This is a genomic window from Acinetobacter minutum (genome assembly GCF_035916735.1).
Lineage (GTDB): Bacteria > Pseudomonadota > Gammaproteobacteria > Pseudomonadales > Moraxellaceae > Acinetobacter.
Genome location: NZ_JAQIHG010000008.1, coordinates 45,975 through 94,815 on the forward strand (window position 1 = coordinate 45,975; position 48,841 = coordinate 94,815).

The window sequence follows — 48,841 nt, forward strand, 5'->3', positions numbered from 1 at the left end:
TTGATGCGGGATGGAGCAGTCTGGTAGCTCGTCGGGCTCATAACCCGAAGGTCGTTGGTTCAAATCCAGCTCCCGCTACCAAGTTTCTAAAGAGGCTCACAAATAGGTGGGCCTTTTTGCACAGTGGACTTTGGTTTTCTGTGTAAAATATAGGGGCGATTAACGCCCTTTTTTATTGGCTATCGTGTAGTGTCGACATCAATTGGTCAAATAGTCATGCTTCACTATAGTAGTCTGTGTCGGTCAAAAGACCGATTGAATCGCACAAGATGACGAGAGTAAATGAAGCTATCAAACAAAACTCAAGCACTCCAAGATTTAATTGCACCTGCGGTACAAGCCTGTAATGTCGAGCTGTGGGGCATCGAATTTATCCCACAAGGAAAACGCTCTTTGTTGCGTATTTATATTGATAAAGACGTTGACGAAAATGCCGAGCCGGTCATCAATGAAGATGGTGAACTTGAACAAGGCCGTGGTATCGGAGTACAGGATTGTGTGCGTGTGACCCAGCAAGTGGGTGCGATCCTCGATGTTCATGATCCGATCTCCGGTGAGTATGCATTAGAAGTGTCTTCTCCTGGATGGGATCGTCCATTTTTTCAACTTGCACAATTACCAGCTTATATCGGACAAACTGTTGCGTTGCGTCTGATCAGTGCTGTAGATAACCGTCGTAAGTTCCAGGCCAAGTTGCTTGCGGTAGATCTTGAACATGAAACCATTCAGGTTGAAGTGGATGGTCAGCATGTGCTTGAAATCGACAGTCATAATATCGATAAAGCAAACTTGATCTATCAGGACTAAATTAATTCAATTTATAAGAATCTATAGGTGACTTATGGGCCGTGAAATTCTTACCGTTGTAGAAACGGTTAGTAATGAAAAAGGTGTTAGTCGTGAAGCGATTTTCGAGGCACTTGAGCAGGCACTCGTAGCTGCGACCAAGAAGAAATTCTATGAAGGCACGCACTCTGAAGAAGCACGTTTACGTGTAGAAATTGATCGTAAAACCGGTGATTACCGTACTTTCCGTCAATGGGAAGTGGTGGCAGATGAAGATCATGAAATGCCAGCCTGCCAGGATGCGATTTCTGACGTCGATCCGTCAAAATGGTCGATTGGTGATATCCGTGAACTCGAAGTGGAATCTATCGAGTTCGGCCGTATTGCCGCGCAAATTGCCAAGCAAGTCATTGTACAGAAAATCCGTGAAGCAGAGCGTGCACTGATTGCAGATGCCTATGAATCAAAAGTCGGCGAGCTGATCTACGGTGAAGTGAAGAAACAGACCAAAGATGGTTTCATTATTGATCTTGGCGACAATGCGGAAGCGTATTTGGCGCGTGAAGAAATGATTCCAAAAGAAATTCTGCGTCCAAAACAGCGCGTTAATGCCATTTTGTATAGCGTGAACCGTGAAGGACGTGGTGCGCAATTATTGTTGTCGCGTGCTAAGCCGGAAATGTTAATTGCCTTGATGAAAAAAGAAATTCCTGAAATTTCTGAAGAAATTATTGAGATCAAGGCCGCTGCACGTCAGCCAGGTGTCCGTGCTAAAATTGCGGTGAAAACCAATGATCACCGTATTGATCCAGTCGGTGCATGTATTGGTATGCGTGGTACGCGTATTCAGGCAGTACAGCAAGAGCTCAATGGTGAGCGTATTGATGTGGTGGTGTGGTCAGATGACCCAGCACAATACATCGCAAGTGCACTTGAGCCAGCAGATGTATCCGGTATCGTCATTGATGAAGATGCGAAAACGGCGGACATCATCTTTGCTGCGAGTGACCAGTTGGCTCGTGCCATCGGTTCTCAGGGTCAAAACGTGCGTTTGGCTTCAGAATTGACCGGTTACAAGCTCGACATGATGCTTGAAGATGAATACCGTGCACGTCAGCAAAATGAAGCACAGCAATATCTCGACATGTTTGTTTCACGTCTAGATATTGATGAAGATCTAGCGATGGCGTTGGTTGAAATGGGCTTTACGTCACTTGAAGAAGTGGCTTATGTTCCTGTCGAAACATTCGACGAAATCGAATTAGATGCAGAAACAGTTGAGTTGTTGCAAAGCCGTGCCAAAGAAGTTGCGTTGGCTGATGCATTACAGCAACAAGAAAACATTCAGGACCCAAGTGCTGAATTGTTAAATATGGAAGGCATGACCAAAGAGATTGCCTATGCACTCGCTGCTCGTGGTGTGGTCACCCTGGATGATCTTGCGGATCAGGCAACTGATGATATTTCAGATATCGAAGGGCTTGATGCAGAAAAAGCAGGTCAACTGATCATGAAAGCACGCGAATCATGGTTTAACTAACTAGGAGGTAATAAATGACGGACAAGTCGATTAAAGAGTTGGCTCTCAGTGTGGGACGTCCTGTTGAAAAGCTCCTGGAACAGGTTCGCGATGCAGGATTGCCACAACGTACAGCTGATGACATTATTTCCACCGAACAACAAGATACCCTTGTCGGCTATTTGAAGAAAGTTCATGGCCAAGACAATGGTAACGCAGGAAAAATCACGTTGAAACGTAAAACCACCAGTACGGCGAAAGTTGCCAGTACTTCAGGTAAGGCTAAAACAATTAATGTAGAAGTTCGTAAGAAGCATACATTTACCAAGCCAAACCCAGAACAGATTGCTGCTGAAGCGCGCGCTAAAGCACAGGCAGCAGAACAAGCACGTGCTGATATGATTGCTCGCCATAACCCTGAGCAAAAAGCGCGTGAAGAAGCACAGGCACAAAGCCAGCAAGGTGAAAACAAAGCCAAAGCAACTTTAGATGCAATGCGTGCAGCTGCAAAACAAGAAAGTGCAGCAAAAACCACTGCAAAAGCAGAAGTGGTTGTGAAGCGCAAAACGCCGGCGAAGCCAGTGGTTAAGCCAAGCGAAACCCCAGAACAGCGTAAAGCGCGTGAAGAACAAGCGGCTCAGCTTAAAGCAGCTGAAGAAGCAGCACGTCGTAAGGCTGCTGAAGAAGCACAACAGCGGACGCTTGAACAAATGCGTCAGATGGCGTCCAAATATTCTGCTGATGATGCGACGACCACGATCCGCGTGATTGATGATTCGCCTTTGGCAGCGGGTCTTGTTGGCCAGGCGTATGAAGATTCTTTCAAACAAGAAGACCGTGAGATCAAACGTGGTGGCGGTTCTGCCAACCCGCGTGCTGCGAAAAAAGGCGGCCGTCGTGGTCAGGAAGAGCAAAACTTCAGTTCAAACCATAACAAACGTGGTTTGAAATCGAGTCAAGCCAATAAGCATGCTTTCGAAAAACCGGTTAAAAAACAAATTTATGATGTTGAAATCGGTTCAACGATTGTCGTTGGCGATCTTGCACAGAAAATGGCTGTGAAAGTGCGTGAAGTGATCAAGACCCTCATGAAAATGGGTGAGCTTGTTACTCAAAACCAGGCGATTGACCAAGATACTGCTGCACTTGTAGTTGAAGAAATGGGCCATAATCCGGTTCTTGTGTCTGATACAGCTGCAGAAGACAACTTGCTTGAGCAGGCAGAGCAGGAACGTGGTGAATTGACCAATCGTGCACCAGTGGTAACGATCATGGGTCACGTTGACCATGGTAAGACTTCATTGCTGGATCGTATCCGTCGTACCAAAGTAGCAGCGGGTGAAGCGGGTGGTATTACCCAGCATATCGGTGCTTACCATGTGGAAACCGAGAAAGGCATGATTACTTTCTTGGACACTCCTGGACACGCAGCGTTTACAGCAATGCGTTCACGTGGTGCCAAAGCGACAGATATCGTGGTTCTCGTGGTTGCGGCAGATGATGGTGTAATGCCTCAAACGGCTGAAGCGATTGATCACGCTCGTGCTGCAGGTACACCAATTATTGTTGCGATCAACAAAATGGATAAGGAATCTGCTGATCCAGATCGCGTATTGAATGAATTGACTACGAAAGAAATTGTACCTGAACAATGGGGCGGTGACGTTCCAGTGGCAATGGTTTCTGCACACTCAGGTCAAGGGATTGATGAATTACTGGACTTGATCCTGATCCAAGCTGAATTGATGGAGCTACAGGCTTCTGCTGAAGGTGCTGCACAAGGTGTGGTTATTGAAGCGCGTGTGGATAAAGAACGTGGTGCGGTGACTTCAATCTTGGTACAAAACGGTACCTTGAACGTGGGTGATCTTGTACTTGCTGGTTCATCTTATGGTCGTGTGCGTGCGATGGTGGATGAATACGGTAAACGTATTCAATCAGCCGGTCCTTCAATTCCAGTGGAAATTCTGGGTCTTCCTGAAGCGCCAATGGCAGGTGACGAAGTTCTGGTTGTGAACGACGAGAAAAAAGCGCGTGAAGTGGCAGATGCTCGTATGGCGCGTGAACGTGAAAAACGTCTTGAGCGTCAAAGTGCGATGCGTCTTGAAAACATCATGTCATCTATGGGCAAAAAAGATGTGCCTGTGGTGAATGTGGTGCTGAAAACCGATGTACGCGGTACATTGGAAGCCTTGCATGTTGCGCTTGCTGACCTTGCAACCGATGAAGTAAAAGTACGTGTGATTGGTTCAGGCGTCGGTGCGATCACCGAGTCTGATGTAACCCTTGCAGAATCTTCAGAAGCCGTACTTCTTGGCTTTAACGTGCGTGCCGATACAACTGCACGTCAAAAAGCGGATGCTGATGGTATCGATATCCGTTACTACAGCATCATCTATGAATTGATCGATGACGTGAAAGCGGCTATGAGCGGTAAGCTTGCCCCTGAGCATCGCGAAACGATTCTGGGTATTGCCGAAGTGCGTGAAGTGTTCCACTCAAGCAAGTTCGGTGCGGCTGCGGGCTGTATGGTACTTGAAGGGATGTTGCACCGTAACAAACCGATTCGTGTATTACGTGATGACGTGGTGGTATTCCAGGGTGAACTTGAATCTCTACGTCGTTATAAAGACGTGGTGGAAGAAGTTCGCGCCGGTATGGAATGTGGTCTTGCCGTGAAAGGTTATAAAGACATCAAAGTACACGACAAGATCGAAGTATATGATGTCCAATTGATTAAACGGAGTCTTTAATGGCGGGTAGCCAACGCTTAAAGCGCATGGCGGATAGCGTACAACGCGAGTTGTCCGAGCTGATCCGTCAGGAGCTGAAAGATCCACGCTTAGGTGGTCTTGTGACCATCTCAGCGGTGAAGGTGAGTCCAGACTTGGGTTATGCCGATGTGTATGTAACCGTAATGGGACGCGAACTGAGCGATGACCAGAACGAAGCTGCACACAAAGAAACCTTGGATGTCCTGAATAAGGCCTCCGGTTTCTTGCGTCAGGAATTGAGCCGTCGAATTAAAACACGCGTGACCCCACGTTTACGTTTCCATTACGACAAAACCAATGCCTACGGTAACTACATGTTTGGTCTGATTGCTGAAGCAGTGAAGGATTTACCTGCAGCTGATGACAGCAAAAAAGATGATGAATAAAAGCTCCAATAAAAAAGCCACCCTCGCGGTGGCTTTTTTGTATCTCTGAATTGGTCTGTCTATTGGAAAATTATTTTTTGCTTTTACGGATGTTGCTGCGACGATCACGCTGCCAAGGCAAACGTTGATTCAGACTTTCAGGTACTTCACCACTGAGTGCACGTAGGCGTAAATGCAGGGCGGCCTGTGCCATGAGATTGGCTGAAACCGGTGCGGTGATAAAGGCCAGTAAAGTCAGCAGGATTTCAGCAAAACCAAAGCGTCCCTGAAATCCCCAATAAACCATGCTAGCGATTAGAAAGCTGCCGAGCCCCAACGTACTGGATTTGGTCGGCGCATGCAGGCGCATAAACAGATCGGGGAGACGGACCATACCGATACCACCGACCAACATAAAAAAGGCACCAATGATCAGAAAGATCGAAACCAGAATTTCCATGAATAGCTGCATTGCATCTTCCTCTAATCAATCACATGACCTGTGGTGAAATAACGGGCCAACGCTGCAGTAGAAACAAAACCGAGCATTGCGACCAGTAATGCACCTTCAAACATTGCGGTGGTGGTCCAGTACAAGCCCAGAACCACCACGAGACAAGTGGCATTCAGAAACAGCGTATCCAGTGCCAGTAGACGGTCGACGACAGAGGGTCCCATGATCAGTCGGATCAGGCATAAAAACATGGAAATGGTGATCGCAATCAGGCAAATCCCTAAGGTGTACGGCAAGATGGTCATGATTGATCTCCAGATTTTGGATTCACCCCAAAAATATGCATCAAGGGCGTTTCATAACGGCGCTTGATCTCCTGAATTTCCAGATCTGTATCCTGGGTGCTCAGCGCGTGTACCAAAATATCCCCACGTTCCTGATCAATTCCTGCTGAAACTGTGCCGGGTGTGGTGGTAATGATCATCGCCAATAAACTGTTGACCTGATCGTGTTCTGAAGCCAGAGGAACCCGAAACCATTTCGGATGAAGCTGATCACTCGGGCCCAGTACCAGTTTGGCCACACGTAGGTTAGCAATCACAATATCCCATAACACGATCCCGGTGAGTCTGATTGCCCGCCCATAATGGATATGCGGTGTGCGGGCAATAAACGGTTTAACCAGATAAGGTAAAAGCAGTGCCAGAATCAGTGCGATTAGCAAATTGCCAAAATCCAGACTATGCGCCAGCATCAGCCAGCTGGCACCCACCATTACGGAAACGAAGGGGTGGGGCAGGCAGCGTTCCCAGAAGGAGATTTTTTGCATGATCAAGGCTCCATCGGTTTTAGCTGTGCTTCGTCCTGCACACCGATCTGTTGATCCTGATGCTGGATTTGGCGCTGCTTATAGTCAGAAATATGTTCCCCTTGCAGGGTGTTAGGATGAATCACATGCGGAATCAGGTGTGCATTGGCATCCTCAACTTCACCCCCATATTTGGTTTCCGGAATATATTCGGGATCAAAGGGTTGTGTACTGATGACTTGCCGATGGGCATCCAAACGCAAAATCGCCTGTTGATATAACATCTTATTTTGTATTTGTTGTGCGGTATGTAAGGTGAAGTTCTGGATCGGTGCAGCAAAGATCACATACAGGATTAAACCGGTGAGTAACAGGTAAATCGTCTTGTCATTGCCTGGAGGTGCCTGTTCGGGCAAGGCCTGATAGGCTTGACAAGCTGCTTTGCTCTCGCAGTCTTCCGGCATAGTCGCGCGCCAGAAAAGGATAAATCCAACACGTGTCAATGCGATCATGCTGAGTAGGCTAACCAGTAAAATGCTGCCAATAATCCAGCCCTGATTAGGGTGTTGCGCAGAGGCCTGCAAGATAAATACCTTACCTAAAAAGCCGCTAAATGGCGGTAAACCGGCCATCATCAGGGCAATTAGCAAATAGCAGATCCCCATGACTTTATGCTGTTTCATTTTCGGTGCGACATTCAGATGGTCTTTATATTTACCGCGTTGTGATGTGACCCAGCCACAGAAAATATAAAAAACAGTGGCAATCAGGGTGCTGTGGACCAGATAATACAGCGCAGCAGCCCAAGCAGCGGTATTGAACAGCGAGATTGCGATGAGCAATGTACCAATTGATGAAAGCACCATAAAACCCACAAAACGGCGTAAGCGTTCTGCCCCCATGGCAGCAATCACTCCATAAATTGAGGTGATCAGGCCAATCGGGAGCAGCCAGCGTAGCAGGGCAGCCTGTGAAAACAGGTCGTCAAATACGGTAGCATTGACCCGCAAGATCGCATAAATCCCCACTTTGGTCATGATGGTAAACAGCGCAGCGACCGGTGTGGTGGCAACTGCATAAGTTTTGGGTAACCAAAAACCCACAGGCAGCATCGCCGCCTTGATGCCAAAAACCACAAACAGCAATAAACCGCCTGCCACGGCCAATTTGTGCTCATCTTCAGCCAGCGTCGGTAACAGCCTTGAAACATCGGCCATATTCAGGCTGCCGACACTGGCATAAATCAGTCCCAGGCCGATCAGGAACAGTGCAGAGGCCAGCAGGTTAATGGTGACATAATGTACGCCGAGCTGGAATCGTGCCTTGCCTTGGCCATGTAGTAGCAGCACATAGGAGGCCATCAGTAGAATTTCAAAAAACACAAATAGGTTAAACAGGTCCCCCGTCAGGAAGGCACCACATAGTCCCATCAATAAAAAGTGAAACATGGCGTGGAAATAGCGTCCACGTAAATCCCACTGCTGGCAGGCATACCAGAGTACCGGCAAAGCCAGTGCATAAGTCAAGACCAGCATGAAAGCGGACAATCGATCCAATACCAAGACAATGCCAAATGGGGCAGACCATTCACTGAGCTGATAAACCGTGATTGCGCCAGCACTGGCATAGATCAAATAGCTGATCGCGGTGGCCAGTCCTGCGAAGGCTGAAAAGAAGCTGATACCCCGACGCCAGGGTTGACGCCAGTCCTGTGCCAGTGATCCAGAACCCGGATTGCCCAGCAACAACAGGAAAAAACCGGTGAACGCCGGAATCAGGATGCTGAGCAGCGGCGTGTGCAGCTGCCAAAAATCGAGTAACGCAGACATCAAGGCTCATCCTCACGCGGATCGTACATCGGGAATTCCTCTTTGGCATCGACATGATCGGTACCAGATTCATAGCGGCTACGCAGGGCAAGCTGCACAATAAATGCCGTGGTGGCAAAGCCGATGACGATGGCAGTTAGTACCAGTGCCTGCGGCAGTGGATCGGTAACCCGGCTGGTTTCGGTGAGAATTGCCGGTGCATTCAGGTGGACTCGTCCCATCGCAAACAGGAATAAATTGACCGCATAGCCGATCATCGCGAGACCGAGCACTACGGCAAAGGTTCTGGCACGTAACAGCAGATACACACCGGTCGCTGTCAGTAAACCAATGCCAGAGGCGAGTAGTAATTCCAAACTGATCATCTGTTTACTCCTTGGCAATCGGGCCCGACATGGTCGAGTGTCGAGAGTCGCCCAGTACTGAAATCATCAACATGGTGGCACCGACCACCGTGACATAAACGCCAACATCGAACAGCGCGGCCGAGGCCAGATGCATCTCGCCGACCAGTGGTGGAGAGACATAAATATGTGCACTGGTCAGGAACGGCCGTGACCAGTACCAGGCGGCGATCCCGGTGGCACCGGCAATCGTGAGACCCGATCCAATCCAGATTTCATACAGGCGGCCGGACTTGGCTTTTAATAACTGCTCGGCATGATCCTGACCTAGCGCAATGTATTGAATAATTAAGGCCATCGCAGTAACCAGGCCGGCAATAAAGCCCCCGCCAGGATAATTATGTCCGCGCAGGAAAATGTACAAACTGACGACCAAAGCGACCGGTAACACCCAGGAAGCTGTGATACGCAGCATGAGTGGAGAAGGGTTAAAACGGTAGGTCAAGCCTTGGGTGATGACTGTGCCATGACCACGCATGCCATCCATTAAACATAAGGTGCCAATCGCTGCGATGCCTAAAACCGTAATTTCACCGAAGGTATCAAAGCCGCGGAAATCCACCAGAATCACGTTAACTACATTGGAACCCCCACCCAAAGGCAGAGATTGCTGGATAAAGAACCAGGAAATGGAACTGTGGTCACGGGTCAAGATCAGCCAGGTAATCCAGGTGATACCTACGCCCGACAGGATAGCAATCAGGGCATCGCGCCAACGTCTGGAGCTGCTGGATTCATAGGGAGTAAGCTGTGGCAGCAAAGATAAACTCATCAGCAGTAAAACCGTGGTGACCACATCCACCGTAATCTGAGTCAATGCCAGATCCGGCGCTGAGAGGGTGATAAATACCATGCTGACCACTAGGCCAACTGCACCACTGATCAGTACCGCTTTGATCCGTTCATGGTGGAACCACAACATCATCCAACAGGCGGTCGCCAAAATCAGCCATAACACCACCGCAGCCCAAGGAGCATGGCTCAACTCGCGGCTACCGGTCATCAGGTTCTGGCCGATCAGCGGGGTTGCCACCACCGCGATACTAAACATGATGATCCAGAGCAGATAATTTTGCAGAGAGCCGGTTTCGGTCTTGCGTTTTAAGCGGATGGCATTGATCAGCAGTTTTCGTAAAAAGGCATCAAACAACCAGCGGCCCTGTAAACGGCCCAATGCCGGATCGAGATCAATTTTACGAATTCGGCCATCTTTAGCCAGACTGAAATAAAACAGAATGCCACCGATCAGTGCCAATCCACTCATCAGCAAAGGCAGGTTAAACCCATGCCAAAGGGCTAGATGGGTGCCGGCAAACTCGGTTGCCAGGCTGGCGCGTGTCACGCTGTTGATGATCGGTTCAACCAGCAGTGCAGGGGAAATCCCGATCAGGATACATAAGCTGGCGAGGAAAATGACCGGTGCACGCATGCCCAGTGGCGGTTCATGTGCTGTTTTATTCGGAACCTCATGACCGACTGGGCCATCAAAAAATACGCCATGTACCAGGCGGATTGAATAGGCGACTGCAAACATGCCAGCCAGTGTAGCCACAATGCCACACACGATGAGGGCATAACCGGACAGGCTTGTGAGCAGTTCAGTAAAGAACATTTCCTTGGATAGAAAACCATTGGTCAATGGCACCCCGGCCATGGCTGCCGCCGTGATCATGGTCAATGTGGCGGTAAAGGGTAACAGCTGTCCGATACCACTGAGCTTGCGCAAATCTCGAGTTTCGGTTTCATGATCGACAATGCCGGCAATCATAAACAGCGCAGCCTTGAAAGTGGCATGGTTAATGATGTGAAAAATTGCCGCAGCGACCGCGAGGGGCGAGCCGATGCCTAAAAGACACACGATCAGTCCCAAATGGCTGATGGTCGAGTACGCCAGCAAACCTTTCAGATCTTCTTTAAAAATGGCAAAGAATGCGGCGATACACAGGGTAAATAGCCCGATGAAAGTCACGAGATTATGGTAAAGCGCAGCACCGGCAAAGATTGGCAGCAAGCGTGCCAGGAGAAAAATACCCGCCTTGACCATGGTGGCAGAATGTAAATAAGCCGAGACGGGGGTCGGCGCCGCCATGGCATTGGGTAGCCAGAAATGGAATGGGAACTGGGCACTTTTGGTAAAGGCACCGAGTAAAATCAACAACAGTGCCGGGACAAACAGAGTGTGTTGCTGGATACTGTCGCGCATACCCAGAATCTGGTCAATCTGATAGGTTCCGGTGATTTGCTGAAGCAGAATAAAACCCCCGAGTAATGCCAATCCTCCCATCCCGGTAATGGTGAGAGCCATACGTGAACCACGTTGTGCGGCTTCGTAATTGCTCCAATATCCCACCAGTAAAAAAGACGAAATACTGGTGAGCTCCCAGAATACCAGCAAGATGATTAAATTATTGGAGAGCGAAATGCCCAGCATGGCAGCCATGAACAACATCAAGAGTTGGTATAGCTTGCTTAATGAATTTTTTGCACTGAGATAAAAATACGCATAAATCAGGATGAGCGTACCAATTCCCGTGATCAATAGGGAAAACAACAGTCCCAAGGCATCCAGACGCAGGCTGAGATCAATTCCTAATTGCGGCAGCCAGGGCCAATGTTCATAAATGGCTTGGCCGGAAAAAATGGTCTTGGCCTGGCTGACGAGCAGGGCAAAACTGCTCAGGCTGATGCCGATGGCTCCTACAGCCGTGGCCCCGCGCGACAATCGTTTTAGCCACGAGACAAGAGTAGTGCCAAGAATGAGGGGTAAAAGAATAATCGTCAGTAGCACACGCGTATCCATGTCTTGAATTAGGCCGGCTGACCTAAAGATGAATTTTATTTTTTAGGATTTCAAGGTCTGCAAAGAGCAGTCCAAAGTTCAAATCCAGAAAAACCCACATCAGTTCAAAAGTAAAACGTCAAGTTGTATTGCGCAACTTGTAAAATCGGATTCGGAAAGTGAGTAGTGTACCCTATTTTTTTTAATAATACCCTATATTTATTACATGAAAATAACAAAATCAATAGCTTATGATTGTTTTGATTGCCGGTAAAATAGTCGAATATTCAGTGAGATGATGCTATTTAAAGTATTATTGTTTATCAATTGGTAAATTTTATACCGTTTTATTGATTGGTCTTGGAAAATTATAAAGAGGTTTCGGGGTTGCTTGGATCGCTATCAACTTGCAGCTGTTGCAATAATGCAGATTGCTGTTCAACTGTCAATTGTTGGAATAGTTCACGTACCTGTTCCGGATCAACGGGAGGCGCAGGCGGTTTCAGGCTTTCTAGCGGTTCAGGTTGGTCGGTACTGATCCCCAAACCGGCATACAGATGATCGAATGCTGCCCAGGTTTCTGGGGAATGCACAGGGTGTAAGGTTTGATGCTCCAGTCGCAGACATTGGTAGCGGGCTGCATCTTCTAAAAGTTCACTCCGATTCCCCGTCACAATCAATTGTAACTGGGGAAAGGCCTGATGCAGACGTTGCAGAATTACTTGGCTCAGATTTTGGTCCAGATGGGCATCAATATGATCAATCAACACAATGCCATCCCCTTCCTGACAAGGATAGAGGCTTAACGGATTAAGCAGACAGAGACGGCGTACCAAATCACCAATCAGGGCAATCCAGTTTTTAACGGTGTTGGGCAATTGCTGGTACAGCATGGTTTTACCTTCATACTGCACCATTAACTGCAATTTTGGATGATATTGCAGATAAAAGTCGCTAATCTCGGGAAAAACCGTGTGTAAGGTGGTTTTTAGGGCGGTGAGTGCTGGACTGTGGATCTGGGCATGCGCCTGTACCAGATCAAAAGAGCTGTTTTTGTCCTGTGCATGGGTCAGAAACTGCTGCAACAATTGGGCAGTCTGGGCATTTTCGACATCACTGACTTCACGCAGCCATTCAAAAAAACGGGCAAAGGTCGTGAAAGAGATGGCATTCTGTTCATACGCGGAACTGGCATGAAACACCATCGGATTATTTTTGCTGAGTAGGTTGACTTCATTGACGAAACGTTCAGCGGGATAATAGGCAATGACGGGCAAGCCTTGCAGGGGATCCTGTTTGATAGCCTGCTGATAGAGTTCGATCAGTTGTTCCAGTTCAGCAGTTTCCGCCTTGCTGAGGCCGGACGAGTTCGCATTCAGGGTTTTATACAGTTGCCATCTGCATAATGACGAATCTTGCACGGTGACGTCTGCAGATTCGGGCAATTGACCCAATTCAGACGGAATGCGCACCTGAATGTCAATCTTGGATTGGATTCGGGTCTGCATGATGTCTTGATCCAGCATGATTACCCCTGCACCACGAGCATCTTTCAATCGGGCGGAGAACCAGCTTAGTGCCTGATAGCAGTGTTTGAGCAATGTGGTCTTGCCGACACCTTGATCACCGAGAATCAGGGTGATCGGCTGGTCATGATAATGGAAGTTCGCCTGTAAATCGGCAAAATGGTTGGCATGCTTTAAGCGGATCGAATGAAGCTTCATGGACCACCTGCAAAAGTTTAGCCTACCGATTTGCGCAGGCTGGGGGAGGCTTTTACTCTGAGCTGTTGAATCAAGTCATAAATATGATGGATATTTAAGCTTACTTTAGCACGTGTGCACGCCACGTAAAGTAAGCGCAGTTCTTCATCGCTAATTTTATGGTCGAGGCCATTGAGCTTGAACTGATAATCATCTTCCAGATGAACCCGGTTCCATTCTAATCCTTTGGCCTTGTGTGCCGTAGAAATGACGTAATCCGCCTGTTCAATTGGCGTGATTTTGGCCAGGGCTTTTTTCAGCGGTGCAGTGCCGTGATCATCGACCAATTTGACTAAGGGCTTGATGTCACTGCCTTCATTGGTTTCACAGTATTCATGCACGTCATGCCAGGAATTAAACCAGGCCAGTTCCGGGACATCGGTGACACGTTTGCCCTGTTTCAGCAGGCTGGCCGCATCGACAAAACGGTCCAGTTTGACATGATCGGCCTGCAGGCTGACTTTATCGCCGTTGACCAGTCCGGAAAGCAGCAGTTCCATCGCGCGTGCATTGGTGCGGCACAGGATAGCATCACGCATTTTGGTATGTGGCTTATTGACCACGCTGGACTTGAGCTGCGGATTGCCCAATAAGGGCACGGTTTCATTCAGACCGCCGAGCAGGGCATTCGCCACCTCCGCAATCGCATCGCCAAAACGGAAGGACGTGGTGAGGCGGGATTCTGGCAAAGGCAGTTGCTGCATGGCGTTAATTGCCCCGCGCCAGGCATAAATCTGCTGATGCGCATCACCGACATAGATGACCTGAGTCTGTTTTTGCCGTAACAAAATGCCTAGCATGAGCGGATCGGCATCTTGCGCTTCATCAAACAGCACATAATCAGCCGGGATATTCGGCTCTGAAAGCGCCCAGAGTTTCAGATAAATATCATGGCCAATGCCGGCCTGATGGTTCGGGTCAATCGACTCCAGCCAGCGTCGTTCTACGGCCGGATAGAGGTGTTGCTGCAAGAGGGTTAAATCATCTGGATGTAACCAGCTGGGAGCTTGAATATGACGGGGTGCCGGATATTGCGAGCTGGTCGAACAGAAAAAGCTCACCGCATTGGCAACTAGACTGGCCAGACGGCTGGGCATCAATACATATTTTTCGTAACGCCCACCCATGAGGCGCCGTAAAGTGATCGGTTCCAAGCGATATTCTTTGGCAAGGAAACTGGGGCTTAAACGTGGCAGGCGTAATTTATCGGTCACGCCACGTGGCACGCTGCGAAAAGCCAGCGAGTGGAAGGTGCGGCAATCTACATTACGGTGAAACTTTTGCTGGGCTTCATTGGCAATCGCCTTGTTAAAAGCCAGGTACATGCCACGCCGTTCAGGCATGGCATCGCTGATCATTTGCAGGGTGGTAGTTTTACCCGTGCCGGCATAGGCAATGACTTTAAAGGATTGGCCCAGACGTGCGTTATCGATGGCAATCGCTTGCTCATAGGTGGCTTTGGGTTTTTCCTGATTCGGCACTGAGGTCATTAATGGCTACGGTTGGCTTTTTCCACCAGACCGGATAAACCTTGGCGGCGTGCCAGTTCATTCAGCACCAGTTGTGGATCGAGATCAAAATGTCCCAACATCACAATGGTATGGAACCATAAATCGGCGGTTTCATAGATCAGGTCATTTTTGTTGTCTTGATTGGCTTCGACAGCGAAATCTTTGGCAGCAATAATCGCTTCGATGCTTTCTTCGCCGACTTTTTCCAGGATCTTGTTCAGACCTTTATGATACAGCTTTGCCACATAGGAGCTATCTGGATCAGCGACTTTACGCTGCTGCATCATTTCACCCAGGTAGGACAACACTTCAACCTGTTCTGATTGTGCATTTGATGCGGACATGGCCTGTGTATGTGGGTTGTTAGATTTCGCAGTTTCACCATAAATCTGATTAGGATCTTTGATCTGCGCATCGACAATTTCCCAGCCATTTTCGGTGAGTTTACGATAGAAGCAGGACTCACGACCGGTATGACAAGCAATACCGCCATGTTGTTCCACTTGCAGGGTAATTACATCGGCATCGCAATCCAGACGGATTTCATGCACGGTCTGAAAGTGGCCAGATTCTTCACCTTTATGCCAAAGTTTCTGACGTGAGCGGGAGAAATACACTGCCTGTTTCTTCTCGGCAGTAAGTGCCAGAGACTCACGGTTCATCCACGCCACCATCAGAATACGACCAGTTTGATGATGCTGAGCAATGGCAGGGATCAGACCTTGTTCGTTAAATTTCACTTCATCGAGCCATTGCAAATTGTTCATGTGGGGTTCACCAAAAGAAAAAGTACACTATAAAAACAGCTTTATAGTGTACGGCAAAGTGAGCGGAAAAGGAGGTGAAATTTTAAAAACTATGCAATTTTAGCCCGATGGAGGCATAGCCATAATGATCATCTAAGCGTGATAGGGTAATACCATTATAAAGAAAGGGAATCGTGCCAATAAAATTATGCTCGACATATTGTGCTTGAATAAATCCGGATAAACGGGGCAGGAAATCATAAGAAAGTTTTAGACCAATCCGATGATTGTCTTTAATGGTCGACGTACCGAAATTTTCAATTCGATCATCAATGTCCTGACGCCATAAATATTGATATTGATAGGCCAGTTGGCTTTCAAATTTATGATAACGCCAGTTCCAGGAGCCACCTGCACTTGCATAAGTGGCTTTATAGTTAAGATCCTGATTGAGATCTAGCCCAAACGCAGATGCATCTCCACTGATGGCAAAACTACGGCAGAGTGGTGAAAGAGAACCGGTAAATTGATTATTGGATTGAATTGAAACGCTGGCTAAACATCCGTTGTAATTGAGCTGAGTATCTAGACTATCTACTTCAACTTTACTATAGCCAACACTAGCGAAAGCATTCAGTTGATTGGTTGAGTTTATTCTGTGGGAAAAAATACCGTCCAGCTGCAATTGTAAGTCCTTAGCATTATTGACTTGAATTTGCTCAAAACGACGATCATTGATGATTGTTGGCGTGTCTTTCTTTAATTCATCCGCAATGTTTCCCCATACTGAGGCACGTAGGCTGAACGTGTCGGAATCGTTGGAAAAAACCTCAGGTATATAGCGAATACCTACGAGCCAACTGTCCATTTTATTGGTGTCATTGGCATAATCAATCTCACGATGCCAGTATTTTCCTTCAATTGAGAACTGTGAATTTAAATTATAATGAGCTTCAAAAGTCCCTCCTAAATAATCTCCAGTCCCATTCGGATTTTTATCCTCATCACGTAGATTAAAAATATCAATGGTGTCATTTAAACCATCAGCACTCGCTTGAATGGACCATGTGTCTCGCTGAGAATTTAGATTCTGTGCTTGTAAGAAGAGATCATCTGGTGCGGCCAGAGCTGAATTTCCGTATAAGAGAGCTGGAAAGATTAAAGAATATTTCAAAAACAAAAAAGGTAATTGGCTATCATTTGAATTGATAGGGAAGGATAATGAGAACCTCTTTTTTATCGACGATAACTTGCTATTTATTTTCATTTTATTCTTCCTTGTAATAATTATTAGGAATACAAAATTCTTATATTTTTCTTAATAGGATTATTTTTTATTCTTTTCTTTTTCTAACAGAGGTTTGGTTAAAAAGCAAACAATTAAATATTTGTAAATATGTATTAAATATCCGTTGTTTGCTTTTTTGGTATTGATGAAACTTATTTCATCATTCGCCACAAAGACAATAGACTCGCCAAGACAATTAGTACGGCAGACACATACCAGGGCGCAATGATTGCAATGGTTAACAGGATCATCAGCAAACTGCCAAAAATCCAGTTGCGACGTTGCTGATGCTGCATTTGCAAACGCAGACTTTGCAATTCACGGAGTTGTTTGTCGTGCCAGGCGGATTGATTTTTCAGGCCATTCAGGCTGTCGATCAGTAATGTTGGCAAGTCATGTGCACCGAGCAACAGATCCGGAATCTGCTGACCAATTTCCTTCACGTTTTTGACTGGGTTCATATTGGCTTTGATCCAGTCCGTCAGGATCGGCTTGGCCAGTTTCCAGATATCCAGTTGCGGATAAAGATCTGTCCCCAAACCCTCGACATGCACCAAGGTTTTGAGCAGCAACATCAGTTGGGGTGGAATTTCCAGATGGAAACGGCGTGCAATATCCATCACCTGTAACAAGATGCCGGCAAAATCCAGCTGATCCATCGGTTTGGACACCATTGGGCCAACGGTACGACGCATTTCACGCGCTAAAGCATCTTGGTCGGTTCCGGGTGGAATCCAGCCCGCCTGATGTACAATCTGGATCAGCTGCATGAAATTACTGTTCATGACGGCTAGCAGCATTCGCGCTACAGTCATCTGGTCCTGCTTGGACAGCTCCCCCATAATTGCGCAGTCCAGCGCAATAAAACGTGGATTCTGCGGATTGATGGTTTCCACAAACACGTTGCCCGGATGCATGTCGGCATGGAAAAAGTTATCGCGGAAGACTTGAGTAAAGAAAATAGTCAGGCCTTTTTCAGCCAGTTGGGCACGATCCATGCCCAAACGGTCAAAAGTAGCTGTATCGGAAATTGGCACACCACTGATCCGTTCTGCCACCATGACATCCGGACTGTCCATATAGACTTCAGGTACATACATCATGCTGGAGCCGGTAAAATAATGGCGCATGCGGCGGGTATTGTCCGCTTCAAGGGTCAGGTCTAGTTCATTCAGAATAATCTGACGATAGTCCTGAATAATTTCGGAGAGATGCAGGGCACGGGCGGCTTCAATGCGGTTTTCCAGCCAGTCACCCAGCCAGGCCAGGATTTCAAAATCCTGCAGAATCTGCTGACGGATCTGTGGACGCGTGACTTTCACCACCACTTCACGGCCATCATGTAATGCAGCGGTATGTACCTGTGCAATCGAGGCAGCAGCCAGAGGTTGCTCATCAAAGCGGGCAAACAGGGTGTTAATATCGGCTTTCAGCGATTGCTGAATTCGGGTTTTAGCCAGCTCTGCGGAAAACGGTTTGACCCGGTCTTGCAGCAGGGTTAGCTGTTGCAGAATCTCAGGTGGGATCAGGTCACGCCGGGTCGAGAGTAATTGTCCGAGTTTGATCGCGAGAGGTCCCATGTCCTCCAAGGCTTGTTTCAGCTTGAGGGGATTTTTACGTTCGCGGCTGTGCCAGGCTGCGGGATGTAAACGGATCAGACTGAGCGCTGGACGAGCTTTGACCGGGACTTCTTCCGCAGGAACCAACGTGTCGAGTCTGTAATGCGCTGCGATACGCCAAAGTTCGAGTAAACGTGAAACATGCGGAATCATAGAAAAAATCACCTGGTTTAGGGAGTAGAAGAAAGCTGGTTAAAGAGTTGCTGGAGTTTGGCTTCCAGACGGTCAAGATTCTGGTTGAACTGCCGGGTCTGTTGCTGCAGGTCATCCATTTGCCAGCGTGCAGCAAACAGACCACTGTCTTCTTTTAAGGCATCTTCAGCAAAGAACAGCTGGCTTTGCAGACTGCGTTTGAGCTGTTGGGAAGCCAGCTGGATTTTACCCAGCTCATGCGCCAGGCTTGGGCCGATCCATGGCGTCAGATGCGCAGCCAGATCCGGTTCGGCTTGGTGCAGAATACGCTGGATATCCTGCAGCAGATGATAATCTCCCTGCAGGGGAATATTGCCGATCTGGTCACTGTCAGACAGCAGTAACTTCAGCAGTTCAACTACATTGGCCACCTGCAGTGTTGCCGTGGCTTCGCTGATACTGGATCGCGCATCAAACGGACGCTGCTCAAAAATAGAAGAAGTCTCAGCCTGTCCGGTCACCGTAGGTTCCAGACGGACCTGATTTTCATCAAAAAACACGTCCACCGAGAGCTGTGGCGACCCGATCACGACTCGCAACATCTTACCTTGCAGCTGATTGAGCTGGATCCGGGTTACCGCATCGAGATCAATCACATGGTGCAGCAGGCGTTCTGCTGCGCCGAGTGCCAGAATCGACCACATCAGCATTGACCTCTTTAGAGTTTAAAGCCACGGTGTACAGCAACAATACCGGCTGTGAGGTTATGATAATCACAGTTTTGGAAGCCGGCATTTTCCATCATGCCTTTCAGCGTTCGCTGATCTGGGTGCATACGAATGGATTCAGCCAGGTATTTATAACTCTCGGAATCGCCGGCAACCAGTTTACCCATCAATGGCAGTGCCGTGAATGAATACAGGTCATACAGTTTAGAGAATGGCTCAAATACCGGTTTTGAGAATTCAAGAATTAACAGGCGGCCACCTGGTTTCAACACACGGTACATGGCTTGTAATGCGGCATCCTTATCGGTGACATTGCGCAGACCAAAACTGATGGTTACCAAGTCGAAACTGTTGTCAGCAAAAGGTTCCAGTGTTTCGGCATTGGCCAAGACAAAATCCACATTCGTACAACCGGCATCTAGCAAACGGTCGCGGCCCACATTCAGCATGGATTCGTTGATGTCTGACAGAACCACATGACCGTTTGGACCGACTTCACGGCTAAATACTTTGGCAAGGTCACCTGTACCGCCAGCGATATCCAGAACGTGCTGGCCACGACGCACGCCTGACATATTAATGGCAAAACGTTTCCACAGACGGTGAATACCAAAGGACATCAGATCGTTCATGATGTCGTATTTGCTGGCGACGGAGTGGAATACTTCCGCCACTTTCTGGGCTTTGTCTTCAGCGCGCACGGTTTGATAGCCAAAGTGGGTGACTTCGCCGACATTGCCGGTATTGGCGCCGCGTGGCAAATTGTATCTGGCGACTTTATTGCTGCTGTCGGCCTGTTGTTGTAGAGATTGTTGCTGGCCCTGTGGGGTGCCTTCAGGTAAAGGTGTGCTTAAGAAAGGACTCACTTTGTCTGAACTGGTGGTCTGTTCAGTTGCAGAGGTAGCTTTTTGATTTTCGTTCGACATAGAGTCGCTCCTGAACACAAAAATAAGAAAAATCTGGCAATGTTTGCATGATGCCAGATTGTAAAATGTTTTACAGCGTCCGGCATGGAATTGTGATCAATAATATACAGAAAAATTCCTGTTTAAATTCTGGCACTTTTACACGAAAGAACGTCAAGGTCGAAAGGGCTCTGGGTCGCCGGCATGGACTTTGGTAATCACCTGGTGCTCAATCGCCGTAAAGGCTTTCACGAACTGTTCGGCCGACTTTAAAGGTTTCATGGCCAAAAAGCCTTCTTGCATAAAATCATATAGCGTATCGAAACGGTGTTTATAAGCACTGCCTTTACACATTTTAAACGCCGTGTAGACCACAAATGAACGCATATATTTATCTAGGCTGCTGCCGAGCTGATCCAGCAATTGTAGTTGCTTTAAACGTTGACTTTGCTGATCCAGCTTCAGGTAGGCTTGACGCATGATTTCATCGGTTAAAGGTAAGTCAGCTGCATGATCCTTTAACAGTTGGATGGCGACCTGCTCATCGAGTTGCACTGCCAAAACAGCTAGATACACTGCAGAAGTTCCAGTCTGAATGGCACTGGCTGGTAGCATTTTTTCGACCTTGTGGGCATATTGCAACAGGCGTTCAATCTGCTGCGCCAGCACATCAAAATCGGGGCCACCATACAGACGATTCATGAAGTAATCAGCCATCAACTGGTTGTTTTTCTGTTGGAACTGCGCCACATGCATGGCTTGAATCCGTTTTTTTTGCCAAGATTGAACATCGCGCAGACGTTGTAACAGTTGCGGATTCTGATGGTAATGCAGTTGATGATACAGGGTTAACAACTCATCTAAGGCAGAAAGTTTGGACATGGATGGATCCGATTTTTTTTAATTGCGCAAATCATAGTGGCTGTCACGCGATAGGGCTATGACTGTGTGATTAAAATATGACAAAAAAGCAGGATTTAACGGCTAGAGCGGGGCAAAAATAATATACAGAATTGCGCTTTGGTGGGATGTGACGAATGTGACAGCTTGGTTATACTGGAAAATGACAATAAAACATTAGAGTCGATCAGATGACCGAAACACCTCCGAACTATGAAATTTTAGATGAAGATATTTTGTCGTGCCGTTTGATTGAGGCTCAGTACGGGTTACGTGAAAGTCGTGGCAAGCGTAATGCCAAAAGTCTGGTGATTCTGGTGAGCGGCATTGAGTTGGCCGGTAAGGGCGAGGCGGTCAAAGAGCTCCGAGGCTGGGTGGATCCACGCTTTTTAAAAGTCAAAGCGGATCCGCCTTACTTATTTAATGCCAAAAAACCGTTCTGGCTACCTTACGCTCGCTTTATTCCGGCTGAAGGGCAAATTCTGGTGATGTTTGGCAACTGGTATAGCGATTTGCTGGCAACCGCTATGCATGTGTCAAAACCTCTGGATGAAACCCTGTTCGATGCTTATATCGAAAATATGCGTGCTTTTGAGCAGGATCTAAAAAATAACCATGTCGATGTTATTAAAGTCTGGTTCGATTTGTCCTGGAAATCCTTGCAGAAACGTCTTGATAACATGGATGCCTCCGAGCAGCATTTCCACCGTCTGCATGGTCTGGACTGGCGCAATAAAAAACAATATGACAATTTGCAAAAGTTGCGTCAGCGTTTTACCCAGGACTGGTTTGTGATTGATGGCGAAGAAGAACAGCTGCGTAACCAGCAGTTTGCCCAGTATATTCTGCAAGCGCTCCAACATATGCCGAATCACGTGCTGAATACCCGCACGCCTTGGCCGTCTGCCGCCATTCCTGAAGCCTTGTTGCAACCGGCTCAAAACAAACTGGATCTGATTAACTATAAGGCTGAATTGAAAAGTCTGAGCCGCAAGGTGGCGGATGCCTTGCGCCTGGATGCCCGTAATGTCGTGATTGTGCTGGAAGGCATGGATGCCTCGGGTAAAGGGGGAGCCATCAAGCGTATTGTGAAAAAGCTTGATCCACGTGAATACGACATTCATACCATTAGCGCACCGGAACGTTATGAACGTCGCCATCCGTATTTATGGCGCTTTTGGACCAAACTGGAAGCCGAGCGCAATATCACCATTTTTGACCGTTCCTGGTATGGTCGGGTACTGGTCGAGCGGATCGAAGGGTTTGCCAAGGCCGTGGAATGGCAGCGCTCTTATGCCGAGATCAACCGATTTGAAAAAGATCTGGTCAATAGCCAGACCGTAGTGATCAAACTCTGGCTGTCGATCAGCAAAGAGGAACAGGAACGGCGCTTTAAGGCACGACAGGAAACCCCACACAAGCATTTTAAGATCACGGAAGAAGACTGGCGTAATCGTGAAAAATGGGATGACTATCTGCAGGCTGCTGCGGATATGTTTGAGCACACCAGTACGGCTTATGCACCGTGGTATATCATTGCCAGTGATGATAAGTACACGGCGCGGATTGAGATTTTAAAGGCTATTCTGAAACAGTTGAAAGCGGTTTAGGCCGCTTTGCCTTAAGCCGTTTTATTTTTCGCTATTATCGATATTGGTCGCGGGATACTGTTGCTGGATGCGTTTGGCCAGATGATAACAATCTTGGACATGTGCTTCGGCCACTTTTTTCATGACCATATAGCCCAAACTAGCTGCGACGGCCTGTCCTCCTAACGGAATGAATTTGGTGACCTGTTTGGTCAGGACTTTTGTGACCAGACCCTGCAAAGACACTTTTGCCGCACTACGTGCCATGACCAGTCCGGAAAATTCAATGCCCCGTTTACGCAGTTCTTTCCACTGAATCTGGCGGGTCTTGCTGTCATACACACTCATCTGATCTGTGGCCAGACCAAAGCGGGCATTAATTTCCGGCAACAGTTGCGACAAAATACCAATATCAATCACCACATCAAAAAATGGAATGGGAACCACTGCGGCACCTGCCGACATATAGGCACGTTTTTGTACCAGGTCGAGGCAGTCTTGACGAATCTGTTCAAGATTCATTGAGGGGTCAATCGTATGGTGGATATGCGAACTTTTCATAAATAGAGAACCTTCATTCGGTATGTTGTTTTTCTGTTTACATCTGCATTGATTTAGCGCTGGCCTGAGCAACATGACCACCCGCCGATAGCGTGAAAATGGCATACGGTGCCGTGACAGTATAGTCAATAAAGTTTATGCTTTTGTGCACTGATTACACTTCGAAAAGATTAGGGTAACGTCCATGGGGATTCATGTTATTCAAAGCCAGCGCATCGAGGTTTTGGTACAAGCTTTGTTAACAGCCGTGAATCAAGCCTCAGCAAATCCTTTTCAGGTGCTTCAACCACAGCATTTTATTGTTCCTTCCAAAGCAGTTGAGGTCTGGCTCACCCAGCAACTAGCCGAACAAAAAGGCATCAGTGCCAATACCCAGTTTCATCATCGTATCCGCGGCTTCCAGTGGTCAGCCTATCAATGGGTGTTGCATGAACAGAAAGAACAGGTTCGCAAAGCCAATATTCCACGCATCATTATTAAATGGCGGGTTTTCCAAGCCTTAAAAGTCTATATCGATAGCGAGCAGATCACCCTGACCGCTGATCATGCCCTGTATCCGATTATCCAGCGTATTTATGAAAGTGCGGATCGTCTACAAGGGCTCGAGAAACAGCTAAAAAAACAGAGCATGCTGTACTGGGTGGCGGAACAGGTTTCACGTCTGTTTAGCAACTATATGGTCTACCGTGGCCATTGCCAGCGCGGTTGCCAGCAGACCTGTCACTGTGCCACCAACTGGTTAGAGGCGTGGGGCAAAAATCAGCCCTTACAGGTAGAGGAGCTGTTCTTCCATACAGGCAGCGAAATTTCGGCATTTAGTCTGAATCAGGCACGAGAACTGGAAGCCTGGCAACGCTGGTTATGGCAGGCGGTGTTTCATCAGGATTTTGAGGAAATGCAGAACATTGACCAACAGTTCTGGCAAATGTTGGAGCATCCAGAAACCCGGCAGCAGGCATTGAGCCGTTTACCTCAGCAACTAACCGTTTTTACCTTGCTGGATTTGCCTCCAAGTCAGTTAGCGTTTTTACGCCGTTTGGGGCAATACCTGGAAATCTATATTCTGCATTACAACCCGTCACAGGAATATTGGGCAGATAGTGTCGATCCGCATTGGAAAGCCCGTTACGATGTGCGGGTTCAGGAACGTTTTATTGAAAAACATCCGAATGCAACCGATCTTGAAATTCAGCAGTTTTTCCAGGAATTCACCCTGAATTTTAATGCACAGAACCGGGAATCCCGCCATCCTTTACTGACCCGTTTAGGTAAGCAGGCACGTGATCATTTCTCTTTATTGTCTAGCCTGTCTTCTGGAGAAGACGGCGTTTGGGCCGATGTCTTTGTGGATGATTATCCGCAGACGTTGTTGGGGAAAATCCAGTCAGATGTGCTGTATCTGGTTGAACCACAGCAGCATCAATATGTTCTGGCCGAGCAGGATGACTCCATCCAGATTCATGTCTGTCATTCCAGTTTGCGTCAACTGGAAGTATTGAAAGAACAGTTAATCCATTGGCTGGCTCAAGGCAGTAAAGAACAGCCGCGCCGTCCGAGTGATATTCTGGTACTCAGCCCGAATCTGAAAGAGCTGGAGCCACTGATTCGCAGTGTCTTCGCACCGCCACCGAGCGAGCGTGAGCATCAGCATGCTTCACGTTTGTCGCAGCACAGCGTCTATCTGCCAATAAAAATTGCCGGTGTCACCCGGCTGGATGCCAATCTGGCATGGCGTGCTGTACTGGGTCGTATGCAGCTGTTACAAGGACGTTTTACCCTGGAAGATCTGGCGGATTGGCTGGGGCTGGCTGCCACGCAGCAGTACTACAGCCTAGAGAATCACAGTGTTGAACGCATGGTGCAGTTGTTGACGGCAGCGGGTTTTAAGCGTGGCTTCGATGCACAGCATTTGCAGCAGAGTCTGGCACAGGACGATGAAGACTACCGTTTTAGTTTTAAGTTTGCGCTTGACCGTTTGGCGTTAGGGATTGCGATTCCAGAGCATCGCGTGTTTCAGGGCACTTTGAGTTTTGCTGAAGTTTTACCAAGTGACTTTGAGCTGATCGCTCAACTGATTCAGATTTATCAGGATTTTGATGCCCGTCGTCATTGGTTGAACGCACATGAACAGGGCCAAACGATTCGGGTTGAGGGATGGCTACAACGTTTAAAACAAGAGGTGGATGCCTTTTTGCAGGCTGGGGTGGAATCACTCGGCATCGTGGCTGACCTGATAAAAAAACAAGAACGTATCCTTACGCTGGCTGAATATCATGACCCGAATGCGGCACTGGCCTTGCAGCGTTTGAGCTTGCCTTTACCGTACCTGATTGAAGAATTGAACCAATTGTTGGATGCACAACTGGAACAGGCCGAGCCGACCGGACAGATTACCTTTAGCCAGCTGGGGCAGATTCGTCCTTTGCCTTATAAACTGATGGTAATTCTGAATCTGGACAGTGGAAAGTTTCCAAGTCGCCAGCAGCATGTGCCGTTTGATTTAATGGACTTGCTGAAACCCCAACTCGGCGATCGTTCGCGTCTGGAAGATGACCAGGGCGCCTTTCTGGATGCGCTATTACTGGCACAGCAGAATCTCTGGCTGTTCTACAATGGCTTTGATGTCAATGATGGTGAAGTGCGTGATCCGTCTACTGTACTGCAAGAGCTGGTTCAGCACATGGCCTTCATTGTCAAACCGGCAGCAACTGAATCGGATCTGCCGAAATTGTTATCTCTGAATGGGATTGAAGTGCCTGAACAGTTGCAGTCCCTATACCATCTGCATCCCTTACAACCGTTTGATCCGGCAGGTTTTGCTTGTGCAGAACAGATCCGCTATCAGGATCAGTGGTTTGAGGTGGCAAGACAGATCCGTCAGGCCAGTGGTCAGCGGGAAGGCTGGACCAATGTTGACTATACTCCGATGGAACACGAGGTTCAGGTGCTCGATAGCCAGCAATGGATACAGGATGTGCTGTTTCCAGCCCGTTTGTATTTAAAAACCCTGGGCATTAAAAACCTCAGTCCACAGGATCTACCCGAACAGCAGGAACCGTTATTGCTGAATCGGCTGCAGCAATATCATGTGCGCAATAGCCTGTTGCAACAGCAACGTGAGGTTGATCCGGCACAGTTTCTGGATGTGTTGCCAGTCGGGAAAACCCAACAGGCCAGTTGGCAGCTAAGCTTGCTTGAACAGAGCCACTTGCGTGACCGCATGCATAAGTATGCACCTCACCCGACAAGCACGACTCAGCAGCTTTGGAAAGTCCATGCCCAGCTGCATTTGAGTATTCATGTGCCACAGCATGAAACCCTTTGGCTGAGTGTGCAGGCTTCAAAAGCCAAAGCCAAATCGCGTGCGAAAACCTGGCTGGAATATTTAATGTGGCTGGCTTATCTCGATTTGGGCACATCCGGTCGTGACTTGCAACGCATTGTGGTGTGTCCGGAAAAAACCATGATTTGCCAAGGGATCAGTTCAGCGCAGGCACAACAGTATTTGCAGGAATGGTTTGCTGCCTGGCAGTATGCGCAGCGTAAGCCACTGGTCTTGCCCGCTGCCTTGTTACTGGACGACAAATTTAAACTGGCCTGGACCGATCAAGCCCCTTATACACCACTGGATTCCGATAAAATCCTGCAGAAATGGAATGAATCCGATAGCTTTGCAGCCTATCCGTATGACGGTGAGGAATGGAATATTAAGCATCGTGACTGGCAGTTTATTTTGCAGCATCAGGATGCCAATCAGCTACTCCAGCAGGCCTTGCAAGAATTTTCTTATGTCCTGTATCAGCCGATTCTGTCTCATCTGACGGTGGAGGAGGCATAAGCCATGCAGATATTTCAACAACCCGTTCATCCATCCGACAATCCGATTCGGGACATGCAGTTCAAAGGACTGCACTGGATCGAAGCCTCTGCCGGAACAGGCAAAACCTATACCTTGTCCAGTCTGATGGTTCGGGTGTTTTTGCAGGATTATTTGCCGAATCAGGTGATTGCGACCACTTTTACCCGTGCAGCTGCGGCTGAACTGAAAAGCCGGATTCGTGCCCGGCTACAGGAAACCCAGCGTTACCTGGCCAGCTGCCAGTCGCTCAATGCTCTGGACCTTCAGGAGAAAATCCGCAATGAACAGGATCCTTTGTTTCACAAAGTTCTGACCGATTATGCGCTGCGACCGGATTATGCCTTGAACCGATTAAAATTGGTGATCGATCACTTGGATGAGCTGTTTGTCGGTACGCTCGACAGCTTCAGCCAGAAGCTGCTACGAGAATTTGCTTTTGAAAGTGGCAAGATCGAGCGTGCTGAAATCACGGATGATGCCAAAAGTTATACCCGGCAGTTGATTCATGATGTGTTGCGTGAATGGATTCAAAACCAGCCACAGCCACTGATCGATTATTTATGTCTGACCCAAAAACTCAAGTCCGTTGAGGCCTATGTCGCAGTGGTGGAAGATACGTTGAATTTTGCTTCGGCACAGTTTCAGCAGATGGCACGCCCAGCCTGTGATCTACAGGCTTTTGAAGCGCAACTGGACGCGTTGCTCCAGCTTGATCTTGAGCGGGTTGGAGAACTCGCTGATTTTTACCATGAAGCGGGTCAATACCATGCTGTTGTAGCTAAAAAATGGCGTGATCAGCAGTTGTTGCAACGAACCCTGTGTGATGATTTACCCGCATTCTTACAGGCATTACAGCAACAGCGGGGTTATGCCGTGTTTGCAGCGCATTTGGCTCCAACCCTCAAAAATCTCACCAATCTATGTTGTGGCAAAGTTCTCAATAAGTGTGCAGCAGAAGTCTTGCAGCAGTTTGAACAGCACATCATCGTGCAACAGTTGCGCAGCTTTTGCCTGCAAGTACAGCAGTTGCAAAATGACTTGGGACTACTCGACAGTTACCTGAAATTTTATATCAGCCACGAAGTCAAAAAACGTCTGCCTCAGGTTTTACAGCAAAAGGGTGAAACCACCTTTGCCCAGCAAATCCGTACTTTGGCAGGTGCTTTGCAGGGGGAACAGGGCCAGCGTTTTGCCCAATATGTTCAGGCGCGTTATCCGCTGATTCTGGTGGATGAATTTCAGGATACCAACCAGGATCAGGATCAAATGTTGGCGCAGATCTGGCGCGATGCACGTCGTTTTGCTCACGGCTGCATGATCATGGTGGGTGATCCCAAACAGGCGATTTACGGCTTTCGTGGCGGCGATATGCTGACCTATAACAAGGCCCGCAAAGATGTCCTGGACAAACAAGGTCACCTGTATACCTTGAAATATAACCACCGTTCAGTGGCTGCACTGGTGGAAGTGGTGGATGCCTTATTCCAGCGTCAGATGCAGTTTGGTGAAGATGTACCTTATACGCCAGTTCAGGCCGCGACACGTCCACATCCTGCGTTGATCGATCAGCAGGGTGAAAACCATGCTCCACTACGCTGGATGAGTTTATCTGAGAGTAAAGACGAGTTAATTCAGGTGGCCTGGAAAATTCGTGACCTGCTCAATCAGGGGATTCAGCAGCAATGCTATTTTGCTGAAAAGGAGCAGCCACGTTATCTGCAGGAAGATGATATTGCGATTTTATCCAGAAGCCACGATGGACTGGACAAAGCCCAGTATGAACTGGAACGGTTAGGCATACGGGTTAACCGTAGCTCCAAACGCAGCGTATTTGACAGTGCGGTTGCACAGGATGTGGGGGCGCTGCTGACCGCCATTTTGCATCCTTATGATGAAGGTAAAATCAAGCGTGCTTTGCTGAGTCGTTTACTGGGCTTTCGTCTGAATGATTTGTTGGCGCTAGAAAATCAGCCGGATGGGTTGAGCCAGTTCTTCTATGATTTTGATGCCATTCGTGAAATGTGGCTAGAAAAAGGCTTTTTAACCGCCTGGCAATATTGCTTGAATCTGTTCAAGGTCTGGCAAACACTGGTGGCCAAACAAAGTCGTGATAATGAACGGGTGGTGGTGAATTTACGTCACTTGACCGAATTGCTGTGTCAGCATAGTGAGCATTATCAGGGAGCACAGATGTTGTATCACTGGTACTTGAAGCAACTGCAGTCACCAAGTGAACGGGAATGGGAACTTGAACGCAAACTGTCAAATGCATCCGGTGTGCAGCTGATGACCATTCATCAGTCCAAAGGTCTGGAGTTTAAAATTGTATTCTTGCTCGGTGCTGACAAAAAACCGGGTAATCAGTCGAAAGCACTCAACTTTTCGACGGTTGAGCAGGTCAATCCCATAACAGGGCAGGCAGAACTGCAACGTGTGATTGCCGTTAATGATAAAGAGTGCCTGACACCGGAGGAGATTGCTCAGAATGAAGCACGACAGGAAGCCGAACAACGCCGCCTGTGGTATGTCGCCCTGACTCGTGCCAGTCATCGGGTGTATGCCATGCTACATGATGCAAAAGGGGAGTCCCGTAATGGCCTCGGGTTCTGGCGAGGTCCAGCAGAGCAATTATTTAGCCATCCCTATTCGATGCTAGAACCTTTGTTACAGGAACGTCCACCTCTGTTGCAGGCATCTCAAACCCAGACCGACAGTAGTCGTCTGAATGCTTTAGCCTTACCACAACAGCGTTTCTATCCACGCTCTAAAACCAGCTTCAGTGCTTTGGCCCAGCATCTCAGTCGCGCTGCCATCTTGGACAGTCTGGCGGTGGATACAACGCTACAGGAAAGTGCAGCAGATGAAATTCATCTGCCGCTGCTCGATGAGCCTGAAATGATGCAGCAACCGATCGCCTGGATTAAGCGTCATTTTCCTATGGGAACCAATGCCGGCAGTTTCCTGCATAAACTGTTTGAAAATATCCGCTTTGATGATGATCACTCCCGTATTGCTGAAGAGCTTAAGCGGCGTTTTAAAAATGACAATCAGTATAATTCTCAGGGCTTATTAGCAGAATTGTTGGCAAAACTTGATTCACTGTCCGCCAGCGCTGAACAGCATGAACAGATGATTTATCATCAGATGGCCGACTGGTTGCATGAAGTTCTAGCAACGCCATTGCATGCGGATTTCAGCTTAAACCAGTTGGTGAATGGACAATATCTGGCTGAATTTCCGTTTTATCTGTCTTTGGCAGATCGTGTGCTGACCATTAAACGTATTCATGAACTGTACGCCGAATATGGCCTTGATATGGCCGAGTTTCACCAGGCCAACTCGGCACGCTATCTGACTGGTTCTGTCGATCTAGTGTATTTTGATGGTCAGCGCTATCACATTGCGGATTATAAGAGTAATTTTCTCGGTGCGGATCAGCAGGATTACCATCCACAGATGATCGCACAGAACATGTCACATTCCAGTTACTGGTTGCAGGCAGGGTTGTATCTGGTGGCGTTGCACCGCTACTTGCGTTTGCAATTGCTGGATTATCAGATCGAACGTGATTTGGGTGGGGCGAGTTATTTGTATTTACGCGGAATGTCCGGACAAGCAGAGACAGGTGTTTATCATTGGCAACCTGAGAGCGAATTCATTTTGCGCCTAGATGCCATTTTGGGTTACGGCACGGATGTCTCTGTCCACAAACGGGTCTCACCAGCCGAAATGTTGGTCGAATAATCAACCACTTGAGTTGTGGATAACTTTGAGGATAACTGTGTGGAAAACCAGCCGAAACAGCGTGACAGTCAACATGAACAGTGGATCAGTATTTGGAGCCAGTTCATCTGCCAGCCGCCGTTTGCTCAGGTTTCTGATCCATCTCTGGCCACTGAGCTGATCCAGCGCTTAATGCAGGCGGTGCTGCAAGGTGATAGTTGTTTGTTGGTTCCGAACACACAGGCTGAATGTTTACAATCGCTGATGCAATCTGAATCCGCACAGTTGGGTGCAGTTGCTCCGTTTGTCTATGATGGGCAGCGTTTATATCTGTACCGTTATTGGGCTCTCGAACAAGCCTTGGCCGAACAGGTGGCCCGTTTGCAACAGCAAAAAATTGCGGCTGTCGATCTGTCTTCTCATACAGACTTGCTTGAGGATGAATATCAGAAACAGGCATTGGCGATGGTGGCCAAGCAGAGCCTGAATATCATTACAGGGGGACCTGGTACAGGGAAAACTTATACCTTGGCTCGTATTATTGCGGTGTTAAATCAGGCTATACCGAATATCCGGATTGCCATGGCTGCACCGACCGGTAAAGCAGCCCAGCGCATGAAAGAAGCGCTGCAAAACTCTTTACATGATGAAAAATTACAGCCTCTGGTAACCGAAGATTTAAAACGTCTCACGCCGGTCACGCTGCATCGTCTGTTGGGGCTGGGCAACTCGCAGCAACCCCGTTTCCATCGCCAACAGCCTTTACCTTATGATGTGATTGTCGTGGATGAAGCCTCCATGCTCGATCTGAACCTGGCACAAATGCTGTTTGCTGCAGTTCCAGATCAGGCTCGTCTGATCTTATTGGGTGATGCCAACCAGCTAGCTTCTGTGGATGTGGGGGCTGTGCTGGCGGATTTGCAACAAGTTGAAGCACTCAGGGAGCATCGGGTGAATCTGCTAAACAGTCGCCGTTTTAAAAGTGGTGCATTGATTGGAGAAATGGCTCGTTTTATTCAAGCTCAATCCCAGCAGCAGAATAGTAGCTGGTTATTACAAACATTTAGTGAGCAAATCGTAGCAGCCAGTGAAATTCATGCCGTAGCTCTAACCGCAGAAATGTCGGAGCAGATTCAGCTGGAATATTTACCTGCGCCTTCTCCTAAAGTTGCAGCCTGTACGGAGTACTATGACAAATTAATGCTCGGTTATCAGGGGTATCTGCAAGCCCTTAAAGACTATGTACAGGCCGATGAGCCAGAATTGATGGTTAATACTCTGGTGCAGCGTTTTGATGATTACCGCATCCTGACCGCAGTCCGACATGGCACATTTGGCTTAGTACAGTTAAACCTACAGATGGAACAACGTTTGTTGGATATGCTTGCTTTATATATTGCTCGCTATGGTGACTGGTATGTTGGGCGTCCGGTGATGATGACTTACAACGATTACCAGCTTGGGCTGTCGAATGGTGATATCGGACTATGCTTGAAACACCGTAGTCAGCCGGGACAGTTTGAAGTGTATTTCCCGAGTCTGAACAAATGGATCCCTGCTGCACGCTTGCCGAAGAGCATGGAGACCGCATTTGCTTTAACCATTCATAAGTCGCAAGGTTCTGAATTTACCCATACCGCGGTTGTGCTGGATCAGACGGCACAGAATCTGTTGAGCCAAGAGTTGATCTATACGGCCATTACCCGTGCCAAGAAAGTTGTGAGCCTGTTGGTGGATATGGAAGCTTTTGCTCAATCCTTACGCTGCCGCACGGTGAGGCAGAGTGGTTTAGTGAATAAAGTTAAAAAAACTCTTTGTTTATAAGAGAATTTTTAAAAAATATGCAGCTTTGTAAGCAAAAGCTTACACAGATTAAGGAAATTTGCGCATAGTCGGCGGTTCCTGTTTTTGCGATGATTGCTTTCAACAACAAGCCGGCAAGGAAAGCTGGAAACAAGCGCATAATAATCATAACGAGTCGTAAGACAGCGAACTTACATAGAGCGTAAGTGATAAGAGAGGAACTTACAGCCGCTAAGCCTTGTAGTTTTGGGAGAGACTACAGGGCTTTTTATTTTGCTGTGATTTATATGAGTGTAGGGTCAATGTAAGCATTCACTTACAGGGTGTGCCGACGTGGCGACTGTTTTTAACTCGTCGTAAAGAGCAAGATGAAACTATGAAAACAAAATAAAAAATCAAGAACTTATAACAATAAATCTCGCTTTTTGGCGAAACAAAGAATAACAATAATAAGTGGTATGAGTTACAGCGCATAATGCCCAAGTCTAGTACTTGGGCATTTTTATGTGGGGAAAAGGCTTGTTCGGTTTGAATCGAAGGTATTTGGGTTCCGGTCTTTATAAAAGAACCGTGGGATGTGCTGAAGTGGCTTGTTAATTGTGGCGGAAAAGCTGATGCTCAGGAAAGCAGCGGTTTTTTTGCAATCAGCGCCATTTTCCCTTAAAATGCTAAACTTGCTGTAGTGATGCACGGCAGTCACCAAGATCCGTCAAGGTGATTCTTATCGTATTTTTTATTCAAAGCATCTCGGAGAAATCGAATGGCTTTAACAAACGCAGATCGCGCAGAGATCATCGCTAAATTTGCTCGCGCTGAAAACGACACTGGTTCACCAGAAGTACAAGTAGCTTTATTAACTGCGCAAATCAATGACTTGCAAAGTCACTTTAAAGCTCACAAACACGACCACCACAGCCGTCGTGGTTTGATCCGTATGGTTAACCAACGTCGTAAACTGCTTGACTACCTTAACGGTAAAGATCATGAGCGTTATACTGCTTTGATCGGTGCTTTAGGTTTACGTCGTTAATTCGATTTAAGCTTTTATTTTCGGATTATTGCATGCTGAATGCCGTATTACTGAAAACTAAAGTATATCCAGTTTTGGCTGGATAATGGGAAGGGGCGAATTGTTCGCTCCTTCTTTGTGTCTTAAATTAGTATTTTAAATATCTAGTGAGGTCGGCTTCTAAGCTTTGTCATTTATGTAGTTGATGTGAATGCCAAACCTTAGGGGTCTCCACTAGAATAAAATCAGGAAAAATCAATACATGTCGATGTTTAATATTATTCGTAAAGAATTCCAATTTGGCCAGCATCAGGTCGTTTTAGAAACTGGTCGTGTTGCACGTCAAGCTAACTCTGTACTGATCACTATGGGGGGTGTTTCTGTATTGGTGGCTGTGGTTGCTCAGCCAACTGCAAAAGCAGGTCAGGATTTCTTTCCTTTAACTGTTAACTATCAAGAAAAACAATATGCTGCTGGTCGTATCCCAGGTGGTTATGGCAAGCGTGAAGGCCGTGCGTCTGAAGCGGAAACCTTGATTTCACGTCTGATTGACCGTCCAATCCGTCCATTGTTCCCAGAAGGTTATTTCAACGAAATCCAGGTCACTGCGACTGTAGTTTCTTCTGACAAATCAATGGAAGCAGATATTGCCGCCATGTTAGGTACGTCTGCAGCACTTGCAATTGCGGGTACACCATTCCGTGGCCCAATCGGTGCGGCACGTGTCGGTTTAATCAACGGTGAATACGTTCTGAACCCGAACTATGAACAAATGGCACAGTCTGATCTTGACCTGGTGGTTGCAGGTACAGATTCAGCCGTGTTAATGGTTGAATCAGAAGCGAAAGAACTTTCTGAAGATCAAATGCTCGGTGCAGTATTGTTTGGTCATGATGAAATGCAAATCGCGGTACAAGCGATTAAAGAATTTGCAGCAGCAGCGGGTGCAAAAGAATCCGACTGGGTTGCACCAACTAAAAATGAAGAGCTTCGTGCGCAGTTAAAAGCGGCATTTGAAGCAAAAATTTCTGAAGCGTATACCATTGCGGTGAAACAAGACCGTTATGCGGCATTGGATGCATTAAAAGCTGAAGCAGTTGCTCAGTTCGTTCCAGAAAATGATGAAACTGGTATTGCAGACGAATTGAATGATTTGTTTGAAGACCTGAAATACCGCACTGTACGTGACAACATCTTGTCAGGTAAGCCACGTATTGATGGCCGTGATACTAAAACTGTTCGTGCGCTAGATGTACAAGTGGGTGTACTTGATCGTGCACACGGTTCAGCATTGTTTACCCGTGGTGAAACTCAAGCCCTTGTGACTGCAACCTTGGGTAATACTCGTGATGCGTTGATGGTCGATACGCTTGCAGGTACCAAGACTGACAACTTCATGTTGCACTACAACTTCCCTGCATACTCAGTAGGTGAAACTGGTCGTGAGTCTGGTCCAAAACGTCGTGAAATCGGTCATGGCCGTTTGGCACGTCGTGGTGTACAAGCTGTTCTGCCTGCTGCAGACCGCTTCCCGTATGTGCTTCGTGTAGTATCTGACATCACTGAATCTAACGGTTCGTCGTCTATGGCATCTGTGTGTGGTGCATCTCTTGCATTGATGGATGCAGGTGTACCATTAAAAGCACCAGTTGCGGGTATTGCGATGGGTCTAGTGAAAGAAGGCGAGCGTTTCGCAGTTCTTTCTGACATTTTGGGTGATGAAGATCACTTGGGCGACATGGACTTTAAAGTAGCCGGTTCGGCAAACGGTATTACCGCGCTACAAATGGACATCAAGATTGAAGGCATCACTGAAGAAATTATGGAAGTGGCATTGAACCAGGCATTTGCCGGTCGTATGCACATCCTGAATGAAATGAACAAAGTGATTTCTCGTGCACGTCCAGAAATCAGCATGCATGCGCCAACTTTCCAAGTGATCACCATCAATCCAGACAAGATCCGTGACGTGATTGGTAAAGGTGGTGCGACCATTCGTCAAATCACAGAAGAAACCAAAGCGGCGATTGACATCGAAGACAATGGTACCGTACGTGTGTTTGGTGAAACCAAAGCAGCTGCACAAGCGGCAATTGCTAAAATCCAGGCCTTAACTGCTGAAGTTGAACCAGGTAAAATCTACGATGGTAAAGTGATCCGTATTGTGGAATTCGGTGCTTTCGTGAACATCATGCCAGGTACTGATGGCTTGTTGCACATTTCACAAATCTCGAATGAGCGTATTGCCAACGTGGCTGACGTGCTGAAAGAAGGTCAAGACGTAAAAGTTCAGGTTGCTGACGTGGACAACCGCGGTCGTATCAAATTGACCATGAAAGACATCGCGCAGGCTTAAGCTTTCGCAATAAAAAAAGCCCATCAAATGGGCTTTTTTTATATCTGAAGCTTGAGGGAATCATTCAACCTTCAGAAGTATGTACCTTATTCGCTGTCAGCGCGTCGCAGCATGACATATAACTCATCTTTTAATTTGAGTTTCTGGCGTTTCAAATGCTCAATCTCGTCACTTCCCTCGGTTACCGGGTTTTGTTCAAGACGAATAATTTCATGGTCAAGTGCATTATGTTCTTCAAACACGCGATGGAAATGGGCATCTTCTTGCTTTAATTTGCTGATCAAAGAACGGTATTCTGGAAACATTCGTGATTTACCTCTGCTGGATTGTTCATATTTTCTAACTTTAAAATGCAATATGTCACAAAAAAATGACAGTTTTTTTGCTGAACCCTGCAGGCAGTAAAATTCCTTAATTTTTTTATGGAATTAAGCTATAATATGGCTCCGCCAAGCTATAAAAATAAGACTTCTACACCAAGCACACCATTCGTGCTAATCATTACCAAGTGCGGCTCTGTTCAATATGTTCCATTGAGGCTCATTTTTAGGTGATTGGTCGTGACGAAATCTGCACAGTTTGTAGAGCAAAGCCTACTTTCAAAGCAGACATTTTGTGGCATGATGCCTTTTCCAGCACGTTTTAAAATCCATTCAAATCATGCAGATATTTTATTTCTATCAAGACCGTAAGGATCAGTACACCTTCGTGCGTGATCAGCTTGAGCAGGAGCATCCTGTCGATTTTATCTGGATTGATAATACCCGCGAAGATTTGCTGGACCGTGTAGAGGATTGGAAAGCCGATATTCATGCTTTAACCGGGCTGAAAATTAATGAATATCACCTGCGTGATCTATTGAATATTGACCATCCCTGCGCATTTGACAGTACCGAAGAATATGATCTGCTGATTTTCCGCAAGATGGTCACACCGGATGACCAGATTGATTATAAAGATAAAACTCTATCACCTGACCAGACAGCCTTTGGTTTGGCATCGACACCGATTGCCTTCTTCTTTAATCCCAAAGTATTGATTACCTTTCGTGAAACAGGAACCCAGGTCATTGAGGCTTATCTACAGCGGATGAAAAGCTGCTCGGTCCAGCAGACGGAAAATGATAAGCCGCTGAAATTACCGACTTCAACGCTGGATTTGGGACTGCGTATCCTCAACCGCATGACGGACAATTATCTGGATTTACGGACACCTTTGACCAGGCGGGTGGAGTACTGGCAGCGTGAATTGCTCCAAGGTAAAAAGCGCTTCAAGCAATGGCACCAGTTATTTCAGGAAATGACCTTATTTCAGCAGATTGAAAATCTGTGTGAAGAACAAATCGAGGCTCTGCAAGAGTTGCGTGATGAAATTGTGCAGAACTATCCACATCTGATGGGGGAAGAACTGCATGATCCACAAGATATTACCTTGGTGCGGATTGATGACTTGGCCAGTCACGTTGAGCGGATCCAGAAACATGTGACCCGATTACGCAACGCGATACAAGCCGCGATTAACCTGCATTTTTCCGCTATTTCTAATCAGACCAATGAAAACATGCGGATCTTGGCGATCATCACCACAATTTTTGCCCCATTGACCCTACTCACCGGAATCTATGGAATGAATTTTCAATATATTCCGGGTTTAGACCAACAAGAGGGTTTCTGGATTATTGTGGTTTTAATGCTGCTATGTACCGCTATTTTGCTGTATTTATTCTATCGTAGCCGTCTGTTTGGTGGGCATGAAGAAAGTATTATTGATCTGCTGGCCCAGCAGCACCAGCAGAGAACCGTGAATTTGTCCTGGTTACTCGACTATGACCGCTATAACCAGCATTTAAAGCGTCAAACCCGTCGTTTCAAACGAAAAATTAAAGATCTGGCGGAGTAGTCCGTTGCATGCGGCGCCGTAGCTGTTTGACCTCATCCAGCAGATCCAGCATCACGGCAACCGCAGGTAAACTGGCCTCAAAGTCTCGTTGCAGGCGATATGCACGTCGTGCACGTCCAACATCTTCGCCGATAAATTGAGGCTGCCCGGCACCGCTGCGCAGGGGTAAAATATCATGTTCGAGTAAAGCCAGAATCCAGTCCGGGCTTTGGCCGCAAATCTGTGCAAACTGTTGGAGTGTGAGTGGATAATCGTTATCCAAAATTTCCATGTCCTCACAGCCGTTACAGATCATTTCGCGATAATGAATCGTGACCATGTGCAACTCCTTATTCTGCCCGTGGATTAAAATGAGGGAAGGCCGCAGCCAGTGCCTGATAGGCTTGTTTTTCTTGTTCGGAATGTGCTGCCGGGTTGACCACATTCAAGATTAAATACAGGTGTCCCGGTATTTTTGCAGGAATCCCTTTGTCTTTGAGACGCAACTGCTGACCAGTTTTGGCATTTCTCGGTAGATGGACGTGCAGGGAGCCTGCCGGGGTTTTTACCTCAATGCTTTGTCCAAGAACCGCTTCCCAGGATGCTACATCTACGGTGTAATACACATCACTGCCTTCGACCCGGATGCGGTCATTGTCCTTGTATTGGATCTCAATATACAGGTCACCGTTTTCGCCACCGTTGATGCCGTTTTGTCCCTGACCGCTAAGCCTGATTTGCTGGCCTTCTTTCATGCCTTTCGGGATTTTGACCTGTAGGGTTTTTCGCTGGATTTCGGGTTCACCATAGGCATTCAGGGTTGGAATCTGCAAGGTAATATTCTGCGTACTACCGTGATAGGCAATCTCGGGCTCAATTTCGATTTTGGCATGTTGGTCTTCACCACGGTAACTGTGTTGTTGACGTTGATACTGGTAGTTGCCACCACCAAATCCACTGCCAAAGCGTCCAAAAAGATCTTCAAAACCGCTAAAATCTGAAGCACTGCCATGCTGACCATAACCCTGACGGTAAAAACGTGCCCCATCAAAACCTGCGTGTCCTGCACCTGCACCAAAACCTGAGAACCCTTGTGGATGATCGAGCATCTGGTCATATTCGGCTTTTTTTTCGGGATGACTCAATGTGTCATAAGCAACATTGACCGCCTGCATTTTCTCTTCAGCATCTGATTCTTTGCTGATATCCGGGTGATATTTTTTGGCGAGTTTTCGGTAACTTTTTTTAATTTCTTCTTGTGTAGCATGCCGCGAGACACCGAGAATTTCATAATAATTTTTGGTCATGGTGATGATTTATCATTCAGTTTTATTAGATTATTAGTTTTATTCTGTAGAAAGCATAGCTGAGTGCCGTGCAATATTGTTTCAATTTATGAAAAAAGCCAGTGAGCGGGTCACTGGCTTGGGGAAACGGCAGGATTTTTTCGTGCCGTATTTTAGTATTTGCCTAGGTTAACTGACATGCTTGCCAAACAGGCCCAAGGCTTCTTCAGCGCTAAAGGTATATTGAGCCTGACAGAACTGACAATCCATGACGATTGGGGTTTGATGTTCCAGCGTTTCTTTCACGGCTTCGAGGCCGATTTGTTGCAGGGCAATCGCGCAGCGTTCTTTGGAACAGGTACAGCCAAAACGTAATGCTTCAACTTCGGGTAAACGAACTTTTTCTTCATTGTACAAACGGTAAAGAATTTCATTCGGATCCAGTTCAGTCAATTCTTCCACTTTCAGTGTTTGTGTCAGCATGATCAGGCGTGGCCATAGATCTTCATCGACAAACTTCTGTTCTTCTTCATTGTTGCGCGGTAACAACTGGATCAGTAAACCACCCGAGTGCTGGGCATTGCTGGCCAAGACAATGTGCGTCGGGATCTGTGCAGACAGATCATAATACTGCATCAGGCAGCCTGCCAAGGTCGGTTGATCCAATGGTACGATGCCCTGATAGCGTTCACCAAACTCCGGTTCGATGTTGATAAACAGTACAGGGTTGAGTAGTGATTTCAGCACCACGCTGCTGTCTTCTGCAGCAACAAAACGTGGGTCTTCTTCGTAATCTGCCAAGGCGCGGACTTCACCGAGATGGTTACATTCAGCCATCGCCCATTTAAAGGTGCCACTGGCCTGAATCTGCAGACTGATGCGTCCCTTGATTTTGAGGGTGCTGGCCAGCAAGGCCGTTGCGCTCAGCATTTCTCCCAGCAGGATTTGTACAGCAGGCATATACGGGCGTTGGCCCAAAATGGTTTGTAAAGCTTCTTCTAAATGAACTACTTCACCACGAACAGGGCAGTCTTCAATAAAAAAGCGTTGGCGTAAATCAGACATAGTATTCTCCAAGACCCTGTCTTAATGGTGGTGATATTGTAAAACACAAGTCAATTGGGTTCATCCCGTGTTACATCAATACGATGATTTTCTAAGCCGCGGGTTAAATTGACACCTGTGGAGGATGTGCTGATTTCACGGTCATATTCAAACAGCTGTTCCAGTTCAAGCAAGGCATTCCGCTGTGATTCATGGATTTTTTCTGGATCCATGAAAATGCTCTGCTGTTGCTCCAGCAGTTTTTCATCATAGTCACGGAAACGTTCAATATTGTCATAGGCCTGTTGTTCGGGTACATCCAGTTCGCGTAAAACCTGCAAGGCCATGCCCAAAGATGACAGATAGGTTTCCCGCCAGATCAGTTGTACCCCGATTTCCCGTAGCAAATGTACATGATGCCGATCACGTGCACGAACCAGCAGTTTTAAGCTGGGATAATTCAGTTTGATATGCCGGGCGACGTTCATAGAGTCTTCGACATCATCAATTGCGAGCACAAACACTTTGGCATGCTGGATGCCGGCCGAACGTAGCAAGTCGGGATGGGTGGCATCACCATAATACAGTGAGCCGCCGTACTGATGGACAAAATGCTGGTGCTGCGGATTGTTGTCAATTGCAGTAAAAGGAATGTGTTGCAGTCGGGCGACCCGCGCCACGATCTGCCCGAAACGACCAAAACCGGCAATAATGATTGGATGCTGTGTTGTTGGAATTGAATCATCTGGTCGAGTCGATCCCGTATTCCAGCGGCTGAGTAGCTTGTGCATGGCCCAGTAGCTAAGTGGTGTCAGCATCATAGACAGGGTCACGATCAGCATTGCCGGTTCAAACAGTACTGTACTCAGCACCTTTTCAGTGTGAGCAACCGTCAGCACGACGAAGGCAAACTCGCCTCCCTGTGCGAGACAGGTTGCCAGTAACAGGCTGTTTCTCCAGCTGCGTCGATAGTAGCGTGCAATACCTACCAGCAAGGCAGCTTTGACCAGCATCAATAATAGCGCGCTACCCACAATCAGCTCAGGGTTGTCCAGTACCAGATGGAGCTGGGTGGTCATTCCAACCGTCATGAAGAACAGGCCCAGCAATAATCCTTTAAAGGGTGCGATACTGGCTTCAAGTTCATGGCGGAATTCAGAATCGGCCAGCAACATCCCGGTCAGGAATGCCCCCAAGGTGGTACTGATTCCCAGGGTTTCCATCAGTAAGACTACGGCCAGCACAATAAATAAGCCGACCGCAGTAATGAGTTCGGTTGCGCCACTCTTGGCTACGAAACGGAAAAAGGGGCGCATGACGTAACGGCTGAACAGAAATAGCCCGGTAAAGGCTGCAATAATCGCGGCAAAATAGGCAATGCCATGATGTGTGGAGCCACTCCCAGCCAGTAACGGAATTGCAGCAAGTAAGGGAATGGCGGCCATGTCCTGAAACAGCAAAATGGCAAAGGCCTGTCGGCCGTATACGGTATTGAGCTGCTGTTGTTCACTCAGCATTTGCAGGACAAAGGCCGTGGACGATAGAGCCAGGGCAAAACCCAGAATGAAGCTGGCACTCAGTGTCGTATTCAGCAGTAAAAAAACACCGAGCATCAATACAATGCCACTCAGCAGCATTTGCAAGCCACCCATGACAAACATGGAATGGCGCATTTCCCACAAACGTTGCGGTCGTAGTTCCAGGCCAATCAAGAACATCAGCATAATGACGCCAAACTCGGCCAATTCCATAATCGCATGCGGGTCATGGGCAATGTTGAACACGCTCGGGCCAAGCAGGATGCCCGTGAACAGATAACCCAGAATACTGGCAATACCGAGGCGCTTACCTAATGGCACCAGAATCAGTGCCGCACCCAAGAAAATGGTGACTTGTAACAGTAAAGACATCAGCTGTTCGAAAGGAGGGTTCTAATGCCCTTGATTGTAAACATGAATTTAGACAATAGGGCATTAATTTGTAGGGGATTGTTAACTCAGCTCCTGCGGATCCACATCAATCGACATTTTCATCTGAGAAGGGCGTTCATGCACTAGTTGTTGCCACCACGGACGGCTGTAAAAATGCAAATGTGCCCGATCTTTGGCGAGCAGTACCATGTGGGCTTGATAGCGCCCTGCCTTGCGTTCCATCGGTGCTGGAATCGGGCCCCAGATTTCAATTTCACCATTCGAGCGTTGGCGCAACAGCTCGGCCTGTTGTTGTAAGAACTGCTGGTTCTGTTCCTGCTGACGTGACTCACAGCGTACTAGCATGGCGTAGCGGTAAGGGGGCAACAGAGCCAGTTTGCGGTCTTTCAGGGTTTGTTTGGCAAAGGCACGATAATCCTCTTTAATCAGCGTGTTGAGTAAGGGATGATCGGGTCTGAGGGTCTGTAAATACACCTCACCTTTATGTTCACCGCGGCCGGCACGCCCCGCCACTTGGACGATGAGCTGTGCCGTACGTTCGGTGGCACGGAAATCGACACTGAGCAAGCCAGCATCAATATCCAGAATGGCTACGAGAGTAACATAGGGGAAATGATGGCCTTTGGCCAGCATCTGGGTGCCCAGTAAGATGGTGGGTTTACTCTGCTGGATCCGATCATAAATTTTCTGCCAACTGCCTACTTTGCTGGTACTGTCACGGTCGACCCGAATCACGTCGTAATGCGGGAACAAGGTCTGTAAATTTTCCTCGACTTTGGCGGTGCCCATACCAATCGGTTTGAGCGTAGTCTGCTGGCAGGAAGGACATTGTTCTGGTAGACGATGAATGCTGCCACAATGATGGCAGTGCAAATGTGAGTAGGGCTGTGTATGCAGGGTAAAATGCGCATCACAGTGTGGGCAGTTGGCCTGCCAGCCACAGCTTTCACAGATCAGTACAGGGGCATAACCGCGACGGTTCAGAAACACCAGTACCTGTTCTTTGCGTTCTAGGCGGAGTTGAATTTGCTCGATGAGTTGTTGACTCAGTCCATGTTGCTTTTTGGCAATTTTTACATCGATCAGGTGCATTTTGGGTAACAGGGCATTGCCAGCACGCTGGTTCAGCTCAAGACGGGTCAGTTTGCCTTGTTCTGCCAGATGATAGCTGTCAATGCTTGGAGTGGCTGATCCCAAAATGATGGGACAGTTTTCTAGATGTGCCCGGTATAGCGCGACATCCCGTGCGTGGTAACGGAAGCCTTCTTGTTGCTTAAAAGATAGGTCATGTTCTTCATCGAGAATCACCAGACCCAACTGTGGCAGTGGCGTATAAATTGCTGAACGTGTTCCTAAGATAATTGAAGCTCTGCCACTTTGTGCATCGCGCCAGGCTTTCAAGCGCTTGCTGTCATTCAGCCCGGAATGTAAAACCGCCATATGGCAATGGAAGCGTGACTGAAAACGGCTGATGGTTTGTGGTGTCAGGCCAATTTCCGGAACCAAGACCAGTACCTGTTTGCCCTGTTTGAGTACCTCATGCATCACTTGCAGATACACTTCAGTTTTGCCACTCCCCGTCAGGCCATCGAGTAAAAAAGCCTGATATTTATGCTGAGCTTTGAGAATCTGTTGGATGGCTTTGTGCTGATCTGGATTGGGGGTTAACGGCATGTGTGCCAACTGCACCGGTTCAGGCGAGAAATCCTGGTTTTCCAGCAGGCACTGCACAATGCCTTTTTTTTCCAGCGCCTTGAGGGTTGCGGTTTCAATCCCGTTCAGATTCAAAATATTTTCTGCAGTCCCAACGGGATGCAATTTCAAAATCCGGTAGGCCTCTTGCTGCTTGCTTGAACGACTAATCTTGTTATCTGCTTGCTGATCCAGCAAGGTCCAGGTGCGTGCCAGCAGATTGAGCGGTTTACCTTGCCGTAACAAGGCAGGCAGCGCAGTTTGCATCACTTCACCGATGGGAAATTGATAATACTGGGCGGCCCAGTTTAAAAGGGTGAGAACTTTTGCATCTAAGATCGGCTGTTCATCTAACAGTTCGGTGATGGCTTTCAGTTTGATATTTGGATCGAGCGGGGTATCCAGCGCCAGTTTTTCAACAATCAGACCAATCAGATTTTGCCGACCAAAAGACACCGCCACACGTGCACCAGGTTGAGCCAGCTGATACTGTTCTGCACTGAGCATATAGTCAAAACAATCATAGAGATGCACTGGTACAGCAACACGTACACGATAAACAACAGCGCTGGCATCAACAGGATTTGGCATATACATCAATTCTGGGATTAAGAAGTGTGGGGGCGGACTGCAAATAAAAGATCTGCAGTCAACGTATGTTAAAGAATATGAATGATTTTTATGGAAATAGGCAACATCTAGACAAAATATTTTTCTTTTGGCTCTCGGTTGTAGTTTCTATGCTGAGCATAAAGCGAGTGGGTGGTAATCGAATAGTACGATAAATCCAGCATCGTGAATCTTAAAAAATTACAAAAAGTCTCGAGCCTATAAGTGCAGAATTGTATGTAGACCCTACATCCCTAAGGTAGTAGTTGAATATACGATTTAGAATAAGAATGATTCGTATCCGAGATGGTTACAATTTATTGAAATAATGAAGGAAAATGGACTTTTTATTTATTGGAAAGCTTACATACTTACATTTGTAACATGCAGATTCGCAGGGAGGGGCGAATGAAAAGTTTTATTTTTTCTGAAGAAACTTATCGCATTCACCGTGCGCTGCTGAAATCAATTTTACTTACATTAAGCCTGTTGCCTTTAACAGGCCAACTTGAGCAGCTTTGGCAAATGACTGGTGGTAGTAGCCAGATTATACTGGGCTTTTTTGCCTTGACGCTACTCAGTGCCTTGCTGAGCGTGTGCTTCTATACAGCTTTAAAAGTGAGTTTGCTGCCGTTCAGTCACTTGAGTGATCATAAAGAACAATGGATATTTCAAATTTACCGGCTGTTGCCCATGTTGTTTTTGGCCATGATGCTGGCCTACTTGAGCTATGAGTGGATTTAAAAGATAAAAAAACCGGGAGTGTTCCCGGTTTTTTTATTCTGTTTTCTGTTTGCAGTATTTTAGCGCCGTGATTTAAACGATACATCAACCACGCGTGGGCGGTAGATCCAGCCTAAAATCAGCAGGAACAGGGCGAAAGCTAAGATCGGCCAGTCATTGAAACGGGTGTAAGGGGTAAGTCCTTGCATGGCCGGTAAATCTCCGCGTAACACGGTAGCTTGATCCTGTGGTGCCTGTTTGACAATATGTCCTTCATGGTCAATAAAAGCCGTCACGCCGGTATTGGTGGCACGGATAAACCAGCGACCATTTTCTTTGGCACGCATCTGCACCATCTGTAAATGCTGCCATGGGCCAGCTGTACCCGTGAACCAGGCATCATTGGATACTGTCACCAGAAAATCGCTGTCGCTGGCATTACGACGGGTCAGATTCGGGTATGCCACTTCGTAACAAATCGCAGAACCCAGAGGATGTCGATGGACGAGCAGTGGCTTTTGCTCTCTAGCACCCCGTGAAAAACCACTCAGACTGACATCGTTTTGTAGGCCGGGTAAAACCCAGCTGAGCATGCCGGAAAGGGGAATATATTCGCCAAACGGCACCAAGCGCTGTTTCTTATACAGTCCCGATGCTTCGTGACCGCTGGCCATAATCGAGTTGTAGTACATGGCATGACCGGTCTGCTGTGATTCTGGCTGATCCCAGTAGGGAATACCGGTTACCCAAGCTGTTCCTGTTTGCCGAGCTTGAGTCGCCATAGCCTGCAAGAAGGGTTGAATATCGGTTTGAAAGAGTGGAATCGAGGATTCCGGCCAGACGATCAGATCACGCCCCCATTCGCTCTGGCTGAGATTGGCGTAAATCATCAGGGTTTTGTTCTGATATTCGGTCAGCCATTTTAAATCTTGTGGGATGTTGCCCTGGATAAGCGAAACGCTGAGTGGTTTTCCAGGTTTCTGTTCGACAAAACTCAGTTGCGCTGCGCCCCATGCACCGAGTAACAGCAATGCGGAAGGAATGAGCCAGAAGAAACGTCCTTTGCAGATTTCCACCACGGCACAGGCCAGAATGACCACCACGAAAGACACGCCAAACACCCCAAAAATGGGAGCATAGGCATCGAGAAAACGCTCGGTAAAGGCATAGCCCGCAAACAGCCAAGGGAATCCGGTAAACAGCCAGGTTTTTGACCATTCAGAGAGAATCCACAGCGGTGCAAAAGTTAGTGGGGTTTCCGGGAAAAAACGACGGTACAACCAGCTTTGTACAGCAGTAAACAAGCCCATGACCAGGGCCATAATCCCAATTAGCAGGACACTGACGGCTGCATTGGTGTCGCCATAGACATGAATGGAGGTGTAAAGCCAGAATGCTCCGACAAACCACAAGCCGATACCGTAAAACCAGCCGATAAAGAATGCTTGGCGGGCAGAGCGTTTGCTCAGTGTTGCATACAGCAGTGCCGGAGAGAGCAGTGCGATCCACCAATAATGGTAGGGTGCCAGCGCAAAGCTGAACAGGGCACCTGCACAGAGCGAAATCAACAAAGGAAAAATTAGTGGCAGCTGTTTCTCTGAGGAAGAGGGACTTAGCAGCTTGTCAAAATAGGCTCTCATTTACGTACAGCTCGAATCAGATGAATAGTGCGGGCATCTGCTTCGACAATGGTAAATTGCCAATCGCCAAGCTCTATCACTTGGCCTTGCAAATCACTCACTAGACCCATTTCCTGAAGCAGTAAACCGCCGACAGTTTCTACTTCATCGTCAGAAAATTCAGCATCTAATACAGTGTTGAAATGTTCAATTGGTGTAAGTGCTTGTACCATCCAGGCATTGGCTGTGCTATGGCTTGGATCGGGAATGATGTATTGCGCTTCTTCATCGACCTTGTCGTGTTCATCTTCGATTTCACCGACAATCTCTTCCAGAATATCTTCTAAGGTCACGAGGCCAGCCGTAGAACCGTATTCATCGATTACAATGGCAATATGCGTTTGGGTGTTTTTCAGCATACGCATGACTTGGTCAGAGCGGGCGCTTTCTGGAACAAACAAAGGCTGGCGCATCAAGGCTCGAATATCGACCTTGTGATTGCGTTCGGTGAGGAAAGGAAGCAGATCTTTGGCCAGCAAAATACCAACGACATTATCGGGTTGATCCGATGAAAATACCGGGAAACGTGAGTGTGCTGACTCAATCAGGACATGCAGTATATCCAGCAGTTCATCATCTTCTTGCAAGCTGATCATCGCTGTACGCGGAGTCATGACTTCGCGGATTTTGGTGGCGGGTAAATCCAGCACGCCTTCTAGCATGGCGACTGTATCAGGTTCTAAAAAACGACGTGAATCTTGTACTAATTTTAACAGTTCGTCGCGAGTTTCCGGTGCGGTACTGAGCCACTTGCGTAAACCACGCATCCCCCACGACGGGCCTGATTCCTCGTTCATGATCTTTCCTAAAGACTCTTGATATTAAAAATGAATTTAATCATACCGAAGAACGCCGTGCCGTGCATCTAGAAAACCGTATGAAAAATAGTAAGGAGAGCGATCAGCAAAACAACGGGGCGTAAACAGGCGAGCCAAAAAGGAATATGTTAAAATAATGACGATTTTTTGTTTTGAGTCTGCTGATGTCTGAACAACCCATTACGCCCACTATTCAGTTAAATACACGTGGCTTACGCTGCCCTGAGCCAGTCATGATGCTGCATCAGGCCATCCGCAAATCAAAATCGGGGGATGTGGTGGAAGTGTTGGCCACGGATCCTTCAACCTCTTGGGATATTCCCAAATTTTGTATGCATTTGGGCCATGAGCTGTTGTTACAGGAAGAAAGTTTGGATGCAAACAACCATAAGGAATACCGTTATCTAATCCAGAAAGGATAATTTTCTAGGCTTAGACTTTCTGGTTCCAGAATCAAAAAAATCCCCTTAGAAAAGGGGATTTTTTTGATCTGATCTATTTGGATATGAGAACTTGCGGAATATATTCTTCATTCGCAAGAATACCCGAAGATTACATATTCGGATAATTCGGACAACCACTACCTGAGGCACGATCAGCAAAGCAACGCTTTGCCGTGCCGCAAGTGTAAAAGCTGTGCTTTTACAGTGAAGGTGGTATTATCCCTTACATATTTGGATAGTTCGGACCACCACCACCTTCTGGCGTTACCCAGGTGATGTTCTGTGAAGGATCCTTGATGTCACAGGTCTTGCAGTGCACACAGTTGGCCGAGTTGATCTGGAAACGTGGACCACTTTCTTCCTGCACAATCTCATACACCCCAGCAGGGCAGTAACGCTGTGCCGGTTCATCCCATTTTGGCAAGTTTACATTCACCGGAATTGAGGCATTGGTCAGTTTGAGATGCGATGGCTGGTTTTCTTCATGCACCGTGTTTGAGACAAACACCGAAGACAGACGGTCAAAAG

Annotated in this window: 37 protein-coding genes and 1 tRNA gene; 14 read left to right on the forward strand and 24 right to left on the reverse strand. The window is 47.4% G+C overall.

What is annotated here, in order from left to right:
- The first annotated feature begins 4 nt into the window (after positions 1-4).
- The 5 genes from PAE54_RS05205 to PAE54_RS05225 all read left to right on the forward strand — a co-directional run bounded on the left by PAE54_RS05205 (position 5) and on the right by PAE54_RS05225 (position 5,465).
- Positions 5-81 (forward strand) — tRNA-Met (locus PAE54_RS05205).
- 201 nt (positions 82-282) lie between these two features.
- Positions 283-807 carry a ribosome maturation factor RimP gene (gene rimP, locus PAE54_RS05210; protein ID WP_273778284.1) on the forward strand — a complete coding sequence of 175 codons (525 nt, stop codon included), beginning with the start codon at positions 283-285 and terminating at the stop codon, positions 805-807.
- Positions 808-841: 34 nt separating this feature from the next.
- A complete protein-coding gene (gene nusA / locus PAE54_RS05215) occupies positions 842-2,326 on the forward strand; it encodes a transcription termination factor NusA (RefSeq protein WP_273778285.1) in 1,485 nt (494 codons plus the stop codon).
- Positions 2,327-2,340: 14 nt separating this feature from the next.
- On the forward strand, positions 2,341-5,058 hold the full coding sequence (infB, locus tag PAE54_RS05220) for a translation initiation factor IF-2 (protein ID WP_273778287.1): 2,718 nt from the start codon (positions 2,341-2,343) through the stop codon (positions 5,056-5,058).
- Positions 5,058-5,465, forward strand: a complete 408-nt coding sequence (locus PAE54_RS05225; protein WP_273778289.1) for a ribosome-binding factor A — start codon at positions 5,058-5,060, stop codon at positions 5,463-5,465. The genes infB and PAE54_RS05225 overlap by 1 nt, the downstream gene beginning before the upstream one ends.
- Positions 5,466-5,535: 70 nt before the next feature.
- Here the strand turns inward: PAE54_RS05225 and PAE54_RS05230 are convergent, their stop codons facing one another.
- The 14 genes from PAE54_RS05230 to PAE54_RS05295 form a co-directional block, all read right to left on the reverse strand.
- Positions 5,536-5,916, reverse strand: a complete 381-nt coding sequence (locus PAE54_RS05230) for a Na+/H+ antiporter subunit G (RefSeq protein ID WP_326518683.1) — start codon at positions 5,914-5,916, stop codon at positions 5,536-5,538.
- A gap of 11 nt (positions 5,917-5,927) precedes the next feature.
- On the reverse strand, positions 5,928-6,203 hold the full coding sequence (locus tag PAE54_RS05235; protein ID WP_273778291.1) for a monovalent cation/H+ antiporter subunit F: 276 nt from the start codon (positions 6,201-6,203) through the stop codon (positions 5,928-5,930).
- The gene (locus PAE54_RS05240; protein ID WP_326518684.1) at positions 6,200-6,727 is read right to left on the reverse strand and encodes a Na+/H+ antiporter subunit E; all 528 of its coding nucleotides are present in this window, start codon (positions 6,725-6,727) and stop codon (positions 6,200-6,202) included. Before PAE54_RS05240 ends, PAE54_RS05235 begins: the two co-directional genes overlap by 4 nt.
- Before the next feature lie 2 nt (positions 6,728-6,729).
- Positions 6,730-8,535 carry a monovalent cation/H+ antiporter subunit D gene (locus PAE54_RS05245; RefSeq protein ID WP_326518685.1) on the reverse strand — a complete coding sequence of 602 codons (1,806 nt, stop codon included), beginning with the start codon at positions 8,533-8,535 and terminating at the stop codon, positions 6,730-6,732.
- Positions 8,535-8,900 carry a Na+/H+ antiporter subunit C gene (locus tag PAE54_RS05250; protein WP_273778294.1) on the reverse strand — a complete coding sequence of 122 codons (366 nt, stop codon included), beginning with the start codon at positions 8,898-8,900 and terminating at the stop codon, positions 8,535-8,537. The genes PAE54_RS05245 and PAE54_RS05250 overlap by 1 nt, the downstream gene beginning before the upstream one ends.
- 4 nt (positions 8,901-8,904) lie before the next feature.
- A complete protein-coding gene (locus PAE54_RS05255) occupies positions 8,905-11,739 on the reverse strand; it encodes a monovalent cation/H+ antiporter subunit A (protein WP_326518686.1) in 2,835 nt (944 codons plus the stop codon).
- A 347-nt stretch (positions 11,740-12,086) separates the two neighbouring features.
- A complete protein-coding gene (locus PAE54_RS05260; protein ID WP_326518687.1) occupies positions 12,087-13,442 on the reverse strand; it encodes an AAA family ATPase in 1,356 nt (451 codons plus the stop codon).
- 17 nt (positions 13,443-13,459) lie between these two features.
- Positions 13,460-14,962, reverse strand: a complete 1,503-nt coding sequence (locus tag PAE54_RS05265) for a UvrD-helicase domain-containing protein (RefSeq protein ID WP_326518709.1) — start codon at positions 14,960-14,962, stop codon at positions 13,460-13,462.
- Between the two features lie 8 nt (positions 14,963-14,970).
- A complete protein-coding gene (gene hisIE / locus PAE54_RS05270; RefSeq protein WP_326518688.1) occupies positions 14,971-15,759 on the reverse strand; it encodes a bifunctional phosphoribosyl-AMP cyclohydrolase/phosphoribosyl-ATP diphosphatase HisIE in 789 nt (262 codons plus the stop codon).
- Between the two features lie 82 nt (positions 15,760-15,841).
- On the reverse strand, positions 15,842-17,005 hold the full coding sequence (locus PAE54_RS05275; protein ID WP_326518689.1) for a hypothetical protein: 1,164 nt from the start codon (positions 17,003-17,005) through the stop codon (positions 15,842-15,844).
- A 173-nt stretch (positions 17,006-17,178) separates the two neighbouring features.
- On the reverse strand, positions 17,179-18,798 hold the full coding sequence (locus tag PAE54_RS05280; RefSeq protein WP_326518690.1) for an ABC1 kinase family protein: 1,620 nt from the start codon (positions 18,796-18,798) through the stop codon (positions 17,179-17,181).
- Positions 18,799-18,815: 17 nt separating this feature from the next.
- The gene (locus PAE54_RS05285; RefSeq protein WP_326518710.1) at positions 18,816-19,481 is read right to left on the reverse strand and encodes a ubiquinone biosynthesis accessory factor UbiJ; all 666 of its coding nucleotides are present in this window, start codon (positions 19,479-19,481) and stop codon (positions 18,816-18,818) included.
- 14 nt (positions 19,482-19,495) lie between these two features.
- Positions 19,496-20,431 (reverse strand): bifunctional demethylmenaquinone methyltransferase/2-methoxy-6-polyprenyl-1,4-benzoquinol methylase UbiE, encoded by a 936-nt coding sequence (gene ubiE / locus PAE54_RS05290; RefSeq protein WP_326518691.1) that lies wholly within the window; start codon positions 20,429-20,431, stop codon positions 19,496-19,498.
- 153 nt (positions 20,432-20,584) lie between these two features.
- Positions 20,585-21,292 carry a DUF8198 family protein gene (locus PAE54_RS05295; RefSeq protein WP_326518692.1) on the reverse strand — a complete coding sequence of 236 codons (708 nt, stop codon included), beginning with the start codon at positions 21,290-21,292 and terminating at the stop codon, positions 20,585-20,587.
- Positions 21,293-21,501: 209 nt separating this feature from the next.
- On the opposite strand from PAE54_RS05295, the gene pap reads away from it, so the two are divergent.
- The gene (gene pap, locus PAE54_RS05300) at positions 21,502-22,920 is read left to right on the forward strand and encodes a polyphosphate:AMP phosphotransferase (protein ID WP_326518693.1); all 1,419 of its coding nucleotides are present in this window, start codon (positions 21,502-21,504) and stop codon (positions 22,918-22,920) included.
- Positions 22,921-22,941: 21 nt separating this feature from the next.
- Here the strand turns inward: pap and PAE54_RS05305 are convergent, their stop codons facing one another.
- Entirely contained in the window at positions 22,942-23,460 is a 519-nt protein-coding gene (locus PAE54_RS05305; protein WP_326518694.1) for a hypothetical protein, read from the reverse strand.
- 184 nt (positions 23,461-23,644) lie between these two features.
- Between PAE54_RS05305 and PAE54_RS05310 the strand changes: the two genes are divergently transcribed.
- The 5 genes from PAE54_RS05310 (at position 23,645) to pnp (ending at position 36,210) form a co-directional block, all read left to right on the forward strand.
- Entirely contained in the window at positions 23,645-27,298 is a 3,654-nt protein-coding gene (locus PAE54_RS05310) for an exodeoxyribonuclease V subunit gamma (RefSeq protein WP_326518695.1), read from the forward strand.
- A gap of 3 nt (positions 27,299-27,301) precedes the next feature.
- Positions 27,302-31,063 carry a UvrD-helicase domain-containing protein gene (locus PAE54_RS05315; protein ID WP_326518696.1) on the forward strand — a complete coding sequence of 1,254 codons (3,762 nt, stop codon included), beginning with the start codon at positions 27,302-27,304 and terminating at the stop codon, positions 31,061-31,063.
- Between the two features lie 39 nt (positions 31,064-31,102).
- Positions 31,103-32,866: an exodeoxyribonuclease V subunit alpha gene (recD, locus tag PAE54_RS05320; RefSeq protein WP_326518697.1), complete on the forward strand. Its 1,764-nt coding sequence runs from the start codon at positions 31,103-31,105 to the stop codon at positions 32,864-32,866.
- Between the two features lie 739 nt (positions 32,867-33,605).
- Positions 33,606-33,875 carry a 30S ribosomal protein S15 gene (rpsO, locus tag PAE54_RS05325; protein ID WP_326518698.1) on the forward strand — a complete coding sequence of 90 codons (270 nt, stop codon included), beginning with the start codon at positions 33,606-33,608 and terminating at the stop codon, positions 33,873-33,875.
- Positions 33,876-34,122: 247 nt separating this feature from the next.
- Positions 34,123-36,210, forward strand: coding sequence for a polyribonucleotide nucleotidyltransferase (pnp, locus tag PAE54_RS05330; protein ID WP_273779386.1), 2,088 nt, complete (start codon positions 34,123-34,125; stop codon positions 36,208-36,210).
- Positions 36,211-36,296: 86 nt separating this feature from the next.
- Here the strand turns inward: pnp and PAE54_RS05335 are convergent, their stop codons facing one another.
- A complete protein-coding gene (locus tag PAE54_RS05335) occupies positions 36,297-36,515 on the reverse strand; it encodes an HP1242/YdcH family protein (protein WP_273778312.1) in 219 nt (72 codons plus the stop codon).
- Between the two features lie 355 nt (positions 36,516-36,870).
- On the opposite strand from PAE54_RS05335, the gene PAE54_RS05340 reads away from it, so the two are divergent.
- A complete protein-coding gene (locus tag PAE54_RS05340) occupies positions 36,871-38,109 on the forward strand; it encodes a magnesium transporter CorA family protein (RefSeq protein ID WP_326518699.1) in 1,239 nt (412 codons plus the stop codon).
- On the opposite strand, the gene PAE54_RS05345 is transcribed toward PAE54_RS05340, so the two are convergent.
- The 5 genes from PAE54_RS05345 to PAE54_RS05365 all read right to left on the reverse strand — a co-directional run bounded on the left by PAE54_RS05345 (position 38,090) and on the right by PAE54_RS05365 (position 44,632).
- Entirely contained in the window at positions 38,090-38,428 is a 339-nt protein-coding gene (locus PAE54_RS05345) for a chaperone modulator CbpM (RefSeq protein ID WP_273778315.1), read from the reverse strand. The genes PAE54_RS05340 and PAE54_RS05345 overlap by 20 nt on opposite strands.
- A gap of 10 nt (positions 38,429-38,438) precedes the next feature.
- The gene (locus PAE54_RS05350; RefSeq protein WP_326518700.1) at positions 38,439-39,395 is read right to left on the reverse strand and encodes a DnaJ C-terminal domain-containing protein; all 957 of its coding nucleotides are present in this window, start codon (positions 39,393-39,395) and stop codon (positions 38,439-38,441) included.
- Between the two features lie 168 nt (positions 39,396-39,563).
- Positions 39,564-40,439: an Hsp33 family molecular chaperone HslO gene (gene hslO, locus PAE54_RS05355; RefSeq protein ID WP_273778319.1), complete on the reverse strand. Its 876-nt coding sequence runs from the start codon at positions 40,437-40,439 to the stop codon at positions 39,564-39,566.
- A gap of 50 nt (positions 40,440-40,489) precedes the next feature.
- On the reverse strand, positions 40,490-42,328 hold the full coding sequence (locus PAE54_RS05360; protein WP_326518701.1) for a monovalent cation:proton antiporter-2 (CPA2) family protein: 1,839 nt from the start codon (positions 42,326-42,328) through the stop codon (positions 40,490-40,492).
- Positions 42,329-42,409: 81 nt separating this feature from the next.
- On the reverse strand, positions 42,410-44,632 hold the full coding sequence (locus tag PAE54_RS05365) for a primosomal protein N' (RefSeq protein WP_326518702.1): 2,223 nt from the start codon (positions 44,630-44,632) through the stop codon (positions 42,410-42,412).
- A gap of 426 nt (positions 44,633-45,058) precedes the next feature.
- Here PAE54_RS05365 and PAE54_RS05370 point away from each other — a divergent pair, with 426 nt between their 5' ends.
- Positions 45,059-45,394, forward strand: coding sequence for a hypothetical protein (locus tag PAE54_RS05370; RefSeq protein WP_326518703.1), 336 nt, complete (start codon positions 45,059-45,061; stop codon positions 45,392-45,394).
- A 59-nt stretch (positions 45,395-45,453) separates the two neighbouring features.
- Here the strand turns inward: PAE54_RS05370 and lnt are convergent, their stop codons facing one another.
- Positions 45,454-47,013 carry an apolipoprotein N-acyltransferase gene (gene lnt, locus PAE54_RS05375; protein ID WP_326518704.1) on the reverse strand — a complete coding sequence of 520 codons (1,560 nt, stop codon included), beginning with the start codon at positions 47,011-47,013 and terminating at the stop codon, positions 45,454-45,456.
- Positions 47,010-47,849, reverse strand: coding sequence for a CorC family transporter (locus PAE54_RS05380; RefSeq protein ID WP_273778325.1), 840 nt, complete (start codon positions 47,847-47,849; stop codon positions 47,010-47,012). Before PAE54_RS05380 ends, lnt begins: the two co-directional genes overlap by 4 nt.
- A 185-nt stretch (positions 47,850-48,034) precedes the next feature.
- Between PAE54_RS05380 and tusA the strand changes: the two genes are divergently transcribed.
- Entirely contained in the window at positions 48,035-48,292 is a 258-nt protein-coding gene (tusA, locus tag PAE54_RS05385) for a sulfurtransferase TusA (protein ID WP_326518705.1), read from the forward strand.
- A 244-nt stretch (positions 48,293-48,536) separates the two neighbouring features.
- Here the strand turns inward: tusA and PAE54_RS05390 are convergent.
- Positions 48,537-48,841 (reverse strand): 4Fe-4S dicluster domain-containing protein (locus PAE54_RS05390; protein ID WP_326518706.1); only part of this gene is annotated, 305 nt, incomplete at its 5' end.

Bases quoted from the DNA above. Each gene is read 5' to 3' on its own strand.
- PAE54_RS05225 (WP_273778289.1), top strand. From the start codon at position 5,058: ATGGCGGGTAGCCAACGCTTAAAGCGCATGGCGGATAGCGTACAACGC.
- infB (WP_273778287.1), top strand. From the start codon at position 2,341: ATGACGGACAAGTCGATTAAAGAGTTGGCTCTCAGTGTGGGACGTCCT.
- PAE54_RS05345 (WP_273778315.1), bottom strand. From the start codon at position 38,428: ATGGTCACGATTCATTATCGCGAAATGATCTGTAACGGCTGTGAGGAC.
- PAE54_RS05335 (WP_273778312.1), bottom strand. From the start codon at position 36,515: ATGTTTCCAGAATACCGTTCTTTGATCAGCAAATTAAAGCAAGAAGAT.
- PAE54_RS05250 (WP_273778294.1), bottom strand. From the start codon at position 8,900: ATGATCAGTTTGGAATTACTACTCGCCTCTGGCATTGGTTTACTGACA.
- PAE54_RS05380 (WP_273778325.1), bottom strand. From the start codon at position 47,849: ATGAACGAGGAATCAGGCCCGTCGTGGGGGATGCGTGGTTTACGCAAG.
- PAE54_RS05310 (WP_326518695.1), top strand. From the start codon at position 23,645: ATGGGGATTCATGTTATTCAAAGCCAGCGCATCGAGGTTTTGGTACAA.
- PAE54_RS05365 (WP_326518702.1), bottom strand. From the start codon at position 44,632: ATGCCAAATCCTGTTGATGCCAGCGCTGTTGTTTATCGTGTACGTGTT.
- ubiE (WP_326518691.1), bottom strand. From the start codon at position 20,431: ATGTCGAACGAAAATCAAAAAGCTACCTCTGCAACTGAACAGACCACC.
- PAE54_RS05245 (WP_326518685.1), bottom strand. From the start codon at position 8,535: ATGTCTGCGTTACTCGATTTTTGGCAGCTGCACACGCCGCTGCTCAGC.
- nusA (WP_273778285.1), top strand. From the start codon at position 842: ATGGGCCGTGAAATTCTTACCGTTGTAGAAACGGTTAGTAATGAAAAA.
- PAE54_RS05235 (WP_273778291.1), bottom strand. From the start codon at position 6,203: ATGACCATCTTGCCGTACACCTTAGGGATTTGCCTGATTGCGATCACC.
- PAE54_RS05285 (WP_326518710.1), bottom strand. From the start codon at position 19,481: ATGTGGTCGATTCTGGCACTCGGCGCAGCAGAACGCCTGCTGCACCAT.
- hisIE (WP_326518688.1), bottom strand. From the start codon at position 15,759: ATGAACAATTTGCAATGGCTCGATGAAGTGAAATTTAACGAACAAGGT.
- hslO (WP_273778319.1), bottom strand. From the start codon at position 40,439: ATGTCTGATTTACGCCAACGCTTTTTTATTGAAGACTGCCCTGTTCGT.
- lnt (WP_326518704.1), bottom strand. From the start codon at position 47,013: ATGAGAGCCTATTTTGACAAGCTGCTAAGTCCCTCTTCCTCAGAGAAA.
- PAE54_RS05315 (WP_326518696.1), top strand. From the start codon at position 27,302: ATGCAGATATTTCAACAACCCGTTCATCCATCCGACAATCCGATTCGG.
- pnp (WP_273779386.1), top strand. From the start codon at position 34,123: ATGTTTAATATTATTCGTAAAGAATTCCAATTTGGCCAGCATCAGGTC.
- PAE54_RS05340 (WP_326518699.1), top strand. From the start codon at position 36,871: ATGCAGATATTTTATTTCTATCAAGACCGTAAGGATCAGTACACCTTC.
- rpsO (WP_326518698.1), top strand. From the start codon at position 33,606: ATGGCTTTAACAAACGCAGATCGCGCAGAGATCATCGCTAAATTTGCT.
- PAE54_RS05305 (WP_326518694.1), bottom strand. From the start codon at position 23,460: ATGAAAAGTTCGCATATCCACCATACGATTGACCCCTCAATGAATCTT.
- PAE54_RS05350 (WP_326518700.1), bottom strand. From the start codon at position 39,395: ATGACCAAAAATTATTATGAAATTCTCGGTGTCTCGCGGCATGCTACA.
- PAE54_RS05255 (WP_326518686.1), bottom strand. From the start codon at position 11,739: ATGGATACGCGTGTGCTACTGACGATTATTCTTTTACCCCTCATTCTT.
- PAE54_RS05360 (WP_326518701.1), bottom strand. From the start codon at position 42,328: ATGTCTTTACTGTTACAAGTCACCATTTTCTTGGGTGCGGCACTGATT.
- tusA (WP_326518705.1), top strand. From the start codon at position 48,035: ATGTCTGAACAACCCATTACGCCCACTATTCAGTTAAATACACGTGGC.
- pap (WP_326518693.1), top strand. From the start codon at position 21,502: ATGACCGAAACACCTCCGAACTATGAAATTTTAGATGAAGATATTTTG.
- rimP (WP_273778284.1), top strand. From the start codon at position 283: ATGAAGCTATCAAACAAAACTCAAGCACTCCAAGATTTAATTGCACCT.
- PAE54_RS05280 (WP_326518690.1), bottom strand. From the start codon at position 18,798: ATGATTCCGCATGTTTCACGTTTACTCGAACTTTGGCGTATCGCAGCG.
- PAE54_RS05230 (WP_326518683.1), bottom strand. From the start codon at position 5,916: ATGCAGCTATTCATGGAAATTCTGGTTTCGATCTTTCTGATCATTGGT.
- PAE54_RS05275 (WP_326518689.1), bottom strand. From the start codon at position 17,005: ATGAAAATAAATAGCAAGTTATCGTCGATAAAAAAGAGGTTCTCATTA.
- PAE54_RS05295 (WP_326518692.1), bottom strand. From the start codon at position 21,292: ATGTCCAAACTTTCTGCCTTAGATGAGTTGTTAACCCTGTATCATCAA.
- PAE54_RS05240 (WP_326518684.1), bottom strand. From the start codon at position 6,727: ATGCAAAAAATCTCCTTCTGGGAACGCTGCCTGCCCCACCCCTTCGTT.
- PAE54_RS05370 (WP_326518703.1), top strand. From the start codon at position 45,059: ATGAAAAGTTTTATTTTTTCTGAAGAAACTTATCGCATTCACCGTGCG.
- PAE54_RS05260 (WP_326518687.1), bottom strand. From the start codon at position 13,442: ATGAAGCTTCATTCGATCCGCTTAAAGCATGCCAACCATTTTGCCGAT.